Annotated in this window: 55 protein-coding genes (1 of these 55 running past the window's edge); 18 read left to right on the plus strand and 37 right to left on the minus strand. The window is 46.9% G+C overall.

The window, feature by feature from the left end:
* Window positions 1-107: 107 nt before the first annotated feature.
* From HUX64_RS04680 to dusA, 22 genes are all read right to left on the minus strand, one after another.
* Window positions 108-356 (minus strand): hypothetical protein, encoded by a 249-nt coding sequence (locus tag HUX64_RS04680; RefSeq protein ID WP_174625080.1) that lies wholly within the window; start codon window positions 354-356, stop codon window positions 108-110.
* Between the two features lie 383 nt (window positions 357-739).
* Window positions 740-2,785 carry an AsmA family protein gene (locus HUX64_RS04685; RefSeq protein WP_174625081.1) on the minus strand — a complete coding sequence of 682 codons (2,046 nt, stop codon included), beginning with the start codon at window positions 2,783-2,785 and terminating at the stop codon, window positions 740-742.
* A gap of 327 nt (window positions 2,786-3,112) precedes the next feature.
* Window positions 3,113-3,889, minus strand: a complete 777-nt coding sequence (locus HUX64_RS04690) for a TatD family hydrolase (protein WP_174625082.1) — start codon at window positions 3,887-3,889, stop codon at window positions 3,113-3,115.
* Between the two features lie 11 nt (window positions 3,890-3,900).
* Complete coding sequence (locus HUX64_RS04695; RefSeq protein WP_174625083.1) at window positions 3,901-4,254, minus strand: PilZ domain-containing protein; 354 nt, start codon at window positions 4,252-4,254, stop codon at window positions 3,901-3,903.
* 5 nt (window positions 4,255-4,259) lie between these two features.
* Window positions 4,260-5,261, minus strand: a complete 1,002-nt coding sequence (locus HUX64_RS04700; RefSeq protein ID WP_174625084.1) for a DNA polymerase III subunit delta' — start codon at window positions 5,259-5,261, stop codon at window positions 4,260-4,262.
* Window positions 5,258-5,923: a dTMP kinase gene (tmk, locus tag HUX64_RS04705; RefSeq protein ID WP_174625085.1), complete on the minus strand. Its 666-nt coding sequence runs from the start codon at window positions 5,921-5,923 to the stop codon at window positions 5,258-5,260. Before tmk ends, HUX64_RS04700 begins: the two co-directional genes overlap by 4 nt.
* Entirely contained in the window at window positions 5,920-6,957 is a 1,038-nt protein-coding gene (gene mltG, locus HUX64_RS04710; RefSeq protein WP_174625086.1) for an endolytic transglycosylase MltG, read from the minus strand. Before mltG ends, tmk begins: the two co-directional genes overlap by 4 nt.
* Window positions 6,954-7,781: an aminodeoxychorismate lyase gene (gene pabC / locus HUX64_RS04715; protein ID WP_174625087.1), complete on the minus strand. Its 828-nt coding sequence runs from the start codon at window positions 7,779-7,781 to the stop codon at window positions 6,954-6,956. The genes mltG and pabC overlap by 4 nt, the downstream gene beginning before the upstream one ends.
* Window positions 7,782-7,822: 41 nt before the next feature.
* Entirely contained in the window at window positions 7,823-9,067 is a 1,245-nt protein-coding gene (gene fabF, locus HUX64_RS04720) for a beta-ketoacyl-ACP synthase II (RefSeq protein ID WP_174625088.1), read from the minus strand.
* 95 nt (window positions 9,068-9,162) lie between these two features.
* Complete coding sequence (gene acpP / locus HUX64_RS04725) at window positions 9,163-9,393, minus strand: acyl carrier protein (RefSeq protein ID WP_174625089.1); 231 nt, start codon at window positions 9,391-9,393, stop codon at window positions 9,163-9,165.
* A gap of 146 nt (window positions 9,394-9,539) precedes the next feature.
* Window positions 9,540-10,268 (minus strand): 3-oxoacyl-ACP reductase FabG, encoded by a 729-nt coding sequence (gene fabG / locus HUX64_RS04730; protein ID WP_174625090.1) that lies wholly within the window; start codon window positions 10,266-10,268, stop codon window positions 9,540-9,542.
* Window positions 10,261-11,211, minus strand: a complete 951-nt coding sequence (gene fabD, locus HUX64_RS04735) for an ACP S-malonyltransferase (RefSeq protein WP_174625091.1) — start codon at window positions 11,209-11,211, stop codon at window positions 10,261-10,263. The genes fabG and fabD overlap by 8 nt, the downstream gene beginning before the upstream one ends.
* 16 nt (window positions 11,212-11,227) lie before the next feature.
* Window positions 11,228-12,193, minus strand: a complete 966-nt coding sequence (locus tag HUX64_RS04740; protein WP_174625092.1) for a beta-ketoacyl-ACP synthase III — start codon at window positions 12,191-12,193, stop codon at window positions 11,228-11,230.
* Window positions 12,190-13,218: a phosphate acyltransferase PlsX gene (plsX, locus tag HUX64_RS04745; protein WP_174625093.1), complete on the minus strand. Its 1,029-nt coding sequence runs from the start codon at window positions 13,216-13,218 to the stop codon at window positions 12,190-12,192. The genes HUX64_RS04740 and plsX overlap by 4 nt, the downstream gene beginning before the upstream one ends.
* Before the next feature lie 90 nt (window positions 13,219-13,308).
* Complete coding sequence (gene rpmF, locus HUX64_RS04750; protein ID WP_174625094.1) at window positions 13,309-13,494, minus strand: 50S ribosomal protein L32; 186 nt, start codon at window positions 13,492-13,494, stop codon at window positions 13,309-13,311.
* The gene (locus HUX64_RS04755; protein ID WP_246246898.1) at window positions 13,494-14,009 is read right to left on the minus strand and encodes a YceD family protein; all 516 of its coding nucleotides are present in this window, start codon (window positions 14,007-14,009) and stop codon (window positions 13,494-13,496) included. The genes rpmF and HUX64_RS04755 overlap by 1 nt, the downstream gene beginning before the upstream one ends.
* 274 nt (window positions 14,010-14,283) lie before the next feature.
* Window positions 14,284-14,853, minus strand: coding sequence for a transglycosylase SLT domain-containing protein (locus HUX64_RS04760; protein WP_174625096.1), 570 nt, complete (start codon window positions 14,851-14,853; stop codon window positions 14,284-14,286).
* A gap of 3 nt (window positions 14,854-14,856) precedes the next feature.
* On the minus strand, window positions 14,857-16,062 hold the full coding sequence (purT, locus tag HUX64_RS04765; protein ID WP_174625097.1) for a formate-dependent phosphoribosylglycinamide formyltransferase: 1,206 nt from the start codon (window positions 16,060-16,062) through the stop codon (window positions 14,857-14,859).
* A complete protein-coding gene (locus tag HUX64_RS04770) occupies window positions 16,059-17,654 on the minus strand; it encodes a MutS-related protein (protein WP_174625098.1) in 1,596 nt (531 codons plus the stop codon). Before HUX64_RS04770 ends, purT begins: the two co-directional genes overlap by 4 nt.
* 194 nt (window positions 17,655-17,848) lie before the next feature.
* Complete coding sequence (gene hemH / locus HUX64_RS04775) at window positions 17,849-18,835, minus strand: ferrochelatase (protein WP_425484243.1); 987 nt, start codon at window positions 18,833-18,835, stop codon at window positions 17,849-17,851.
* 5 nt (window positions 18,836-18,840) lie between these two features.
* On the minus strand, window positions 18,841-19,383 hold the full coding sequence (gene folE / locus HUX64_RS04780) for a GTP cyclohydrolase I FolE (RefSeq protein WP_174625099.1): 543 nt from the start codon (window positions 19,381-19,383) through the stop codon (window positions 18,841-18,843).
* A 40-nt stretch (window positions 19,384-19,423) separates the two neighbouring features.
* Entirely contained in the window at window positions 19,424-20,473 is a 1,050-nt protein-coding gene (gene dusA, locus HUX64_RS04785; protein WP_246246899.1) for a tRNA dihydrouridine(20/20a) synthase DusA, read from the minus strand.
* Window positions 20,474-21,715: 1,242 nt separating this feature from the next.
* On the opposite strand from dusA, the gene HUX64_RS04795 reads away from it, so the two are divergent.
* Complete coding sequence (locus HUX64_RS04795) at window positions 21,716-21,868, plus strand: hypothetical protein (RefSeq protein ID WP_174625101.1); 153 nt, start codon at window positions 21,716-21,718, stop codon at window positions 21,866-21,868.
* A 256-nt stretch (window positions 21,869-22,124) separates the two neighbouring features.
* Here the strand turns inward: HUX64_RS04795 and efpL are convergent, their stop codons facing one another.
* From efpL to HUX64_RS04810, 3 genes are all read right to left on the minus strand, one after another.
* Window positions 22,125-22,691, minus strand: a complete 567-nt coding sequence (gene efpL / locus HUX64_RS04800; RefSeq protein WP_174625102.1) for an elongation factor P-like protein EfpL — start codon at window positions 22,689-22,691, stop codon at window positions 22,125-22,127.
* 120 nt (window positions 22,692-22,811) lie between these two features.
* The gene (locus HUX64_RS04805) at window positions 22,812-24,809 is read right to left on the minus strand and encodes an alkaline phosphatase (RefSeq protein ID WP_174625103.1); all 1,998 of its coding nucleotides are present in this window, start codon (window positions 24,807-24,809) and stop codon (window positions 22,812-22,814) included.
* Window positions 24,810-24,912: 103 nt separating this feature from the next.
* Window positions 24,913-25,422, minus strand: a complete 510-nt coding sequence (locus HUX64_RS04810; protein ID WP_174625104.1) for a hypothetical protein — start codon at window positions 25,420-25,422, stop codon at window positions 24,913-24,915.
* Window positions 25,423-25,618: 196 nt separating this feature from the next.
* Here HUX64_RS04810 and HUX64_RS04815 point away from each other — a divergent pair, with 196 nt between their 5' ends.
* Together HUX64_RS04815 and HUX64_RS04820 are read left to right on the plus strand one after the other, a co-directional pair.
* Window positions 25,619-25,879, plus strand: a complete 261-nt coding sequence (locus tag HUX64_RS04815) for a hypothetical protein (protein WP_174625105.1) — start codon at window positions 25,619-25,621, stop codon at window positions 25,877-25,879.
* Window positions 25,880-26,805: 926 nt separating this feature from the next.
* Entirely contained in the window at window positions 26,806-26,991 is a 186-nt protein-coding gene (locus HUX64_RS04820; RefSeq protein WP_174625106.1) for a hypothetical protein, read from the plus strand.
* Here the strand turns inward: HUX64_RS04820 and HUX64_RS19135 are convergent.
* Complete coding sequence (locus HUX64_RS19135) at window positions 26,986-27,189, minus strand: hypothetical protein (protein ID WP_217426427.1); 204 nt, start codon at window positions 27,187-27,189, stop codon at window positions 26,986-26,988. The two genes, HUX64_RS04820 and HUX64_RS19135, sit on opposite strands and share 6 nt — an antisense overlap.
* Before the next feature lie 34 nt (window positions 27,190-27,223).
* The gene (locus HUX64_RS04825; RefSeq protein ID WP_174625131.1) at window positions 27,224-27,886 is read right to left on the minus strand and encodes a TetR/AcrR family transcriptional regulator; all 663 of its coding nucleotides are present in this window, start codon (window positions 27,884-27,886) and stop codon (window positions 27,224-27,226) included.
* A gap of 124 nt (window positions 27,887-28,010) precedes the next feature.
* On the opposite strand from HUX64_RS04825, the gene HUX64_RS04830 reads away from it, so the two are divergent.
* From HUX64_RS04830 to HUX64_RS04840, 3 genes are read left to right on the plus strand one after another with little or no spacing between them, the layout of a single operon-like run.
* Window positions 28,011-29,285: an efflux RND transporter periplasmic adaptor subunit gene (locus HUX64_RS04830; protein WP_246246900.1), complete on the plus strand. Its 1,275-nt coding sequence runs from the start codon at window positions 28,011-28,013 to the stop codon at window positions 29,283-29,285.
* Window positions 29,286-29,288: 3 nt separating this feature from the next.
* Window positions 29,289-32,486, plus strand: coding sequence for an efflux RND transporter permease subunit (locus HUX64_RS04835; RefSeq protein WP_174625108.1), 3,198 nt, complete (start codon window positions 29,289-29,291; stop codon window positions 32,484-32,486).
* Window positions 32,483-33,976 carry an efflux transporter outer membrane subunit gene (locus HUX64_RS04840; protein WP_246246901.1) on the plus strand — a complete coding sequence of 498 codons (1,494 nt, stop codon included), beginning with the start codon at window positions 32,483-32,485 and terminating at the stop codon, window positions 33,974-33,976. Before HUX64_RS04835 ends, HUX64_RS04840 begins: the two co-directional genes overlap by 4 nt.
* Before the next feature lie 201 nt (window positions 33,977-34,177).
* Here the strand turns inward: HUX64_RS04840 and miaA are convergent, their stop codons facing one another.
* From miaA to HUX64_RS04885, 9 genes are all read right to left on the minus strand, one after another.
* On the minus strand, window positions 34,178-35,119 hold the full coding sequence (miaA, locus tag HUX64_RS04845; protein ID WP_174625109.1) for a tRNA (adenosine(37)-N6)-dimethylallyltransferase MiaA: 942 nt from the start codon (window positions 35,117-35,119) through the stop codon (window positions 34,178-34,180).
* Window positions 35,120-35,184: 65 nt separating this feature from the next.
* The gene (gene mutL, locus HUX64_RS04850; RefSeq protein ID WP_174625110.1) at window positions 35,185-36,969 is read right to left on the minus strand and encodes a DNA mismatch repair endonuclease MutL; all 1,785 of its coding nucleotides are present in this window, start codon (window positions 36,967-36,969) and stop codon (window positions 35,185-35,187) included.
* 852 nt (window positions 36,970-37,821) lie between these two features.
* Window positions 37,822-38,799, minus strand: a complete 978-nt coding sequence (locus HUX64_RS04855) for a nodulation protein NodZ (RefSeq protein WP_174625111.1) — start codon at window positions 38,797-38,799, stop codon at window positions 37,822-37,824.
* Between the two features lie 354 nt (window positions 38,800-39,153).
* The gene (locus HUX64_RS04860; RefSeq protein WP_174625112.1) at window positions 39,154-39,411 is read right to left on the minus strand and encodes a hypothetical protein; all 258 of its coding nucleotides are present in this window, start codon (window positions 39,409-39,411) and stop codon (window positions 39,154-39,156) included.
* 1,432 nt (window positions 39,412-40,843) lie between these two features.
* On the minus strand, window positions 40,844-41,167 hold the full coding sequence (locus tag HUX64_RS04865; protein WP_174625113.1) for a hypothetical protein: 324 nt from the start codon (window positions 41,165-41,167) through the stop codon (window positions 40,844-40,846).
* A gap of 6 nt (window positions 41,168-41,173) precedes the next feature.
* A complete protein-coding gene (locus HUX64_RS04870) occupies window positions 41,174-41,311 on the minus strand; it encodes a hypothetical protein (protein WP_174625114.1) in 138 nt (45 codons plus the stop codon).
* Window positions 41,312-41,615: 304 nt separating this feature from the next.
* Window positions 41,616-42,782 carry an N-acetylmuramoyl-L-alanine amidase gene (locus HUX64_RS04875; RefSeq protein WP_246246902.1) on the minus strand — a complete coding sequence of 389 codons (1,167 nt, stop codon included), beginning with the start codon at window positions 42,780-42,782 and terminating at the stop codon, window positions 41,616-41,618.
* A 125-nt stretch (window positions 42,783-42,907) separates the two neighbouring features.
* Complete coding sequence (tsaE, locus tag HUX64_RS04880) at window positions 42,908-43,330, minus strand: tRNA (adenosine(37)-N6)-threonylcarbamoyltransferase complex ATPase subunit type 1 TsaE (protein WP_174625116.1); 423 nt, start codon at window positions 43,328-43,330, stop codon at window positions 42,908-42,910.
* Entirely contained in the window at window positions 43,327-44,793 is a 1,467-nt protein-coding gene (locus tag HUX64_RS04885) for an NAD(P)H-hydrate dehydratase (protein WP_174625117.1), read from the minus strand. Before HUX64_RS04885 ends, tsaE begins: the two co-directional genes overlap by 4 nt.
* A 493-nt stretch (window positions 44,794-45,286) precedes the next feature.
* Between HUX64_RS04885 and HUX64_RS04890 the strand changes: the two genes are divergently transcribed.
* The 10 genes from HUX64_RS04890 (at window position 45,287) to dapE (ending at window position 52,911) form a co-directional block, all read left to right on the plus strand.
* The gene (locus HUX64_RS04890; protein WP_174625118.1) at window positions 45,287-46,102 is read left to right on the plus strand and encodes a hypothetical protein; all 816 of its coding nucleotides are present in this window, start codon (window positions 45,287-45,289) and stop codon (window positions 46,100-46,102) included.
* A 443-nt stretch (window positions 46,103-46,545) separates the two neighbouring features.
* Entirely contained in the window at window positions 46,546-47,328 is a 783-nt protein-coding gene (locus tag HUX64_RS04895) for a M48 family metallopeptidase (protein ID WP_174625119.1), read from the plus strand.
* A 9-nt stretch (window positions 47,329-47,337) separates the two neighbouring features.
* Complete coding sequence (gene dapC / locus HUX64_RS04900) at window positions 47,338-48,576, plus strand: succinyldiaminopimelate transaminase (protein ID WP_174625120.1); 1,239 nt, start codon at window positions 47,338-47,340, stop codon at window positions 48,574-48,576.
* 11 nt (window positions 48,577-48,587) lie between these two features.
* Window positions 48,588-49,406, plus strand: a complete 819-nt coding sequence (gene dapD, locus HUX64_RS04905) for a 2,3,4,5-tetrahydropyridine-2,6-dicarboxylate N-succinyltransferase (protein ID WP_174625121.1) — start codon at window positions 48,588-48,590, stop codon at window positions 49,404-49,406.
* 32 nt (window positions 49,407-49,438) lie between these two features.
* Entirely contained in the window at window positions 49,439-50,062 is a 624-nt protein-coding gene (locus HUX64_RS04910) for an HNH endonuclease (protein ID WP_174625122.1), read from the plus strand.
* 106 nt (window positions 50,063-50,168) lie between these two features.
* Entirely contained in the window at window positions 50,169-50,456 is a 288-nt protein-coding gene (locus tag HUX64_RS04915) for an MT-A70 family methyltransferase (RefSeq protein ID WP_246246905.1), read from the plus strand.
* Window positions 50,457-50,587: 131 nt separating this feature from the next.
* The gene (locus HUX64_RS04920; protein WP_174625123.1) at window positions 50,588-51,070 is read left to right on the plus strand and encodes a YehS family protein; all 483 of its coding nucleotides are present in this window, start codon (window positions 50,588-50,590) and stop codon (window positions 51,068-51,070) included.
* Between the two features lie 100 nt (window positions 51,071-51,170).
* On the plus strand, window positions 51,171-51,413 hold the full coding sequence (locus HUX64_RS04925; RefSeq protein ID WP_174625124.1) for a hypothetical protein: 243 nt from the start codon (window positions 51,171-51,173) through the stop codon (window positions 51,411-51,413).
* An 8-nt stretch (window positions 51,414-51,421) separates the two neighbouring features.
* Entirely contained in the window at window positions 51,422-51,763 is a 342-nt protein-coding gene (locus HUX64_RS04930; RefSeq protein WP_174625125.1) for an ArsC family reductase, read from the plus strand.
* Window positions 51,760-52,911 carry a succinyl-diaminopimelate desuccinylase gene (gene dapE, locus HUX64_RS04935; RefSeq protein WP_174625126.1) on the plus strand — a complete coding sequence of 384 codons (1,152 nt, stop codon included), beginning with the start codon at window positions 51,760-51,762 and terminating at the stop codon, window positions 52,909-52,911. The genes HUX64_RS04930 and dapE overlap by 4 nt, the downstream gene beginning before the upstream one ends.
* Here the strand turns inward: dapE and HUX64_RS04940 are convergent.
* On the minus strand, window positions 52,905-54,011 hold the full coding sequence (locus HUX64_RS04940; protein WP_174625127.1) for an AI-2E family transporter: 1,107 nt from the start codon (window positions 54,009-54,011) through the stop codon (window positions 52,905-52,907). The two genes, dapE and HUX64_RS04940, sit on opposite strands and share 7 nt — an antisense overlap.
* A gap of 549 nt (window positions 54,012-54,560) precedes the next feature.
* Between HUX64_RS04940 and HUX64_RS04945 the strand changes: the two genes are divergently transcribed.
* Both HUX64_RS04945 and HUX64_RS04950 read left to right on the plus strand, forming a co-directional pair.
* Window positions 54,561-56,111: a SulP family inorganic anion transporter gene (locus tag HUX64_RS04945; protein WP_174625128.1), complete on the plus strand. Its 1,551-nt coding sequence runs from the start codon at window positions 54,561-54,563 to the stop codon at window positions 56,109-56,111.
* Window positions 56,112-56,148: 37 nt separating this feature from the next.
* Window positions 56,149-57,671, plus strand: partial view of a bifunctional SulP family inorganic anion transporter/carbonic anhydrase gene (locus HUX64_RS04950; RefSeq protein WP_246246903.1) — the 5' portion only. The gene runs 694 nt beyond the window's last position; the window shows 1,523 of its 2,217 coding nt (coding positions 1-1,523); it begins with the start codon at window positions 56,149-56,151; its stop codon lies off the right edge, out of view.

Raw genomic sequence — 57,671 nt, forward strand, 5'->3', positions numbered from 1 at the left:
GGTGGTCCGTCAATATCAGTGCTGCGCGTTTCGTCTTTCCCGCCATGATCACCTCCGTCATTAGGTGAATAAGTATCATGGCTATTTTAGACTAATCTGTAAATCTATTAATGGAACGATCTACTAGTAATATTCGGCAAAATATTTTCGGTCGATTCGATAACAACAACTTTTTGTTTAAATCGATATTGCATACTTTCTTTCATATTCTGCCGCAGATAAAGAGAACATGTTTCGAGCGTTCCTTCCAGACAGCCATCATAAGTATGCTCCATCCATAAGCGCGAAACCCAAACAGCGCGACCAGCGGGGAAAATATAACTACCGTCTTGAATTTTAACGTCAACATCATTCATTATTTTCTCCTATGTGTTTAATCAACTTTATAGAACCATAACCACAAGTAGACACCTAGTTTGCACTACCCCGATAAAAAAGGGATTAAAAGCCGCTTAATTGATAATCAGCTTAGTGCAAAATGACCAGTAAGCAATAAAGCTACGAATCATAATCTTGCCCATCGCATAAATCTGTCAACTGATCAGGTCGGAGAGAATTGTTAGAATACAGAAGGTTATCAGCGGATGAAAATTATCTTAAGGCCAAAAGATGAAAGTAATTTTAAATCAGATGTAGTTGGCCAGATATACCTAATTACTATAAGGAAGTAGCCGTCATTCCGGCATGGATTGCCGGAATCCTCGTAATCAGGCTGGTTTTTTCTATATTCAGACCTTAGCTAAGGTTTCCTAATACGGCTTTTAGATTGCCTGACTTTCGTCTTCCCGGACGCTGGCTGAGGCACTGAACGGCTGCGGGCTTGTTGGATTAATTCCCTGCAATCGCTGTCTTCACCAAGGCCCAGCTCGATGAACGGGATAATAGCAGCCAATGGGGTAAGAACGGCCCCCAATACTGCGGCGCTTGCACCGCGGGCTGCGAGTTCCTTAGGATCTAGTCCGATATCCGGTTTTTTCAGGCGGCCGGTAACGGTAATAGGAGTTCGGGCGCTAAGAGGACTGAAGTCTTTCGGATGAGCTTCCACTTTAACATCAATCGTTTCCTCTTTTAAATTAATGCGCGCATTCCCGGCTATATTCGAATCGGTTGTGTCAAACACAAAAATATCCGAGGTCAATAAGCCGTTATCGACCTTGAAATCCCCGATTGCACAGCGGATATCGGTAGATTTGTCTTTGCCTAAAAGCAAGGGAGTAGCTCCAGCAACGTCAAGCCCCGCTCCTTTTATCACAAGCAAGCTGATTCTTCCGCCCGTCATCAGCAAAGTAATGCGGCCCTCGCTTGTTGCCAAAACATCGGCAAGGGAACGGCCGTTGCCCTTCACTTTTAGCCGTCCGCCAAAATGCCCTGCTGATAACGATTCAAATTGCGGATTATTGAAGAACTGTTTCAGACTCAACCGCTTGATCATCAGATCGGTTTGAATTAGCGGGACATTTTTCTGGCCGTTCAGTACCAGACTACCGCTGACCGTGCCATTTGCAATGCCGAAATTAAGCGGATCGAGACGCAACACCCCTTTCTGCAGGTTAAAGCCTATATCCAGATTATCAATCGGCCACTCCTGCGCGTTAATCCTATGGGCCTTTAGTCGTACCTCCATATCGGCGGCGCGCAGCCTGGTTAAATCGATCGGGACGTCAGGCAACAGGCGCGGGTTGGATTTCTCGCGTTCGGCCCGGGCCTTTTGTTCAGCGGACAAAGTCCCTTTCGAGGGTGTAGCGCCGATGAAACCGGAAAGATCATCCATGTCAAGAAGTTGTGAAACCAGATTGGCTTTAACAAAACCGCGTTCTCTTTTAACATCATAAGTTAAATCGCCAGATAAATCGCTGTCCCCGACCTGCCCTTTGAATTTTTGAAATTCCCAGACGTCATTGTGCTTTTGCAAACGGCCACTTAATTTATAGGGCGGCGTCGGCGGCAGAGGTATCTGCGTAAGATGGAACAGATCGGCAAGATTATTGCCCCGCAGATTAAGTTGCGCATTCATTCCCGCCATTTGCACCGGATCAGCAAACGTGCCTTTTATGAACATACTGGTGCTGCCCATTTTAATAACAAGGTCAAGCGGATAAGGAGCGGTATTATTACGCAGCATGGACAGCGATCCGCCCTTGGCCTGAAGACTAAATGGCTTATCTTGCAAGGTACCCTGACCGGACAGTCTATATCTGTCCTTTTGAGACTCCGCCTTGCCCTTAGCGGTATCAATATCAAGTGTAATGGCCAATTTTTTTGGATTATCCCGGTAGGCTAATTTTCCCTCCTCTATCGAAAGCGAGCCGATAATGGGAAAATTAAAACGGTCCTCGGGCAATACCGCCTTGCTAGCCATCGAGAGTAGCGGAAAATCCCAGTTTTTTTTATTCGCCGCGAATTTTTCCAATATAATTTTTGGCTTGATGAAATTAAGGCTGGGCAAATTCAGCTCTGCCAGCAGCAGCTTCCAAATTTTAATTTGGAAGTTAATCTCGTCAATCGCCAGCAAATTAGGGTCTTTACTTTCCGGTATATTCGCAATTCGCACTTTATGGAGAGATACTTCAGGGGTCGTCCAGTCCCAATCGACATTAATATCGCCATCAATCGCAAATTCGCGTCCGAGCAAAGCGCTAACTTTACTACCAGCTGTATGGCGCAGCCAATCGCCGGGCATAAAATAGACGACGGCAAAACCGATCAGACATAAAATCAGGAGAATTATACCAATCCAGCGCAGGATGACTTTAAAGCGGGTTGAAATTGAATTAGAACTAGACATCTCAAGAACTCCGGTAATTTCGAATAGCGAGTTCCATAATCCGGTCATGAGATTCGCTATCCGAAGTTGTTTATTAACCCGCGGTTTTTCGGAACCTTGAATTCAACCTTGTAAGGGTTTCAAAGCCTTGTCATGCGATTATCTGCAAGAATTAAATAGTTTTCAAGCAATAAGAAAACCTGTCTTTGAGAATAAAGCCAATAACGCTGCCAAGTCTCACTCCGTCCCATCCGCGGTATGGAAAGCAATAAAGCTTTGCCTGCTCCCTGCGCTCGTCAGGCCGAAATCCAAAATTGGCAAGGCAAGTTGATCAATCAATGGTGTAATTTAACCGTGAAGTTTAAACAGCGATTTGAAATTTCGGCTTGATAAGTCGGCAATTTCATTGAATGTGGTGCCGCGCAGCTCCGCTATATGTTCTGCGACATAGCGCACGTAAATTGGATAATTGGGTTTCCCACGGAACGGTACCGGCGCCAGATAAGGAGAGTCGGTTTCTATCAGAAAACGATCAGCCGGCACTTTCTTCGCTACTTCCTTGATTTCTTTGGCGCTATTGAAAGTCACAATGCCCGAAAAGGAAATATAAAAATTCAAATCCAGCGCTCTTTGGGCAAATTCCCAGTCTTCGGTAAAGCAGTGAATAATACCGCCTGTTTCGCCGGCGCTCTCTTCTTCCAGAATGCGTAGCGTGTCCTGTTTGGCTTCACGGGTGTGTATGATTAACGGTTTTTTTAATAGCTTTGCAGCGTTAATATGATTTCTGAAACGTTGCCGCTGCCAGTCAAGATCGCCCTCACTGCGAAAATAATCCAGGCCTGTCTCCCCTATTCCTATTACCTTGTCCTGATTCCCTAAAGCGGCAAGTTCATCAACACTCGGGTCTTTCCCATCCTGGGTATTGGGATGCACGCCGACGGTAACGGATATTTGCGGATATCCTGCCACCAAATCCAGCATGGCCGGATACGATTCCAGATCAATAGCGATACAGAGCATGTGATCAATCTGGCTGTTTTCCGCCGCCTGCATGAAGCGGGCAAAATCATTTTGATACGGGGCCAGATCAATACGATCCAGGTGACAATGGGAGTCAATCAGCATGTGCAGCGAAATTACATGGTATGGGTTGAACGGTCGGAAGCTAAGGCTCCGGCTAAATAGGTTTCAATTTTATTGCGCGCAGCGCCACCGTCCTGATCGCTGAATTGGACGCCGATGCCGCTTGTCCTGTAGCCTTCCGAACCCGGCGGCGTTTTCCAGATTATTTTACCGGCAATGGGCAATCGTTCGGTTTCTTCCATTAAATTAAGTAACATAAACACTTCCTGGCCCATTTCATATTGCCGGTTGGTTGGAATAAACAAACCGCCATTAATAACAAAAGGCATGTAGGCTGCATATAATGCATTTTTATCTTTGATGGAAAGTGACAATATACCTTGCCGGGGCGCTGCCGATTCTGCCATGGTATTTATCTGCTCAGGTTAAGTTCAGACCATTGAATTAGAATTTCTTCAAACATTAATTGTTTGTTTATTTGCGTACCCAGCCGTTGTCGGCTGTTGAGTAATAAATCGTACAATTTATAAATCCCTTTTAATTCTAGTTGCTGCGACAACTCTTGCAAAGGGTTGTTCAAGTCCGGATTATATAAATTTTCAGTAGTAACTTGATAAAAGCACCTGATTAAATCGATAATCCACGAGGTAATCCAGAATATCAATGGCGCTTCAGGCAGTTTATACCATTCTTCAGCAATAATGACGGGATGGTTTTGCTGTTTTGCTATGGCTATCCAGGCATTAAAACATTTATTACGCACTTTTAGCGTTTCATCATGCGCATATTCCAGCATTAATAAGGGAGCACTTTGCGCCAGACCGGACAGTACAGAAATATTTTCAGACGACAGCTTTGTATTATGTAATTTAAACCAGGCAGAGAGAGTTTCTTTATCGGGAGTGTCGACAGCCAGTTTCTGGCACCGGCTCACTAACGTCGCTGGCAGTTTTGCCGGCTTATCAGTAATTAACACAATGAGAGTGCGTTCGGTCGGCTCTTCAAGATACTTTAGAAAAGCATTGGCCGCAGCATTATTCATTTGCTCGGCAGGATTTATGACAACAATACGATAAGCTTCAAACTGGGGTTTCAAGGTTAATTTAGCGACTAGGCTGCGAATCTGCCCGACAGTAATGGCTTTACCGGCTTCTTCAGGGCTTAAACAGATATAATCAGGATGTGTCTCAGCATTAAGTAATTTACACCTGTCACAGTGACCGCAGCTGAAGCCGTCAGGCCGGGGGCTTGCACAAAGCAGTGAAAAAGCAAACTGCCTGGCAAGATGCTGCTTGCCCAGACCTTTTTTACCAGTTATAAGCAACGCCTGGGGAATACGCTGCTGCAAAATATAATGGCAAAGATGTTGCCAGTTTTGTTGCTGCCAGGGCAATAGCTGATCACGCAATATCATGTTAATAACGGCTGAATGACGTTAGCAATTGCATTTTGAACTTCCGTTAACGATTGATTCGCTTTGATAAGTTTAATGCGCTCCGGATAGCGTTCCGCCTGCCTTAAATAGGCTTGCCTGACCCTTTCAAAAAAGCTGATTTTTTCTGATTCGAAACGATCAACTTTACCTTCCCTTTTTTTTGCCCGCGCCATGCCTGCTTCAACAGGCATATCCAGTAAAATAGTTAAATCTGGTCTTAACGGGCCTTGTACAAGATCTTCCAGCCACTCAATAGTGCCCATATCCATATTCCGCCCGCCGCCTTGATAAGCGTAGGTTGCATCAGTAAAACGATCGCATAGCACCCAGTTTCCCTGGGACAGCGCAGGTTCAATAACATTTCCAATATGCTGCGCCCTGGCTGCAAACATCAGCAATAATTCGGCTTGCTCCGAGATACTCTCGCTTTCAGCATCGAGTAATAGATCGCGTATTTTTTCGGCAAGCTTGGTTCCCCCGGGTTCACGCGTTACCATGACAGGAATATTATGGTAATGTAAATACTCTTGAATAAAAGGCATGTTGGTGGTTTTGCCAACCCCTTCTCCGCCTTCCAGAGTTATAAATTTGCCTCTGTCCTCTCTCCTTCGAAAACTGCCCGTCTGGGTAAAAAAAGTCATTTTTTCTTCCGTTGATACCTATTGACAGCCTGGTTGTGATCTTTTAATGTGGATGAAAATACATGAGTGCCATCACCCCGGGCCACAAAATAAAGACTTTTGCTTTTATCCGGATGCAAGGCGGCATAAATTGCATCACGTCCGGGCATGGCGATAGGGGTTGGCGGCAAACCCCTTATAACATAGGTATTATAAGGTGTAGCCGTTTTTATATCTGCGAAACCTATATCGCCCTGATAGTTTTCACCCATCCCGTAAATCACCGCAGGATCGGTTTGGAGCAGCATGTCATTTTCCAGTCTGCGAATAAAAACCCCTGCTATTAAAGGCCTCTCGGCAACTGTAGCGGTTTCTTTCTCAATAATGGAAGCCAGAGTCAAGGCTTCATAAGGAGTTTTGAAGGGCAAATTTTCAGCTCTGTTAAGCCATTCCCGTTGCAGAACCGACTGCATTCTGTCATAGGCTCTTTTTAATAGAGACATATCCGGCATGTGTTTTTCGAAAAAATAGGTATCGGGAAAAAACAAGCCTTCGGGCGATTTTGTGTCAGCCCCCAGCCTGGACATTACTTCCTGAAAATCAACAGTTTTGCTTGAGCTGTCAGGCTCCGGAACAGCTTTAAAGCTAAGGGTATGTTCAAGATGAGGATTGCTTGCCACTTCCTGCATAATTTCACTAAAGCGCCAGCCTTCCAGGAAAGTAATCGCGTACTGTTTGGTTTTACCCTGCTCAAATAGAGCTAGTATTTCCGGTATCGTTAAACCGGGCGTTAACTCATATTCCCCTGTTTTGAGTTTTTTCGCGACTTTTTTCTGAAAAGCAATTACCTTAAACCAGAACGGTTTGAAAGTAAGATTTTGCTCAACCAGTTTATCGGCAATCCGGGTTAAAGAGTCACCTTTCCCGATTTCTATATAAACTGGTTGCGTGCCGGTTAGCGCCGGAAGAGTTAAAGCATTTTGGTAGTCCATCCATGTCCACCCGCCGAGGAAACTTAATATTATCAGTATAAAGCCGATGATCTTATTGATCACATCCGCAGCGCCTCATTTTTAAAGTTATCCAGCCATCGCTGTATATGCCTGGTTATCGGTCCCACCTGATAGGATGTATTTGCGATTTGATTAACCGGCCATATGCCAATAATGGAATTACTGAGGAATACTTCGTCGGCGGACAGCAAAACATCTTTGCTAAAAGAGCATTCCATTGCCGGAAGATGATGCTCGGAAGATAAGGTCATAATAATACTGCGCATGATGCCGGCTACACCTGATTGAACGAGTGATGAGGTATAAAGACTACCCTTTTTAATATAGAAAAGATTAGTCATTGTACCTTCTATAACATGATCATTCATATCCATCATTATGCCTTCCTGAACTGCCGGATTATTCCATTCAGCCCTTGCCAATACCTGTTCAAGCCGGTTCAAGTGTTTAAGGCCTGCAAGCGCAGGATTTAAACCCAGGCGGGTAGCGCAGAAACGGGCAGTAACGCCCTGCTCTTTATAGGCAGCGGGATAATCAGGAAAAGCATGCAGGCTTAATACGCGGTTAGGCAGAATTATATCCGGCTGACGATAACCTCGTCCGCCTGAGCCGCGGGTAATGATAAGCTTGAGAACAGCAGTAGTTGAATGTTTACAAAGCTCTTTAGTTTCAGTAATAAGGAGCTCGTTATTTGGGAAAGGGATATAAAGCCGGTTGCAGCCTGCCTTTAACCGGTCTAAATGCCGATCCAGAAATATCGGCTGTCCGTTATTCACTTCTATCGTTTCAAATAGTCCATCGCCATATTGAAATCCGCGATCAACTACTTCGATATGCTCTTTGTATTCCCCATTGATCAGGATCATCAGCAAAAAGCATTAGCTATTTAGAAATACGCTTTAATAAACTAATCGAAGCGCTTAAAGATTAGCGTGCCGTTAGTGCCGCCAAAACCGAATGAATTGGACATAGCGACATCGATTTTCATATTTCTGGCGCTATTCGGCACATAATCCAGATCACATTCAGGATCCTGATTGTCCAGGTTAAGGGTGGGTGGAGCAATCTGATTCTTGATGCTTAGTACACTCAATACAGTTTCAATACCCCCTGCAGCACCGAGTAAATGCCCAATCATAGATTTTGTCGAACTTATTGCGACTTTATAGGCATGCGCACCCAATGCTGCTTTCATGGCATGGGTTTCACCGATATCGCCGGCCGGGGTTGAGGTGCCATGGGCATTAATATAATCGATATCATCCTTGTTTAAGCCGGCGTCCCTCAAGGCATTTTTCATACAGCGTGCGGCGCCTTCTCCGCCCGCCGAAGGCGTAGTGATATGAAAGGCATCGCCACTCATGCCATAGCCAACCACTTCTGCATAAATTTTTGCACCGCGCTTTTTTGCATGCGCCAATTCTTCAAGAACAACAACACCCGAGCCATCACCCAATACAAATCCATCGCGGTCTTTATCCCAGGGCCGGCTGGCAGCTTGAGGATCATCATTTCGACGGGATAAAGCTTTTGCGGCGATAAATCCTCCCATTGCAGTCGGTGAGGTCGTGCAGCGTTCTGCGCCTCCGGCAATCATCACCTCGGCATCGCCGTATTTAATTAACCGCGCGGCATCGCCAATGTTATGCGTGCCCGTGGCACAAGCGGTAACAATAGCGAAGTTAGGACCTTTTAATCCATATTTGATGGAAAGATTACCGGAAATCATATTAATAATATTACCGGGAACGAAGAAGGGTGATATGCGGCGTGGACCGCTTTTTTCATAGGTCGCATAACAGTCTTCAATTCCAGTAATGCCGCCAATCCCAGACCCGATAGCAACGCCGATACGTTCTGCATTGGCCTCGGTTACTTCAAGTCCCGAATCTTCAATAGCCTGGCAGCCCGCAGCGATACCATAATGGATAAAACCATCCATACGTTTGGCGTCCTTTTCTTCAATATATCGGGTAATATCAAAATTTCTGACGACTCCGCCAAATTTAGTGGCGAAAGCAGCAGTATCAAAAGAATCAATCAGGCTTATGCCGCTTTTGCCATTAATTATACCGTCCCAGGTTTCCGGGACTGTGTTAGCTAAGGGCGTAACTGCGCCTAATCCAGTTATTACAACCCGACGTTTGGTCACTGTAGTATACCGTACTGTAAGAAAAGTGAAGGAGGGACAAAGAGGGAGTGCTACCAAGAGGCAGGAATAGAATACTGCCCCTTAGTAGCAGTAGTTCATGCGTTTTTTTCTACGTAATCTATAGCTTGTTGAACGGTTGTTATTTTTTCAGCTTCATCGTCTGGAATTTCGCATTCGAATTCTTCTTCAAGAGCCATGACGAGTTCAACTGTATCGAGAGAATCAGCACCAAGGTCGTCTACAAATGAGGCATCAGTAGCGATATCTTCTTTAACACCCAATTGCTCTGCAACAATTTTTTTTACTCGTTCTTCAACATTACTCATAATTATCATCCTCAAACAATGTAGGTTGAGCAGGGTCTAATCTGCTACCTACAATAGTATTGTTATTAGTTTTTACTAGAAATCCCGTCTCCGGCAATTCCAGACGGCGGGGGAATTATACTTTATATTGCAATAATGTCACACTATTAAGGCATAAACAGGCCGCCGTTTACATGGATGGTTTCACCGGTAATATAAGCCGCACCTTCAGAAGCCAGAAACGAGACAGTATGGGCAATTTCCCTGACGTCCCCAAGGCGAGACAGGGGAATAGACGCCAATAGCGCATTTTTAAAATCCTCACCCAGCGCTTTGGTCATATCGGTAGCAATAAAGCCGGGCGCCACTGTATTGACGGTGATATTTCGCGAACCCACTTCTTTAGCTATGGATTTGGCAAAGCCGATCATGCCGGCTTTGGCTGCGGCATAATTTGCCTGCCCTGCATTACCGGTCGCCCCTACTACCGATGAAATATTAATGATGCGCCCTGCCCTGGCTTTAATCATGCCCCGCAGCACTGCCTTGCTCATGCGAAAAACAGACGTTAAATTAGTAGTAATAATGTCGTTCCATTCCTCATCTTTCATACGCATCAATAAATTATCGCGAGTAATACCTGCGTTATTGACCAGTACAGCCGGCGTCCCAAAATCGTCATTAACAGCTTTAACAACTTCTGCAATAGACTCAGGATCAGCTACATCAAGCTTTATACCTTTGCCATTCTCAGTCAGATAAGCGGAAATTGAATCAGCGCCATTATCGGATGTTGCTGTGCCTACAACAAAAAAACCATCTTCGGCCAGTCTTTCTGCGATCGCTTTGCCTATGCCGCGACTGGCTCCTGTAACCAAAGCTATTTGTTTAGTCATCTAGCTGCTCCAATACTTTATTTAGTGTTTCCGGGTTATATATGGCCCCATGCTCAGCGTTCTTGACAATGCGTTTGTTTAACCCGACTAATACCTTGCCGGGACCACACTCAACAAAATGCGTAACATCTTGATTATGCATAAATCTGATAGTGTCAGACCAACGAACAGGTTTATATAACTGTGCTTTGAGTGCCTTACGAATAACTTCCGGGGCAGTATGGGCAGCGACATCTACATTATGAATCAATGTCATTTTCGGCATATTGATAACTGTATTTTGCAGGTATTCATTGAGCTTTTCCGCAGCCGTGGCCATTAATGCGCAATGTGAAGGAACACTCACCGGTAATTTTACTGCGCGTTTAGCTCCAGCCTTTTTAGCCGCTATCATCGCCCTTTCCACAGCGGCAACGTTTCCGGCAATAACAACCTGGCCTGGCGCATTAAAATTGACGGCAGAAACCACTTCCTTTTCTGCCGCATCAGCACAAACCCTGACAACCTGCTGATCTTCAAGACCCAAAATTGCCGCCATTGCACCCATTCCTGCCGGCACCGCTTCCTGCATCAGGCGTCCTCTTTCTGCAACCAGCTTTATGCCATCTTCAAAAGACAGAGCGTCTGAGCAAACCAGTGCTGTGTATTCCCCGAGGCTGTGACCGGCCATCCAGCCCGGCCGTGTTTTACTGTGCTTGCACCAGACTTCCCAAATTGCAAAGCCGGCAGCCAGCATAGCCGGCTGGGTATTATGCGTTTGATTGAGTTCATCATCAGGGCCTTCGGTAACGATAGACCATAAATTCTTGCCCAGTGCATCGGAAGCCCGCTCAAACACATGTTTTACTTCAGGGTATGCGGCGCCGAATTCGGATAACATGCCTACGGATTGAGAACCCTGACCTGGAAAAACAAAAGCTAACTTATAATTTTGCCTGATCATATTTAATTATCTGGATTTAATATTTAATTAATGCAGAACCCCAGGTAAATCCCGCTCCAAATGCTTCAAGTAATATAACTTGCTCACGCTGAATGCGTCCGTCACGAACTGCCTCATTAAAGGCAAGAAGCACTGAAGCAGACGACGTATTGCCCTGATTCTCAAGCGTTACAACAACCTGATCCATAGACATTTTTAATTTTTTAGCCGTTGCTTCAATAATCCGTATGTTCGCCTGATGCGGAATCAGCCAGTCAACTTCAGATTTATCCATATTATTCGCCGCCAGGGTTTCCTCGACAATGCGCCCTAACGTATTGACGGCAATTTTAAATACTTCGTGGCCGCGCATGTATATGTAGCCTGCTTCCTGTTTGTTAGCTACGGCGGCTTGCGGATTGGGGCAGTAAAGAAGAGACTCATATTCTCCATCGGAATGAATATGCGTTGACAATATGCCCCTTTCATCAGAAGCACCGAGTAATATGGCTCCGGCTCCATCTCCAAATAAGATACAGGTGCCGCGATCGGTCCAGTCAACAACGCGCGAACAGATTTCGGAGCCGACAACCAGGATTTTATTAGCGGCGCCTGATTTAATATATTGATCGGCAATACTTAAGGCAAAGATTGAACCTGAGCAGGCTGCCTGCACATCAAATGCCACACAGCGCTTAATGCCCAGGCGCTGCTGAAGCAGGCAGCCGGTGCTGGGATAAATACGATCGGGAGTTCCTGTTGCTACGATAATCAAATCAATTTCTTCAGGATCACAAGCGCTGGCTTCCAGTGCCTGTCTTGCAGCAATTTCAGCCATACTTGAAGCCGTTTCCTCCGGCCCGGCAATCCGGCGGCTTTTAATGCCTGTCCTTTCATAAATCCAGTTATCCGAGGTATCAACCATTCGTGATATCTGTTCATTCGTGCGAACTTCCTCTGGCAGATAGCCGCCAGTGCCCATCACTCTGGAATAACGGCTCATGCTGTTTCCCTCATGGCCAAGGTTTTTTCAACCTGTTCGCTTATTTTTCTGATGACATCCTTTTTAATCTCAATTTCGGCAAGATGTACTGCCGTTCTAAAAGCCAGTATATCGGCGCCGCCATGACTTTTAATCACGAGTCCCCGCAGCCCTAAAAAACTGGCGCCGTTATATAAGCGAGGATCTATGCGCTTCCTAAAGGATTTAAGAACAGGATAAACAATCAATCCCGCCAGCTTGGTCAAGCTATTTTTGCTAAAAGCATCTTTTAATGCAGTCCCGATCATTTTTGCTGCACCTTCAATTGATTTAAGTGCAACATTGCCTACAAAACCGTCCACAACGATCAGATCGACTTTAATATTGCCTGCATTTAAAGAATCCCCTTCCACATAGCCTATATAATTTAAAGCCGAATTTTCCAGTAATTTCGCCGCCGCTTTAACCTGCTCATTCCCTTTGACATCTTCTTCGCCAATGTTTAACAGGCCCACCCTTGGATTTTCTATATTTTCAACGGCTTTAACGAGCTCCGCTCCCATGACCGCAAATTGAAAAAGATGCTCAGCGGTACAATCAACATTAGCCCCTAAATCCAGCGCGTGGGTATGACCATAAATAGTGGGCAATGTGGAAATAATGGCCGGACGATCAATACCTGGAATCATTTTCAACACGAAGCGCGCAGTAGCCATTAATGCTCCGGTATTGCCGGCGCTAACGCACGCATCCGCATAGCCATCATGAACCAGATTAATGGCAATTCGCATTGATGAATCTTTTTTATTTTTCAGTGCCTTAGCAGGGGATTCATCCATTGCTACACATTGCGATGCGTGCTTGATAGTGAGTCTCTCCCTGTATTCATCCCGGTTTTGAGCTAAATGTTGTGCAATAACTGCTTCATCACCCACTAAAATCAGTTTTAAGTCCGGATTGTTTTTTAAACGATCCAGTGATGCCGGAATGGTAACTTCAGGACCGTAATCCCCGCCCATTGCATCAATCGAAATTGTTAGACTCACGCTTGCGGATGACCCTGGAGTTATTGAAAGAAGCCGAACCAGATTTGATTCGGCACAGCATTATTAAAAAAAATGGAAGGTTTAAAAGGATTACACTTCTTCCTGGTCAGGAATTACTATTTGACGGCCTTTAAAAAAACCGTCCGGGGTAACATGATGACGTAAATGAGTTTCACCTGTCATGGCATCCTGTGATAATGCCCGACCTGTCAAAGAATCGTGTGAACGACGTTGACCACGTCTTGAGCGTGATACTTTGCTTTTTTGTACTGCCATTACAAGTCTCCGGAAGTTTTAAGTTTGGCTAAGATGGAAAAAGGGCTTTTTATGGTTGACTGGCCGCCAACCAATGATGAATCTGATTTGTTATTGTCTGAGTACGGGATAAAACAATTATGCTCATGCTTGGGAAAGGCAGGCAAAATGAGCAGCAACTCGTCTTCAATAAGAGTTTTTAAAGAAATGTTTTCTTGCTCAACTAACAAAGGCTCATAATCGTCTGGCAATCGATTTGCCTCATCTATCGAGCTAACAATACCGAGCTTTACGACACTGTCAACAGACAATTCCAGAGCTTGCAGACAATTTTGGCATTCGAGCGACAGAATTGTCTTTATCTGTCCCTCAATTTTGGCCAACCTCCCTTCGCGCCCAAAAAAAAGCTCAATATCAACACAGCCTTCATCATTTGATAATCCCTCTTTCAAACGATCCAGACTATTTAATGATATTTGACCTTTTAAACTGCCGCGCTTGTCAGCCAACTGTAAAGGATCAATATATTCAGGCAATCGATTCAACATAATCTGACATGATATAGGGAAATGCTAAATGCGTCAAATTCTCCAAATCACTGAAAGCCCTGTATGGAGGCTTTAAATAGCTGCCGAAGTTAACACCCAACCAATAGCAACAAAGATGCCGCAGGGAATTTTAAACTTACTTACAGAAGGGCTTTACGGGCGTACACTAAAATAGTGTGGCCGAAGGCAAACGATAAATGCAGCCGGACAAATGTATAGCAAACTAAAAAATAATAAACTACTTTATCCCTGTTTATAGAATTTATTGGTTATATAGAGTCAAAACCTGTTTCACATAATTACGTGTCTCAGGGAAGGGAGGAATGGAATTATTGTATCTGATCACAGCATTTTCACCGGCATTATAAGCTGCAACAGCCAGATCCAGATTTGAATTAAATAATTTCAGTAAATCTTTCAGATAACGTGTGCCGCCGTTAATATTCTGATCCGGGTCATTCCGGTCCATAACACCGTAGCGTTTTGCCGTATCGGGCATTAACTGCATTAAACCCACTGCTCCGGCAGATGAAATTGCAGTAGCATTGTAAGCCGATTCCGCCTGTATAACTGCATGCAGTAGTCTGATATCAACCTGATGCCGGGACGCTGCCTGAGCAATAAGTTCTGCAAATTTCTTTTTATTAGCGCTCAAAAAAGGCCGGCTTTGGGAATAGTGACGTATTTTGGACTGAATTATTCGCTTATATAAGCCATGCTTGGGTTCATCGGTATAATATACGCGTCCATCAGTATCGATAAATTTATAGATATCGGCAAGCGTCTCATTTGAAACGAGTAAGGTTAAAAAAACTACTGTAATTCTTATCATTTTTCATTTACCCCCATGATTTATACTGACCAGGCTGGCAGCTTTAACCGCCCGCTCTCTGGCTTCCCGGACGGTTTCAGCATTGGCTAAAGCAATTCCCATACGCCTGTTTACAAATGACTCGGGCTTGGCGAACAACCTGATTTCACTTTCAGGAACAGCCAATGCCTCAGCCAGTCCCTCATAACCCACACCCTGAGCATCAAAGCTGCCTAAAATAACTGCGCTCGCGCCGGCTTGCCGTAAGGCCGTGTTGACCGGCAGTCCTAAAATAGCCCTGGCGTGTAACTCAAATTCATTTTGTTTTTGAGTCACCATAGTAACCATACCCGTATCATGGGGCCGGGGGCTTACTTCATTAAACAGGACAGTATCTCCCTTAATAAATAATTCCACCCCAAAAAGTCCACGGCCCCCTATTTCACTGGTTACCTTAAAAGCAATTTCCTGGGCTGTTTTTAAAGCCGGAATACTCATTTTCTGCGGCTGCCAGCTTTCCCGATAATCACCATTTTCCTGCCTGTGCCCTATAGGTTGGCAAAAATAAGTCTCGACCTCATCATTTTGATTTAGCGCCCGGACGGTGAGCAAGGTTATTTCAAAATCAAAATCGATTTCAGCCTCGACAATGATTTTGCCGGTAACAGTCCGACCCCGGGATTGGGCATAATCCCAGGCTTGTTTAAGTTGCTCAGGATTTTTGACTTTTGATTGCCCTTTCCCTGACGATGACATCGTCGGTTTAATAAAACATGGATAGCCAATACTATTATCAACAACGGCTTGCAATTCTTCAAACGATTGCGCGAATGCATAGTTCGAAGTCGGAATTTTAAGTTGCTCTGCGGCAAGGGTTCTAATCCCTTCCCTATTCATGGTTAATTGAATGGCGCGGGCGTTAGGAATAACAGTACACCCTCCTTCTTTTTCAATGTCCGCAAGCGCCTGAGTTGCAATCGCTTCTATTTCCGGAATAATGAAATCAGGCTGTTCCAGGGCAATCAGTTTTTTCATCGCATCGGTATCCGTCATATTTATGACATGACTGCGATGGGCCACATGCTGTGCCGGAGCATTCTGATAACGGTCTACGGCAATGACTTCTATTCCGTAACGCTGCAGTGAAATAGTCAATTCCTTGCCCAATTCGCCGCTGCCCAGCAGCAAAGCTTTGGTCGCACCTTTAGTAAGCGCAGTCCCTATTTTCATTCTGAACCGGCCAGGTAGCTGTCAATATCTTCTTTTGAAAAACCGATCTTTTTAGCTACCCGGTCAGCGTGGCTGACGCGGGAAATGCCGTCAATCAATTTATAGGTGGGCGACTCATTGGCAAACTCAACCTGTTTTGACAAACCCAGACCCTGATTAACGAAATTATCGACTAACTGATGATTGTGAGTAATCAAAACTGTACTGTTCCCCTTTCGGTAAAAGCCATTAAGAACATTAGACGAAGACTCCATTTTTTCTTCAAACGTTGTACCTTCGGACAGTTCATCAAGCACTACCAGACTTCTGGCTGTGGTGGCCAGAAATATATCTTTTGTCCGCTTTAATTCAGTGCCAAAACGCCCTTCGCCATCATTTAAATGACTGATTTCAGGCACCTGATAGAAAATTTTGTCTGCTACTGTAAGCGTAGCGGACTTGGCAGGAACAAAACAACCTATTTGCGCCAACAATTGTATTTGAGTGACGGTTTTACAAAACGCGGTTTTGCCGCCACTGTTAGGCCCGGTTATAAAAACCAGTTTCTCATCTTCCAGAACAAAATCGTTGCCAACATACCTAGTATTTTCCTTGCCTAATACCGGGTTTTTTGCATCTATCAGCTTTATCCGGTGATGCGCCGCATCGATCAGCTGGGGTAATACCATGCTGTGAGCAAATGCCTCAGCAAATTTTAAAAATGACACCAGTTCATCCAATTGCCCCAACGCATCCAAGGCTTGTGCAACCGCCTCTGAATTTTTAAATTCATTTCTTAACGGGATAATACAGCTGTCACGATCAAAGCCCCCGACGATGGGAAAATAAATCAACAGCAAAGGCACAAAAAAAATGAAGGCGGTCGGAATAGCTTCAACTGAAATTGCGAATATGTCCGTAGGAAAAAAGTGAGCCAGCGTCCAAACCATTGCAAAAAACAGGATAATCAGTACGGGCTTGAAGATTCGGGGCCTGAAAATAATAGCCAGCGGAAATAAACCTTTTCTTTCCTGCTTGCATTTAATACCATTCTCGGTGATATAGGCAGGGCCCTCCATCAGAGAATATGGCCGTGTATCCGCAAACGCTGTTATTTTGTCAAAAATGCTCTTTAAATAGGCACTTTGAGGCGCTTCAGCAGCTTTGATCCTGGCAACCAGCTCAAGCATAAAACGAACACCTCTTTTATACTGCAGGTAGCCGTAACCCTCAATTTCATGCTCTTCCCTGGCGGTCTCAAACGACCCCAGAAATTTGCCAAACAATAACAAATAAAAGTTTTTTTCCTGTGCCGCAGCATTTTCTATAAGGTATTCGATATTTTCCTTTAGCGGCAAATTAGTGCGCAGTTCCTCAAGCGCTTCCTGTTTTGCCTTGATTTTCTCCAAAGAATTCAAAGGCTGCGTTAAAGAGCGAAACAACACAGCCTGACCTGCAAGTGTTGAAGCATAATTCAGGGTATTAAAAACTTTCTCGACTTCAATGGTATTAAACGTACTTTCGTCGATGACACCTGCACCGGTAGTTAAGGGCTTGCTGCATTTAACAGCTGGCCAGGCATCATTCCAGCTTTGCAATAGTGTTTCATTCATGCATTAGCTCTTTTTCATTTCGAAATCACCCCAAAAAACTTTAATCGATAACTATACAATCCGGCATCCTGAGATTTTATTTGAAATATCTAACGGATTAACTGTTTCTTCCAGTCCCTTGCAGCAATTTTAAATCAGCTCGGTAAGCATTAAATAATAAATGAATTTATATTCCCGTGCATAACTATAGCTTTTTAGAGTTTTTGTTCAAGCAATTTAACGATAGCCTTAACATGAGATTCAGAGTCATTCAGAGCCGGTATATAATGATAACTTATACCGCCGGATTTAATAAAAACCGATTTATTTACCAGGGCAATTTCTTCCAGCGTTTCCAGGCAGTCTACCGCAAAACCCGGGCAAACTATATCCACTCTTTTAATTCCTTGCGCCGGAAGATTCTGTAAAATGTCCAGACAATAGGGTTTAAGCCATTGCGCTTTGCCAAAACGTGATTGAAATACAATCATCCATTGCTTTTGATCAAGGCCCAGTTTTTCTGCAATCAAGGCTGCGGTTTTATGACACTGATGAAAGTAGGGATCGCCCCATTTAGTCAATCGATCGGGCAGACCGTGAAAAGACATTAATAACAGCTCATTTTTGCCATGTTCCCGCCATACTCTTTCAATTGAATCTGCAATGGCATTGATATAGCCGCTATCCTGATGATAATCACTGATGAAATGAATGTTGGGCAGATGCCGCCATTGGTTAAGTTCTTTGACCATATCATCATAGATGGATGCCGTAGTGGTCGAAGAATACTGGGGATATAAGGGCAAAACAATTAAATTATCAATACCGTCTTTTTTAAAAGCTCTTAAACGCGTTGCCATGGAAGGTTCGCCATAACGCATCACATAATCTGTGGTAATGCCTTGAGCGTTTAGCTTGTCAGCAACTCCCTGCGTTAATTGCCGGGTCAGAAAAACCAGCGGCGAACCTTTTTTGTCCCATATTTTGCGATAAGCTTTCACTGATCTGCGCGGACGGAAAGGCAACACGAAAAAATGCAGTATTACCCACCATAAGGGGCGCGGAAGATTGACGACACGAGGATCCCACAGAAACTCCTTAAGAAAATGTCTGACTGCCGAGTTTGTCGGTGCAGCAGGCGAACCCAGATTCGCCAGTATTACGCCGGTTTTTCTTGCCCCTTCAACAATCTTTGTGGACATTAAGTTTATCGGTTTAGCAAATTCAAAAATTCCGAGCGAGTGCTGATTTCCTTTCGGAAAATACCCGTCATTACTGAAGTGGTCATTATCGAATTCTGTTTTTCAACGCCCCGCATCATCATACATAAATGTTTTGCCTCAATAACTACCGCGACCCCACGGGCATTAGTCGCCATCTCAATGGCATCAGCTATTTGTTTAGTCAGCTTTTCCTGAATCTGCAGTCGCCGGGCATACATATCAATAACACGGGCGATTTTAGATAATCCCATTACTTTACCCTGCGGCAGATAGCCGACATGGCATTTACCAATAAAGGGCAGTAAATGATGCTCACATAAAGAATACAATTCAATATCCTTGACGATAACCATGTCTTCAGTATCGGCTGTAAAAATCGCGCCGTTCAGTACTTCTTCGAGCGTTTTATCATAGCCGTTGTTGAGAAATTTAAAAGCTTTCGCTGCGCGTTTTGGAGTATCTATGAGACCTTCACGGTGTATGTTTTCGCCAACTGCTTCGATAATTTTGGAAAAGTGCTCTTCCATGGTTCTGTCTCAGTTATTATAAATAAGTTGGAAGTATACATCATTGAGCTGTGAACTTTAATGCCTCCCAAATCACTTTTTCATCTGCGCCGGACATACAGGCATGCTCACCAAGATGCCTTCGCCAGCCTTTAGCGCCTGAAACAGCGTTAAAAAGGCCTAAAATATGGCGGGAAATAGTATTTAAACGTACTCCGGTTTTAAGCTGCTCCTGGATATAAGGGACTAATAAACTCACGATCTTTTCCCGAGAGAGGGGAGCGCGGCTGTCCGCGAAAAGCCGGCTATCCACATCAGCCAGTAAATATGGGTTTTGATAAGCTTCTCTTCCCACCATCACTCCATCAACCTGCTTCATTAGGTCCTCAGCCAGTTCCAGCGATTTAATACCGCCATTGACTATGATTTCCAACTCTGGAAAATCATTTTTGATCTGATAAACAATATCATAGCGCAACGGCGGAACTTCACGGTTTTGTTTAGGCGACAAGCCGCTTAACCATGCTTTTCTGGCATGAACAATAAAGGTGCTGCATCCGGCTGAGGCCACGGTTGAAATAAAATTAGCCAGCTCTTCATAAGAATCATGCTGATCAATACCGATTCTGGATTTAACCGTTACCGGAATTGAAACCGCATGACGCATGGCCGCCACACATTCAGCAACAAGACCGGGTTCGGCCATCAGACAAGCGCCAAAGCGGCCATTTTGAACGCGATCGCTGGGACAGCCGACATTTAAATTCACCTCATCATAACCATAGTCTTCAATCATCCTTGCGCAGATAGCCAAATCCTCTGGATGACTGCCCCCCAACTGAAAAGCAACCGGATGCTCGATTACATTAAATTGCAGAAACCGGTGTTTGTCGCCATGCATCAACGCCCCGCTGGTGACCATCTCGGTATACAACAAGGCATGTTGTGAAATCAGCCGATGAAAATAGCGGCAGTGCCTGTCCGTCCAGTCGAGCATCGGTGCAATGGAGAACAAGTGACTGTATTTATTAAGGGTTTTAGCGGTGTTCATGCGGTTATCTTTGGGTAATAATGGACTATTAGGCCCCATATAGGCCTTATGATTTTTCATGGGGCCTAAAAGACTAGCACAATGGCTTCAATATTTAAGCGAATAAAATCAAACGGCCAAGTTGTTTTCGATTGCTCAATCCTAATCCGAAAACACGGTGAAGTCGTTTACCGAGAAAAGAAATCCTTCAATAAATTAAAGCTTGCTAAAGACTGGGGTATGCGCCGAGAAACAGCACTCCAAGAGCAAACGGTTTATAAAAAACAGGAATAGCTTTCCCTTAAAAACGTCATAGAACAATACCTAAATGAATTCGAACCGGACGAAGTAAAAAGTTCGACCTGCCCAAGCTATTAAAACGAGACATAGCTAAAGTGAATATTCACCCCTTAACCCCCAAGGACTTAAGTAGGCGTCGGAGCGACATAAAAGGCGTGTCGCGGAATAGAGTCTTTTTTAAGGCTTGCGGCTGTAATATTGGAAAGACTTTTTATTAAATTTTTATGAACCTTCGCTAATCAATTTCAATATTTCTTCATCTTCAGTCAAGCTGTAAAATCATCTTTTTTATTAACGGCTTTTTCCAGCTAGTCCGGACATGAATTTTATCGCCTGCCTTGATATAACTCATGCGGATAAGTTAACTGGCGGCCGCTGAATTCGGATAAGTTCATTAGCTTTCATTAAAAGCATGTGCCCTTTTCATAATTACCTTTCTGAAAAAGTGTTCTCCTTCTGCCATGTACTTGGCTTAACATTCTTTCAACTCCCTCAAGCCGTAGATACTATAACTGTCATGCATAAAATTAATAGATTTATAAAGCAATATCGTCTCGCCACCATAAATTAAATCCCGTTTCAGTTCCTTAAATATTCAGAAGTTGCCATTTTCAAGCTTTACTCTCTACTTATAAGTCTATCACTTCGGCAGGCATTTCCCTATGGCCAAAGCGAAAGCAAGAATACCAACTGGAATTAACAGAAACTGCAACGTCAGGTGGTAAATTATCCTCAAAAAGGTTTTATGCAAATGCGGGATTAGGCGTCACGCTTCTTTAAGTTAAGCATTTAACGTCGCTTGAGTTTTAGTTTAAAGGTAAGCTTACAGCCGCGTAGCGGCAGCTTAAAAATATAGGCCTCTCAGTTTTATTCCAAAAAAATTTAGGAAAAATACCGGGAATGAATATTATTTCTTTTAAGGAAATTATAAATTAATAAGATAATCTATTATCAACTAATAGATACACATGTAGAGTACATTTAAATATTAAATGTTTTCTCAACAAACTTCAGGATTATACAATGAAAGATTTTCAAAAAGATCTGTTAATCGGGCTGATGTTGGTAGTAGGTATTATTGGTTTTATTTCCGGCGAATTTATTTTATCAACCGTTTTATTTGCCACTGCTGCCATTTTCAGCAATATATTTTTAAAACGAAGGCTATCAGGCTAGCTTTTTAAGCCGATCCATTCAATGAATGATTGCCTTAGCTGTTTAATGCATTCATCTAGCGGATTTCAGACCTCGGCCTAAAGCACCTGTAGCCCGGCGAAACGTCATGGCTTTCCTTGGACTCCGATAGTGCGGTGTGCAGACCTCGTTCCGATCAGGGGCTTGGTACTTAAAGGCCTGTTTCCTTATGGCTTTTATAAAAGGCTATTCGTAATGATAGTATCAGCTGATAAATTGCGCGGTTTTGATTGGGGCTCTAGGCGCGGGACATAAATTTTCCGGTCTCGGTATTGATTTTAATCAGCTCATTTGTCTCCAGATATTCCGGAACCTGAACCTCTACGCCGGTAATCAGTCTGGCCGTCTTGGTACGCCCTGTTGCGGTGGCGCCCCTGATTGCCGGTGCTGTCTCTATAATGGCCATAACTACAGAGCCGGGCAGTTCAATACCCAATATTGCATTGTCTATCAGCACTGCGACGATTCCTTCTAGACCATCTGTCAGATAGTCTGTCTTGCCTTCCAGTTCATCATTGCTCAAGCTGTACTGTGTGTAATCCTCCATGTTCATGAATATGTAATTATCACCGTCTACATACGAAAACTGCACTTTGGCGCGAACACAGTCAGCATCCTTAAAAAAATCATCCCCTTTTAATGAGGTATCGAGTTTTTGCCCGGTTTTAAGATTGGTAAAACGGATTTTATACAATGTTGACGCCCCGCGGGACGAAGGACTTTTAACATCGACCTGCTTGACCGCGTGCGGTACGCCATTTATTTCAACCACCATGCCCCTTTTTAAATCACTTGCTTTTGCCACACTACACTCCCGCTATTGAAACCGGCTACTTATACTAAATCTTGATCAGTCATCTTATAACCTCAATAGTATTATATCGTGGAAGCACGCTATAAAATAGTCCATAGGCCGGCCAAGGGATTATTTAACGCCGCCGGCAACAGCTTGTATAACTGAGAAGAAGACGTCGGTATTATCAATAGTGCCGTCAAGTAATTCCGAGCCGCGGCCATAGGCCGACAGAGGAATATCGCCGCCGGAGTGGGCTGCCGTGATTCCCGGAACCTGACCCGTGACAAAAAAACCGGTGGCCGAATCACGAACAAGACGGCCGTCATTAATTGCAGAACCCTTATCGTAAATATTCACGCGTGGATAACTCGACAGCGGAGACTCTTTATCCAGCGCTTGCTGCGAGTCATGAGCAGGCTGCGCATTGGTTTGCCAGTCCTCGTAACGATCTGCATTGGCGCCATAGCCGATAAGCAGGCGCTTATCGACATCGGTGGTAGTCGGATAACCATCGCTGGCGATAGTGTATTGCGGGAAGCCGGCAGCTTCGTAAAGCCCTACGACGGAATCGCGCATGGACTCAGGGGTATTGGTCTTGGCCTGCAGAACGGCATCGGTAACTTTAGAAGCGCCGATAATGGTTGCGCCTGCGCATTCATGATCGGCTGTGACCAGCACGAGCGTATCGCGATGGACAGCGGCATAGTCTTTTGCTACTTTCACAGCCCGGTCGAATTCTATGGTGTCCAGTATCATGCGCTCGCTGTCCATGTTGTGCGCCTGTTTATCAATGGACGCCCCCTCCACCATCAGCACGAAGCCGTCAGGACTGTTTGCATCCAGAACTTCGATGGCTTTTGCCGCCATCTCATCCAGCATCGGCTGATCGGTAAAGCCATAATCATTAACTACCGCAGGTGAGCCGCGGCGGCCGTCAATCTTGTCCAAAGCGACATTCATATTGGAATAGGAAAACAGGCCCAGCAATTTGTCAGGGATGCCTGCCGCCTCCATCGAGGTTTTGTCTGATGCATACGTCCATCCGGCGGCCTGGAAATTGCCGATCAAATCGCGGCTGCTGTCGAGTGCGCCGCCGGCCGCATGCCAGGCGGTTACAATGTCCTGGGGCAGCACATAGTCAGTTTTGTCACTGCGAGCCGAGCCCGGAGCAGCTTTTGGTAAAAACCATTTACGGCCGCCGCCCATTAATACGGTAAGTCCGGTATTGTGCGCATCATCAAAATACTGATCGACTATGCCTGTGCCTGCGCCACGGTCCTGCGTATGTATGGCCATCGCCGCCGGGGTGGCGTCAAACACATCGGCCGTAGTTACAATGCCCAGTTTCTTACCCTGCCTGCGAGCCAGATATTCGGACAGATATTCCACGCGCGGATTATCAAATTTGGCAAGCGTGTCATCGGGCCATACGCCTTCCTGATTATTGACCGACTTGTTGCCTGTCACGTAATTGCTCATGCCCGGCGAAGAATCAGTTACAATGCTGTTAAGCGATGCCGTCATAATCATGGCGGTATGGGGAAAAGTGTCCATGGCCAGCTTGGCATTGGCCTTGCCCTGAGAGTAGCCATTGAGCATAATGCGCGCTGCGGCGCGCTGGCTGGCGCCCATGCCATCGCCAAGCAGGATGATCACGTTTTTGGCTTTACGGCCGCCGCGATTAATTTTAACGATTTCAAAATTGCCGGTGGCGGTAACGGTCGAGTGATCACTTTGAGTCGCGATAGCGGTAAACGTATGTAGGCCCTGCCTCTGGGTGGAATAGCCGCGCAAGGAAGCAACTACAGCATTAGGGGCAATTGCCGCAATGGCATCAGCTGCTGCAAAACGGGTGGTGCCTGGCGCCGGACTTAGCGGCCTGCCGTCAATAAGCCAAGCGACTTGCGAAATGGCGGTGCCGGTGTCAGGCCGCACGGTCGCCTGCAAATCAAAACGCTGACCGGGGGCAAAACGTGCGATCATGGGATCGGATTGAGAGCCGTTGGTCGCAAATAATTGACTGGGCGGAGTCAAGCGGCTGATTAAGGGCGCCGCATGCACTTTGTCCGCGCCAGCCGCCAGAATGGAAGCAACTGTTAATGCCAATAAAGTGGTATTATTTTTCATCGCAAGTATTCCCCATTTAAAGTTAATTAACTACTGTAATTCGTTTGGAGCTTGCGGCCCCAAGACTTCTCACCCCGGTTTTCACTAGCAAGCTTCTGCTGATTTATCGCGTTGTGGAGCCAAGCTGGTCAAGAATTAATCGAGCGTAAGATATACGGCCGTTGGCTTCTTCGAAGTTACCCAGTCTAAGCGTGCCGATTAGCTCCCAGAGCCCGGTGCGGTAAATAATGGCCTTGTTTGCATCCGCCTCAGGCATATGCACAAACAGGGTTGCCGGCGGCAGATTGTCGGCCGGGCCATCTTCTTTTTCCGCGAGGTCCACAGGAAGAGGAGCCAGCATGAATAGACCGGCGGTCGGTTCTTCTTCTTTAACCATATAGCCTGTGACCCGAACCCGTTTATTATTCAGACTCAATAGTTTTTCCGTCGGCTCCATTTCCCGTGCGCCTACAGGAAATCTGTAGAATTCCCTTAAATTGAGCTCAGCTATCCCGGCCGGTAATGCAGCGCTTTCCTTTGCCTGGATTTTGCTGGAATGATTTGCGCATCCAGTCGCAACTAAAGACAAAATCAGCACAAAGCAGGCAAAACGGAGAGGTGATAGTACTTCCACTTTATTCTCCACGAGCTAAAATACTGCCTGAAGATACCTGTTTTATATGTCAGGCTTATGAAAATTGTATTATAAAAGTTAAACAATATTACCAGGATCGGTTGACGGGTGACTGAGGCACATCTAGATCTCATAATTTAAAATTAGGGCAGCTTTAATTCTGACCCGCTAAAAATACCGGTTTTGGAATATCGGCATGGTAGGCACAACATTGTTCACGATTGTTTATGATTATTGCTGCTATGTGCATCAGGCTTGTAGTTTGGCTTTTGTGCTGTGGAATTACAATCGAATAAAACGGTTAGTGGAGGATTTGGGAAATGAACAGCATTTGGCTTGCTGTGATGCTGATTGGATGGTGGTCGGGTTTTCCAGTGCAGCTTGCTTACAATATCTGGCTAGATATAAAAAGCCAGTGACAGCGGCGTCATGGATTGCGAATAATATTGTGTATTAAAGTTAAGGGCGTGGGTTGAGTCGCTTGCCGGAACCGGGCCGGCGGACAGGCGAAATGATGCAACCCAACCGCGGCTACGATGCCAACCGTAGCACTGCAATAATTAAACCCCCGATTGCCAGTAATGTGCCGAAACTCCAGCGCATAAGCAGTTTTATTTCATAATGCAAGCCCATAATCTCCTGATGCAGTTGTTCAAATTTTTATCCACCTGCATAAAGCGCTTATCCACCTGGGCAAAACGCTTGTCCATATTCAACTGTATTTGCTCATTTCCATCTGCTTGAAGCCTTCAAGCATCAGTTCTCGTTAATGTTTCAACTCCTCTTCCACGCGAATGATTCTTTCCCTCAAATCCAGTTCATAACGCATATTAGCGTTTAATGTCTACGGATTTCCGATAACATTTTTTCGATGAGTAAGCGAATTTGCTCAACATCTTCTTGTGCTAAAGCCATTTTTAACGACGATTATCTCTGCTTCATAGATGCTTGAAACTATAAAATACTTTTATTTTACAATGGGTTATTTACTATGTCCTCGCTGCTGGCGATAGCCAGGCAAAGCGCCGATCACACCCGGCCGTTACCATCATGGCTACAAGCCAGGCCAATAACACACCGCGGCTGGCCGATGCAAACAGCAGCGCCCACCAAGCTGTCAGGAGGACGAACAGTGAGCAGCGGATGCTGATGCTTTCAATATTGAAGATCAGCAATGGCAAGTACAGCAACGATAATGTCCATAACTGATACTGATTAAAAGCCCGAATATTGGCAAAACCAAAAAGGCGCTGACCGTTTTATTCAGAGGCGGAAGATGAAATTTCCGCCAAGGACATGCGTTCTTTTGCCTGGGTTAAGTTTCAAAGAGGTCTTATGGCCTTAAGCCGGGGCAGCAATGAAACCGCATGGGCGCATTAGGAATTGTCCGAACCGATGTACGCCTTTAGCATCATGGCCGTGGCCGCCCAGACTCTTTTTTGGCCCAGGCACAGCTGCGGCCGGGCGCGACTGCTGCTGGCTTTTGGATTGGGTCTGTTTCACGCTCTGGCTTTCGCCGGCGGCCTTCACGATGCCTTGGCGGGTATGCCGCTAGCCGGCGCACTATGAGCAATAGCGTCGTTCAGTATTGGCTTCGAAATCGGCCATCAGGGTATAGTACTGCCGGTCTTCTACGCACTTACTCTTTTGCACCGCTTCGATGCCGGCCAAAGCCGATAGGCGCGGCGTTAGGGATGGCACTGATAGCGCTGTTTGGGCTGGCCTATCTGTATGCGAGTTTACGGTAAACCGTATAATAATAGGCATAAGTTTTACAGGTTCAGAAGCAACCTATTCCTTGTCATCGTGATGGCAATTCAGCTATCGGCCTTGTTATATTTGCTGCCGAACAGCCATGCAGGAACAATTCGACGCTCTGCCGCGCCCACAGGTCAATCTCCGCTTCGTCAGGAGTTGGCTCCAGGCCAAGTTGAAGTCTTTGAAATCGCTCGCTACGCAAGGCGCTCAACAACTGGCCGGCCAGGAAATGCGGATCAACCGGGGCTATATCCCCTGTCTGCTGCTGACGTTTAAAAAATTTCGCCAGTTGATCAAGCGTGCGCTGCGGGCCTTGCTCATAGTATTGCGCCGCCAGATCCGGAAAGCGCAATGATTCGCCGATAATGACAGCGCGCATGCGCACTACGTCGGGCCGCGTGAGGCGGTATAAAAACTGCCTGGCAAAGGAGAGCAGCGCTTCTTCTGTCAAGCATTCTTCGGCCTGCTCCGCTGATAAGCAGGCAACGAACTGATCGCTGCAACGTCTTATCACCGCGCCGAATAACCCGGCTTTACCACCAAACTGGCTATAGATAGTCCGCATCGATACGCGGGCATCCCTGGCGATGGTTTCCAGACTGAGATTTCCATAACCGTAATCCAGGAAAAGTATAACGGCGGTATCCAGCAGCCGGTCGCGGCTTAACAGCTCCTCTCCTTTGCGGGGCCGCCCGCATTTAATTATGTTGGTATTCACGAAATAAGTTGACTCCCATAGGGATAGTACATTAAATTAAATGATAATATATATTACCATTTAATTTTTCTGTTAATACAGAGGTATTTCAGCGATGACAAAGAGAATGCGCATGCCTATTATTCATCGTCTGCCTGCCCTTATCCTAATTATTCCGACTTTATTCCCTGCCGCCGCGATTAAAGAAAAATACCCGGCTCTTGTCAATTATTGTCTCGTCCGCCGCAAAGTCCGGCAGGGTCTGGTAGCTGCGCTAACGGTGGCGGTTATCTATGGGTGCGGAAACAAGCCTGACTCAGCAAAGCCAGAGCTTCAGAATCAGGCTATCGCTGTTACTGTCGCACAGCCTCTCTCGCAGGAAGTCACCGATTGGGATGAATACACAGGCCGCATTGAAGCTGTAAACTCGGTTGACGTTCGCGCCCGCGTGGGCGGTTATCTGGAGAAAGTGAACTTCAAGGCCGGCGACCGGGTAAAAAAAGGCGATCTTTTATTCATTATAGATCCCAAGCCTTTTCAGGCTCAACTAAGCCGCGCCGAAGCAGAACTGAAACAGGCCAAAGCTAAGCAGGAACTGGCCAAAAATGACCTGGATCGAGCCGAACATCTCTATCGCGCCAAAGCGATTTCAGGAGAGGAATACGATGCGCGCAGCAAGGGAGTAAGAGAATCAGCGGGCGCAGTCGAGTCTGCGAAAGCTAATGTATATGCCGCCCGCATAAATCTCGATTTCACTTATATACGTTCGCCAATCGATGGAATGATAGGCCGGGAACTCATTACCGCAGGCAATCTGGTAAATGGCGGCGGGGCTGATCCCAGTCTGTTGACTTTCATAGTTTCTACCGACCCCGTGTATGTCTATGTTGAAGCGGATGAGCGCTCGGTATTGAAATACCGGCGCCTGGCTCAAGAGCATGGCCACGACATTGCCGATAAAGCGCCGCCGGTGCAATTGGCGCTGGCTGATGAATCCGGCTTTCCCCATGCAGGCAGTCTCGATTATATAGCCCCGCGTGAAGATGTGGCTACCGGCACTCTGACCTTGCGCGGCGTATTCGCCAATCCTGACGGCTTATTAAGCCCCGGCTTCTTTGCCCGCATGCGGGTCCAGGGCCGTCCTGCCTATCCCGCCCTCCTGCTCCCGGATCATGCTATCGGCAGCGATCAGGCACGGCGCTTCGTATGGGTGGTCAGCCAGGAAAACAAGGTGGACTATCGGAATGTAGTCCTGGGTTCATTAATTGGCGATATGCGCGTGATCACCGAGGGAGTTGAGCCTGGGGAATGGGTTGTTATCGAAGGTTTACAAAAGCTTAGGCCCGCGATGAAAGTCAATCCAAAACGCATTTCGCTCGCCGAAACTCACGCAAAGAAAGGCGCATAAACCATGAGCGGATTCACCCACTTTTTTATTGACCGGCCAATCTTCGCAACTGTCCTTTCTTTGCTGATTATTTTAGTCGGCGGTCTGGCGTTCCTGGCTCTGCCTGTAGCCCAATATCCGGAAATTGCACCGCCTACTGTCGTGGTAACTACGGTCTATCCCGGCGCCAACGCCAAAGTCGTAGCGGAAACCGTAGCCACGCCCATCGAACAGGAAGTCAATGGCGTCGAAGATATGTTGTATATGTCTTCGCAATCCACCAATAGCGGCAATATGGCCCTCACTATTACTTTCAAGCCCGGTACGGATCTGGACAAGGCTCAGGTGCTGGTGCAGAACCGCGTAGCGCTGGCCGAACCCAGATTGCCCCAGGAAGTAAACCGGCAAGGCATCACCGTCAAAAAGCGCAGTCCCGATTTGAGCCTGGTGGTTAATCTGATTTCTCCGAATAATCGCTATGACAGCGTTTATCTAAGCAACTATGCGCTGTTGCAGATTAAGGATATTCTGGCGCGGCTTCCCGGAGTTGGCGACATTCTGGTTTTCGGGGCGCGCGACTACAGCATGCGCCTGTGGCTGGATCCTGAAAAAATTGCCGCCAATAATATGACGGCCGGCGAAGTAGTGGCGGCCGTGCGGGAGCAAAATATTCAGGTGACGGCGGGGGTGGTGGGCCAGCACCCCATGCCGGAAGGCACGGACTTTCAATATACGGTCAGTACGCTGGGACGATTAATGAAGGCCGATCAATTTGCCGACATCGTTATAAAGACCGGGGCAGACGGCCGGATAACCAAGCTCAAGGACGTGGCCCGCATTGAATTGGGCGCCAAGGACTATAACTCCGGCCTGTATTTGAATAACCAGCCCAGCGTGGGTCTGGCCATTTTTCAACTGCCCGGCTCCAATGCCCTGGATACCAAGAAAGCGGTAGTAGACGCCATGTCCAAGCTCAAAGCAGGTTTTCCCGAAGGGCTGGATTATCTGCTTGCCTATGATACCGTTGTCTTTGTGCAGCAATCCATCGATGCGGTAATCGGAACTTTATTTGAAGCCATATTGCTGGTTGTACTTGTGGTTATCATATTCCTGCAGAACTGGCGCGCCGCTGTGGTTCCGCTGGTCGCCGTCCCGGTCTCGCTGATCGGCACGTTTGCCGTGATGGCGGCTTTGGGCTTGTCATTAAACACCTTGTCATTATTCGGCCTGGTGCTGGCCATCGGTATTGTCGTGGATGACGCCATTGTCGTAGTGGAAAATGTGGAACGTCACATTGGTCTGGGATTAAGGGCGCGGGAGGCCACCCGAAAAGCCATGGATGAAGTGGTCGGCCCTATTATCGCCACCTCGCTGGTACTGCTGGCGGTGTTCGTGCCTACCGTCTTCATTACCGGTGTTTCGGGCGCCTTTTACAAGCAGTTTGCCTTGACCATTACGGTTTCCACGCTGATATCGACTTTCAACTCGCTTACTCTGAGCCCGGCCCTGTGCGCTCTGCTGCTGGATCGCGCGCATGGCGATAAGGATTGGTTCACCCGCTTGTTCGACCGGCTGTTCGGCTGGTTCTTCAGCCGGTTTAACCGGTTTTTCAAATGGTTTGGCGACAGCTATTCCCGGCTTGTGGCGCGCATTATCCGCATGACTGCAGTAGTGCTGGTGCTTTATGCCGTGCTCAACGGACTCAACTTTCTGGCCTTTGAAAAAGTACCGACGGGCTTTATTCCGCAGCAGGATCAGGGCTATCTGATCCTGTATGCGCAATTGCCCGATGCGGCCTCGTTGAGCCGCACCGAAGCAGTGGTGCATGAAGCCTCGCGCATTATTCTCGAAACCCAAGGGCTCAAGACCGTGAATGGTTACGCGGGTTTTTCAGTATTGACAGGAGCCAATCAGTCCAATGTAGCGACATTGTTTGCGCGGCTGGATAACTTCGAAAATCGGGCTGGTCAGGCAGGGCTAACCGCCAATGCCATTATTAAACAACTTACGCAGAATCTGGCCCAGATCAAAGATGCTCAGATCGCTGTTTTTGCGCCGCCTCCCATCCGCGGCATGAGCACAGTGGGCGGATTCAAACTGCAAATCGAGGATCGTTCCAACCGCGGCATTGATGAATTGCAGCGCATTACCGGCGAGCTTATCGGCAAGGGCAATCAGCAATCCGGACTGGTGGGGCTGTTCACTACCTTCCGCACCGGCGTGCCGCAACTCTACCTGGACCTGGATCGCACCCGGGCCAAGGCTATGGATGTGCCTTTAAATGAAATATTCGATACTCTGCAGATTTATCTGGGCTCACTCTATGTCAACGATTTTAATCTTTTTGGCAGGACTTATCAGGTAGTGGCGCAGGCCGACTCGAAGTTTCGCAAGCAGCCAACCGACATTGCCGAACTGAAGACGCGGAACCGGCAGGGAGGCATGGTGCCTCTGGGCTCGCTTTTAGCTGTCCAGGATACTACCGGGCCGGATAAGATCACGCGCTACAACATGTATCCGGCGGCAGAAATTAATGGCAGCACGCTGCCTGGCGTCAGCTCCGGTCAGGCCATTGACATCATGGATAAGCTGATTGGCGCAGAGCTTCCGCCCGGCTTCGGCTTCGAGTGGACCGAGCTCAGCCTGCAGCAGATATTGGCGGGAAATGTCGCCCTGCTGGTTTTCCCTTTGAGTGTGGTCTTTGTGTTTTTGGCGCTGGCGGCACAGTATGAAAGCTGGTCATTGCCATTGGCAGTGATCCTGATCGTACCCATGTGCATCCTGTCCTCCCTGACCGGCGTATGGCTGCGCGATATGGACAACAATATTTTCACGCAAATCGGCTTTATTGTGCTGGTCGGGCTGGCAAGTAAAAACGCCATCCTCATTGTGGAATTCGCGAAACGGCGTCAGGAAGGCGGACTCAACCGATTTGATGCCGCCGTTGAAGCCGTACGCATCCGGCTGCGCCCCATCCTGATGACGTCCTTTTCGTTTATTATGGGCGTTCTGCCTTTGGTGGTGGCTCAGGGCGCAGGCTCGGAATCGCGCCAGATTCTGGGCACGGCGGTATTTAGCGGCATGCTCGGCGTAACCGTGTTCGGACTGCTGCTGACGCCGGTCTTTTATGTGCTGGTGCAGGGCTGGTCGGAACGCTGGCAGGCTGCCCGCCGAAAGCCGGGCGCATTAAAGCCTGAGCCTCCTGCCGGCGCCGATTTATGAACCGGGGATTCGCCATGCATGCGGCAGAATTTTTACCTATCCTACTGACGTTAAAAAAGATTTTATTTGTTGCGCCCGGCTCTGGTAAATTTCCCGCGCGGGTGCTTCCGGCGGTCATTTTATTAAGCGCCTGCGCGGTAGGCCCCGACTATAAGAGGCCGGTCATGCCTGCTGATCCCGCTTTTGCCAATGCCGCGCATGCTGAATTTTCCGATCACAGCATTGAAGTAGACTGGTGGAAGCTGTTCAATGACTGGGAACTGATGGATCTGGTCGATCAGACAGTGCAGCACAACCGCGACCTTAAGGCGGCTGACGCCAACCTTCGGGAGGCGCGGGCTCTCTATATGGAAGCCGGCCTGAACCTGTTGCCTGCCGTAACATCACACGCCACTTATACGGATCAGCGGCGAAGCGCCGCCGCATTTAACAATCGCGCCGTTTTCCCGCGCGGACTTAAACTCTATAACATCGGCTTCGATGCCTTTTGGGAACTTGACTTCTTCGGCCGCGTGCGACGCGACGTAGAGGCCAGCGGCGATGAAGTGGAAGCCCAGGAAGCAAGGCTCAGGGATCTGAAAGTCAGTTTAATTGCGGAAGTAGCCCGTAATTATTTTGAACTGCGCGGTTTGCAGAATCAGCTGGGGGTGGCGAAAAAGAATGCTGAAAACCAGACTCAAACTCTCGAACTGACCCGCGTCCGGCTCGAAGTCGGACGCGGCACGGAACTTGACACTTCGCGGGCCATCGCTCAACTGGATTCCACCCTCGCCAGCATTCCGCCGCTGGAATATTCAATTCATCAGGCGATCCATCGACTGTCGGTGCTGACCGGGCAATTTCCGGCAGCGCTTACGCAAAGACTGTTGCAATCTGCGCCATTGCCGACGCTTCCCGCCACGATTCATATCGGCCAGCCTGCTGACCTGCTGCGCCGGCGCCCCGACATCCGTATTGCCGAGCGGACGCTGGCTGCATCGACTGCCCGCATCGGTGTAGCTACCGCCGACTTGTTTCCCCGCGTAACCTTCGTCGGCACTATCGCGCTTGAGGCCAGCACGTTCTCCGGCCTGGGCGCGGCCGGTTCAGATTCCCGTTCGGTAGGGCCCAGAATCAGCTGGGCCGCTTTTGATCTGGGCCGCGTTTATGCCCAGATAAAGGCGGCCGATGCCAATGCTGAAGCCAATCTTGCCCAATACGAGCAAACCGTGCTAAATGCCCTGGAGGAAACGGAAAATGCGCTGGTGAATTACAATCGGGAACGCGCCCGCCGGGAATTGCTCGCCTCGGCCGCCCAAGCCAGCAAAAAAGCCCAGGAACTGGCTCGTCTGCGCTTTAAGGAGGGCGTGTCCGATTTTCTGACCGTGCTGGATACCGAACTGCGCCTGCTGCAGGATCAGGATCGCCTGGCCCAGAGCGAGACCGCCACCGCCACTGCGCTCGCAACGCTCTATAAAGCGTTAGGCGGCGGCTGGGAATCGAAGTTATAAACAGAGCAATAAGAAAACATTCCCTTGTCGATAAAGCCAATGATGGGATGAGGTCTGCGCCCAGCCCCATCGGCACCAGGGAAAGCCATAAAGCTACGCTTTTTGCAGGCACCCTGGAATCTTCAGACCGAAGTCTGAAAGCGGCCGGGCGATTTGATTAAAAATTTGGGATAGTCACGCGCCGCTGTCAATACCGAACAATCAAACTGCGCTAGCGACCTCAAGCATCGCCACTACCTTTTGCAACAGATCAGGCTGGCCCGTTTGAAAATTTGCCGCATCCCTTTCCCTTCGCAACCAGGTAAATTGACGCTTGGCCAGCTGCCTGGTAGCGATAATGCCTTTTTCGGTCATGGTTTTAAAATCATAGTTGCCTTGCAGATATGACCATACCTGCCGATAGCCGACTGCCCGGATTGATGGCAGATTTTCGCTCAGATCGCCGCGTTTAAAAAGCGCCTCTACCTCATCGACCAAGCCCTGCTCCAGCATTTGCCGGAAGCGCTTGCCGATAAGGTCATGCAGCATCGAGCGGTCTGGGGGAGCAATGATAAGTTTTAGTATTTTATAAGGCAGCTGCTGCGTCCGGGCATTTTGAAAAAATGATGTCAACGGTTTACCGCTGATTTCATAGACTTCAAGAGCGCGTTGAACCCGTTGCGGATCATTGGGATGAATGCGCGCCGCCGCTTCAGGATCGATTGTAGCCAGCCGCTGATGCAAGGCTTCCTTGCCGAACTGGGCCAAATCCTGATCCAGCCGGTTTCTGATCTCAGGATCTGCTTCAGGCAGCACGGCAAGTCCGCTGTTCAAGGCATTAAAATAAAGCATGGTGCCGCCCACCAGTATCGGGATTTTTTTACGCCTCGTTATGTCCTCCATCAAGGTCAGCGACTGGGTCTTGAACTGGCCGGCTGAAAATGATTGCGCCGGATCCAGTATATCAATCAGATGGTGCGGGATACCGCCTCTTTGTTCAAGCGCGGGTTTGGCAGTGCCGATATCCATGCCTTTAAAGACCAGCGCCGAGTCGACGCTGATGATTTCGCCGTTAAGCGCTTGCGCAAGCTGAACGGAAAGGGCGGTTTTTCCGGAAGCCGTCGGACCCATCAGAAAAATGGCGGGCGGATAATTTTTTTGCATGATTTTATATCTTTTGGCCGGACAGACTGAGCGCGGAGTATGAAGTGCAGGCAATTTTACCTTCGCTATTGGCCGCGCAGAAAGAATTTATCGAGGTCACGGGTGGATAATTCTATCCAGGTAGGCCTGCCGTGATTGCACTGCCCTGCTCTTTCGGTTTTCTCCATATCCCGGAGCAATGCATTCATCTCGTCTATGCTCAAGCGACGATGAGCGCGCACAGCGCCATGACAGGCGATGGTGGATAAAATATGATTGGACTGTTCCTGTAGTCGCGGGCTTAAGCCATGTTCGGAAATATCGGCCAGGACATCGCGAATCAATGTGTCCATATCGGTACTGCCCAATAGGGCCGGCGTTGAATGCAAAACCAGGGTTTCAGGTCCGGACCGATTGAGTTCAAAGCCTAACGAACTGAAAAACTCATGCTCTTGTTCCGCCAGATCCGCTTCAGTTGAACTGACTTTAATTTTAACCGGCAATAATAAGGGTTGGCTTGGCACTGAGCCGGTTTGAAATTGCTGTTTCAAGCGCTCATAGATGACCCGTTCATGGGCTGCATGCGCGTCCACCAGGATAATGCCTGTTGCGGTTTCAGATAAAATATAGATATTGTGCAGGTGCGCAATGGCATAACCCAACGGGGGCGTTTCCCGGGATTGCGGCTGCTTTTGTTCAGGCTGCGGATACAGCAACGCATAAGTCTTTACTGCCTCTTCTACATGTAAAGGCAATGACGCCTGGCGCTGAGCCGGGTTGTTATAAGGGTTGCTGTAAACGGATTTGGAATCAGGGCCGGGGCGTACTGGCATCGATTCAGGTTCCGGTTGCCGGCTTATGCTGTGTTCAGGTCTTACATCAGCCAGGGACCGATGCAGGGCCGAAAACAGGAAATCATGCACCAGACGGCCTTCCCTGAACCTGACTTCCAGTTTTGCCGGGTGCGCATTGACATCAACGAGTACATGATCAAGCGTCAGATACAGAACAAAGACCGGCTGCCGTCCGTGAAAGAGGACATCCTGATACGCTTGCCTTACGGCATGTGAGACCAGTTTGTCTCTTATCAGCCTATTATTAACATAAAAAAACTGCATATCCTGCTGACTGCGCGAAAATGTAGGCAATCCCACCCAACCCGTTAATTTTAATCCCGACGCTTCAAAGTCGATTTTCACCGAATTTTCAATAAACGCTGAACCGCAAATACCGGCGATCCGTTGCTCCTGTTCGATATCGGTTGCTGCCGGTCTCAGGTTCAGAATTTCCCGCTGGTTGTGCGAGAGTGTAAAACCGGTGGCAAACCGGCTTAGCGCCATTCTTTTTATTAAGGTTTCAATATGCGCAAACTCGGTTTTTTCGGCTTTCAGAAACTTGCGTCTGGCTGGCGTATTGTAAAATAAATCGCGCACGTCAACGGTCGTGCCCGCAGGATGCGGGGCGGGCTGAATATCGAAATCCGGCTCTGCGCCGTCGGCATTTATTTTCCAGGCGCAGTCAGAATCTTGGGTGCGGGAAATCAAAGTCAGTCTGGCCACGGAACTGATGCTGGGCAGCGCTTCACCGCGGAAACCCATGCTGGCAACCTGCTCCAAATCTTTTAAGGTGGCGATTTTGCTGGTAGCATGCCGGGACAGCGCCAGCGGCAAATCTTCCTTTATTATGCCGCAGCCGTCATCGCGGATTTTTATCAATCGCGCGCCGCCCTGCTCTATATCGATAGTGATTTGCCCGGCGCCCGCATCAAAACTGTTTTCAACCAGCTCCTTCACCACGGAGGAGGGCCTTTCGACTACCTCGCCTGCCGCGATCTGATTAATGAGTTGAGTAGGGAGCGAATGAATGCGCATCAGACAATTTACAGTAAAAAGCCTATTTTAACCGAGCAGGAAAATGTGAGGAACTTTTGATAAATGAAAGCCAATAATAATTCAAGCTGAAGGCTATCTTTTCATTTCTCGGCGCTAATGAAAATTTACAGATCACAGAACGTTTTTCTCAACTATTTTAAAATTTTTCAATTCAGGACAGAAATAAACGGATTTAAAGTGCGATGATACGAAAACGTATCTTGACATCTATGTTAGAGCACGTTTTTGTCGAATGTCACAATTGTCAATGGCAACGAACAGGCATCCCTTGTCTTTAGCCAAGTTGATTGGGACCGAGATGAAGAAAGCCCGGTGCGTAGTTTTGACCGTCATGAGGGTCCTTTTCTCGTCCGGCCAGAGGGCTGACACTGTGGCATTGCAGGCAACAGTGCAGGTCGGAGCGGTTCAGCTCCGGTATCTATGATAGCAGCAGAGCCTACAGGTCTCCAAGGGCAACCAAGATCTCACCCCGGTTTTCGACGATGACGGCTTAGTCCTTCGGCGGCAGCACGCTGCCCAGGCGGCGCTTGCTGCCGCACTTGAAGTCTTCGGCCGACTCCGCTGCCGCCACTGCTGGACGGTATTGGAGTTAGTGCCGTAGCGCTGAGCGAAATTAACGAGACTCACTTTAGAGTCTGGTATTTTTCCCGGACAGTCTGGGTGGTCATGGCTGTTCCGTGGAGTATTTGTCCTATCGCTTTTCTCTCTCAGGTAGGCATACCTTAAACTATTTATATAGGAGGGACTAAACAACTAAGCTATTGCAATAGTTTTTAGGAAACTAGGAGAAGCTAAAAAGGTCGAAATTTAACTCCTTAATGGTAGGCTTTGTCAGATTTGACTGGGCAAATACTCGCTCCTGGACTTTTTGAGGATCAGGGCGTCGGGGAACCATAACTTGTTCAGATACGGCCTATTTAGCATGGTAACAGGCAGAGAAGGATTAAAAATACTTGCCCATCCCGATAACAAAGATGCAGTCCTGATTAACGCATTGCACCTCGACAAAAGTAGGCAATTGATAAGAGCTTCTTTACCTTTGGTATAATTGTTTCCTAGGTCCGGCTGAGTATGAAGAGCATTACCTTCGCTGCCTCTTTCTTTATCGTCGTGATAGATTACTTCGAGAGATTTAAACTCTTTTTCAATCCAATCAATAAAATTGCCTTCATCGCTGGAAATAAATAAAGCTTCAACCTGCGGATTTGTGTCCAGATAATTATGTATTGCCTTTGCACAAAATTCCCAAGATACTGGTTTTGCTTCTAATTGTTTATCCCTTCCCCGGTAATGAATGCCTAGCACTGTCTTTTGCCCGAAGTGTGTATTGACAAAAGAATCAACGTACTCCTGAATCTCGTCCTTGATACGTATGTTTTTCTCTAGGAGTTCGTGCGCATACTCCAGGCTCATTTGCCGGCCATTTGTGGAAGGTAAACCTATATGGCTAATATGAGAGATGCTACTGACTTTAACCAGGCCATTCATTACATTCTTTTTATCTATTTCTGTAAGCTTGAGGTTATCAAAATAATAGTCGAACCAATTATCTCCCTGAGATAGTGTATAGAAAGGGCTCGATAAGACGATATAAGGTAATAGGTTATAACGCTCGCAATGGTCAAAAATATAAAGACACCAATTTAATTGCGCGGAAAAACCCACTGCAACGTTTATATTTATTGCATAAACGCCCTGATTATTTCTTTGCCGAAGTGAATGGTAAAGGGTTTTTATTTTTTTATTAGCATGGTTCTTTACCCCCTTACAATAAAACAAGGGATGGCGATAAAGCTCTCGTACATTCATATTGAACTCCAGGAGATACAACTTAAATATACGATACCACTTGTTTAATAATAATTAAAATTAATGTAACGGGTTATCCGCTTCGCGTTGACGGATAAAAAAAATCTGTTTTTATCCTATTTTTATTTATGAGCAAACGGTAGCTATTCGTCAATGCGGCTATTAGGCCCAACCGGGAGTTTTTCTAGGCTATCTTTTAACCATTCAGATGGGTTATAAGTTCATCGGACTGGCCGTTACCAAGCAGGCTTTGAGGGAGGCGGCACGTTTGCGCGCCCGTTCGTAACCAGCAAAGAGTCAATTCTTCCTGCCCCGGGCGATAAGCCGGATAGCGAATCAATGCCGGCCAGCGCTTTAGAGCGTATTGGATGGCATTAGCCGAAACGCCGCCAGATACTGTACTGGCCAAAGTGTCCTGTAGCCAAGTGGATAAGTTATTAAGTATAAGCTGACTTCTTCCTGACGCAGTTGCTTGTTGACATCGTTGCTTAAGGTGTTGCAGTCGGCTTCGACAGCATCAAGCAAGGCAATACGTTCCACAGCCTCTTTGGGCATCGGGCTTTGGTTGGCTTGAGGGAGATCGAAGAATTTGTGCCTAATAGGCCAGCTCATGGGTCAACACTTCGATAATAAATTGTAAAAACCTCGCCTAATTGTTATCACATTCATTTTCTGATCATGCCATTATCCTAACTTAGTTGGGCATGCGTTATTGTGCCGGCCTCGTTAGGATATTGGTCAAACCGAAAGCCGGACATAACTATTCAATGACAGGGGCGTCGATAGTGCAGGCAAGATAATGTAGACTTTAAATTGTTACTGAGCGGCATGATTATCTCCTAAGACGCTTAGATCTTAAGCATGGAAAACTTAAAATAAGTCCCTCGGCTTGATCAGACGAACGGTTATAACTGATAGATTCTGATTAAAGTGCATCTGGCGAAAGACTAAATCAGAGTTTCTTCGGAATAGTGCTTTCTCATGTAGATGATTTCCATAATTTTCATTCCCTTGCCGCCGTGGTGAGCGCCATAAATATCAAACGTCTGTATGTTGCTGTCTATAATTTCCAGATAGCGCGATGCCTCTCATCTGTCCGCCTCCCGGTTCAGCATGCTTGCCCGTCCAGCAATATCTTCATCTCCGCAGAGCCTGTCGTTTCTGGGGGAGTCTTGGGTGGTTTCATCCACTCTTAGGTTTTAGTTAGGGCTTCCAGTGAGCCCGGCCAACAGTTTATGAGGCTCGCCGGGCCCAGCCAGTATGGTATATAGCTCCATCATTGCTTGCGGATCCCCTGGGTTGCTCTGCTTTTTTTCTTTGGCGATCGCAACGGATGATAATATTAAAATCCGGCTGACGAGTAGGGTTACAATTATAAGATAAGGAAAGCAGTAAGCGTGTGTTTTATGAAACGCATAGTTTTCTCCTTTAACTGGGTGGAGTGTAAATGCTCCCGTGTGCCTTTATTGAAAAATAACCTGGTGACCAGCAGCAGATACCGGCGAGTGCTTTAAAAGCGCCGCTGCCAGACAATTGGAATCGCAAGGCCAGAGATCAGGAACTTTCATAAGGTTTTGTTTTTTAAATTATTGTGCCCAAGCGGCTAGAATAATCCATTAAAGCTGATTGTTCCGCAATTGACAGCGCTTCCTGTTTGCTTAAACGATATGGACCCTTTTTAATCAAGAGCACCTCCTGCGCCTTTGATATATTTAGGCATACTGCCTTTTCCAGCTGAACCGACAAATCCGGCTATTTTTATCGCGCTTTTTTTACAATAGACAGGGTATAAACGTCTACTTATTTTTCTGTCTTTTTCTCGTACAATTTATAATTTTTATAACAGGACTATAAGCTTTATGAAGTCTTATTCAAAAATTAAAGTCTCCGCGTCCCGTGCGGGGCGGTTATTACTCCCCTCTGACTCTAAAACTGCTTAACTTTTAGAGCGAGCTAGATTATCTAGTAGCTTGCGCATGGGTTGATCGTTCATGGGCGAAGCTCGCCGGTTAAGTTCTTATGCGCTCAGTCTTCGCCTGTAAGGTTAAAGTACAAGGTCATTGAGATAAACTGTTTCGCCGTACCACGTGAATAAGATATTCAGCAGCATTGAGCTGTGGCGAGTAGCTCGGCGGAGGCCAAAGCTGAAGGTAAAATCTGGCAGAGTTACCTGCTGTGCGATTTCGGCACGCTCTTTAGGCACATTGGCTTTCATCTTTTTGCCATGAATTTTGGCATTGTCGAGCAAAAAGGTTAAATGATTGAAGCCTTTTTGCAGATAAATCAGCACAGTTAGTACGATGACTCCTACCCCTATTTCAGTTGTGCTTTGGCTTTTAAAGTCAACACACGCTTGTGCGTTGCCCATCCACGGTCAAAAAACCGTTAAGTTTTGCCGGTGGCGTTCATCGCTCGGCATCTTCGGCTTGGTGTTTTTCTCAACCCAGGCGTAATGACTGTAAGGCGTGCTCTGCAAAGCAAATTCATCCGAGGCAATTAGCGGTGTCTTCACTGAGCTGTGCTGTTTTTTTAAGTCGGCGCTGATTGAGCCTGTTCTTTTGCATTGGCAGGGCCATAGTCACGGTGGGCAAGCCTCATTGGCCGAACCCTTAATACAGGCGGGCGCTAGTCACCTGGATGTGCCACTTTTGCTCAATGACTGCACTAACATGCGCTGCCGGTGAGCAGACAAAAGCTGCGCTCTGTGCACAGGTGTTCGCACGAGCAGATCGTCGTTTAATTAAAAGGCAAGTGATGAAAGATGTTAATGGATGTTTTCACATCCTTGACTTCAATCTCCGCTTTAAACCGGATAGCTAAAGCGCGGCTATTCTGCTGTTAAAAGGCGTATATTCTTTGAAATAATTGCGCACGCCCCGGAATATAGCCAGCGCTATTTTCGACTGATAAAGCGTGCTCAACAATTTGCGCTCTTCCGAGGGATTCGAGATAAAAGCGGTTTCGACTAAAATAGACGGAATATCCGGGGATTTCAAGACCAGGAAACCGGCTTTTTGCACCGAACCAAAATGCAATTCACCAATATTTTCAAAGCCCTTTAATACTTCGCCGGCTACATTAAAGCTGGCCTCTTGCGTTGCTGTCTGGGATAAATCCAGCAGCACCGAAGCTAAAACTTCATCCTTGTCATCAAGACTCACCCCGCCGACCAAAGCCGATGCATTTTCACTCTTTGCCAGCCAGCGCGCCGCTTCGCTTGAGGCGCCTCTGGTGGATAAAGTGTAAACAGAAGCGCCTTTGACAGTGGCATTTTCAAACGCATCGGCATGTATCGATATAAATAAATCAGCTTTGGCTGCCCGGGCAATCTGCATTCTTTTTCTAAGATCCACGTAATAGTCGCCTTTGCGAACCATTACCGCTCTCATCCCACGTTGCGCATTGATTAATTGCTCAAGTTTTTTAGCAATTGCAAAGACCACCTTTTTTTCTTCGGTACCGCGCGGACCGAGGGCTCCGGGATCATCTCCGCCATGCCCTGCATCAATGGCCACAATCATATTTTTATAGCTTTGGGCAAGCTTGATCGATTTAGCTGGTCTGCTGGCTACTGTTTTACTTGCAGCCGATGAGTTTATTGCCTTATTTTCCCGTCCAGCATAACTAGTCTGGCCTTTGCCAAATACATCAATAACCAGGCGATGTCCATACATTTTATTCGGATTCAAGGCGTAGCTTTTGGTGCTGACCGATTTTTTTAAATCAGCAGTGATTTTTACCTGGTTTTTATTTTGAATCGCCCTTATCCGGGAAAACACCGGATCCGATGGCGGTGGCTGGGCCAATGCTCGTCCTATGCGGGCATCAGGTATAGAGACCACCAAGCGTAGGGGGTGTTCAAGCAACGAAACCCGATATACAGGCATTGAGCTAACATCGATCATCAGCCGCGATTGCTTGTGTGTAGTCCAGTAATGCACTGAATTAATATGGATTTGCTGGGCATATATAATTACAGGCAATAACTGTAATCCAACAATACACAGTAACTTGTAATAGTTTCTCATAGCCCTAACCCACAAAACGATAATCCGGTTTAAATTATAGCAATAGGCCTTTGTTTTTTATACAACCGCTAGATTAATTTTTATTGTTTAGGGATGCTTTCCAAAGTTAAGCAGCGCCCATCCCCTTCCGTAGTCAAGGTAATAACCCAGTCCGGCTCCGGCAAACTGCCCTTCCCCTTGTCAGGCCATTCAATAAAACACAGGCAATCCTGGTCAAAATAATCCCTGATGCCCAGCCATTCGAGTTCTTCAGGATCGGCAAGCCGGTATAGATCAAAATGAAAGATTTTAAGGCCGTTTAGCATATATTCTTCCACTAATGTATAAGTAGGGCTTTTAACCGCCCCGATGTGACCAGCAGCATGCAGATAGCCTCTGACCAGCGTGGTTTTTCCGGCGCCTAAATCGCCCTGTAAAAAAATCAGGCCTTTCGACGGCAGTTGCTGCCAAAGCTGTGCGCCAAACTGCTCTGTTTCTTCTGCACTTTTCAGAAACCTTTTCATTTATTCATCAATTGTCTGAGAAACGGCATTAAATCGCTGGCCAATAAACCTCTTTCTCCGTTCTTTTCTGCCGCTAAATCGGCCGCTTCCCCATGAATATAAACACCTTGTTCTGCCGCATCTTTCAGAGAAAACCCCTGAGCCAGTAAACCCGCAATTACTCCTGAAAGGACATCGCCCATACCGCCTGAAGCCATGCCGGGATTGCCTGTGGCAGACACCGCCGTTTCATCATCAGAGGCAATCAATGTTCCCGCCCCTTTAAGCACGGCAATACCGCCGTATTTGGCCTGTAGGGCCGAAACTGCGGAAAATCTGTCCTGCTGTATTTTGGCAGTGGAACATTTTAATAGCCGGGCTGCTTCGCCGGGATGCGGGGTTAAAATCCAGTCAGTTTTTTTTACGGAAGAATTAGCCAGCAGGTTCAAGCCATCCGCATCGATTACGAGCGGTTTTCGGGATTTTATCGCGGCGCTAAACAATTCTTTTGCCCAATCGCTTTGTCCGAGTCCTGGACCTGCCGCAATGACAGTGGCTTTTTCCAATAACCCTGTCAACTGACCTGCTGTTTCTATTCCATGACACATTAACTCGGCCCGGCTTGAGTTTAATATTCCTGAATGTTCGGATCGGGTTGCCAAACTGGCCAAGCCGGCGCCTGTTCGCAAAGCGGCCTCTCCTGCTAGTCTAACCGCACCCGAATAACCACGCTCTCCGCCTATAATTAATACATGGCCATAGTTGCCTTTATGTGCGCAGCGGCTACGGCGCGGCAGAGGTTTTTTGACTATGCGACGGGCCGCGGATGGCACTTTTTCAAAAACATCATCCGGCACCTCCAATGAGGAATAAGAAATTTTACCGCAATAATCGGCCGCAAAACCGGTAAATAAACCCTGTTTCAGACCAATAAAAGTAACCGTGCAATCGGTTTCTACCGCGCATCCCATTACAGTGCCGGTATCGGGATTCAAGCCTGTGGGAATATCAACCGCAACAACAGAAGCCTTGTGTTTATTGATGATGTCAATCGCTTGCGCATAAAGCCCCGTGACCGGCCTATCCAGACCCGATCCCAACAAGGCGTCAATAATCACATCTGCATCGATGGCTTGGTCAGCCTGAAACGGAATAACTGTTCCATTAACTTCCCTATATTGGTGATAAGCCGTCAAGGCATCGCCGCCAAGTTTTTCAGGCGCCGACAAGGTATAAACGGCTACTTTCAAGCCCGCTTCAACGGCAAGTCGGGCAGCAATATAGCCATCGCCGGCGTTATTGCCAGAGCCGCAAAATACCGCGACTGAGCGGGCCTCCGGCCAGCCATATCTCGCGCACTGAAAGACTTCATGCCCGGCCCTGCTCATTAAAACATAACCGGGAATGCCACAGTCCTGTATGGCGATCCGGTCCAGTTCTTTTACTTGCTCAGCGCGGTATAGCTTTACGGGTAAAGGGTGCATGGCGTTTTGGCTGGATTAGACATATTAAAATATTAATTTTAGTCCTGTTAATATTAAAAATAGCCAGGCTAAAATGAATAGCCTGCCTACGCTTATCCGCTTGATAACGGATTTCATGGTACCTTAAGTTCCGCCGGTATTCCATAATGGAAATTTAACAGACCCTTTAACAAACGGCAGAAAACAGCTAATTTTTAAACAGCTCCGGTAAAAAAAGCCTGAGTGAGTTAAAGGCTTCTGGAAATATGCCCTGGCGATATTCTGCTCGACAGTAAAAAATGATCCATAAAGAAAATAGTTATTATTTTTAACTGAAACCGAAATAATTTATTAGATCAGCAGACGTGTTTCTGGTAAATTCAAAAACATAAAAATCAACCGGAGTCGAAGAGGAGAATTCATCTTGATATTTCATCCGCATAAAGTTGCCATGTGTTGATTAAAGGGGAAGGTTTACCTCTAATGAATTCTCTATAATAAAAAAGGGGGAATTATGATCGCGCTCGAAATCGTAATTACACTTGTTGCAACTTTTGTGATTGCCCTGATCACTCTTTTACTGATCCAGAGAAGTGCATCGCTGCGGGCCACACTCACACACAGCCTTGAAGTTCTGGAACTGGCCAAGCGGCTGAATTGTAATGAAGCAGATTTTAAAAACCTGATAAAAAAAAGACTTGAGCCATTTTATCTGGAAACAGATCGCCCGTTTATTACCAGTGCCAAATTGCTGGGCCAGCTTCTCTTTGGAATGGCGGTATTTATCGGCTTTACCTGGTGGAGTCTTTACCTCATCAAGCAGGGCTATGCGCAATGGGCGGTATTGTCGGGCATCTTTGCCTTGATTGGCATGGTGATACCTTTTATAGCCTGGATTGGCTATAAACAAAGAAGCGAAGCAATGCAACAACTCATGGTTGATTTAAATCGCTATGAAAAATCATTAGCTGAAAAAAAACTATCACAGTCCAATAAGGAACCAGATACGCAAGCCGGAGTGCTGATTGCGAAGATTGTGCCTGAAGTTATTCCTGCTATTGAAGCTGCTGCTGAAATTGTGCCGGAAATCATTGCTGCGGCCGAGGCTATGATAAGTAAGGTCAAATACGGGAACAAAAATCATCAACTACCTGAAAAAACACAGAAAATTCCACAAGATTCCATACTTAAACGCCATTATCTTGGCCGGCTAAGAACCGAGATTGAGTCCGGCCTGCCGCCCTGCCCGAGCGATTCAGTATTGCGGCGGCACTATGACCAGTTGATTGCTGCAGAAATGGAAAAACGTATGGAAAAAATTAACGCATGACATATAAGCGCGTTTTTAAGGAAATTTTTACGCAATCAGAGTAATCAGTCCCTTTTATTGCAACGAGTACTCTTTAACATGCCGTTCGTCTTGAGCCCTTCGGTTATACTCAGGAGAGCCTTGTCGAAGAACTTGTGTTCATAGAGCGGCAAGCTCACCACGAATGGCTCTTTTAAATTAACACCCGTCATAAATAAATTGACTGAGTAAGAGGAATAAAAATTCTTCATGCTGAAATTATCAGCTGGAAATTTTAAAAAGCTTAGGACGAGACACTTTTACGCTGACCCTGCCTTTTTAAAATCTTGCCGTCATGCGGTCAGCCTTCCAGACGGGAGCAATTTCGCTAACCTATTTCCCTGCTCTTCCTTATTATTTTTAAACCCAAGATAATAAAGTTACGTTAAAATGACCGATATTCCCGAAACTGCCGGTCATCAGCCATGTTCAATAAAATTCTTCCTGCTCTAGTTATTAGCTTCCTTGCAAGCGCTTGCGTTACCAGTCCCACTGGCCGAAAACAGTTTGTTTTTCTGCCTGATACGCAGGTTAACCAGATGGGCCTGCAGGCTTTTGATGCGTTAAAAAAAGAAAAGCCCGTCAGCAATAATGCCCAATACAATCAAATTGCCCAGTGCATCGCTAAAGCAATCACTCAGGAAACCGGCGGCAGTTGGGAAGTAGTGGTCTTTGAAGACGCCTCGCCTAATGCGTTTGCTCTGCCCGGCAATAAAATCGGCGTCCATACCGGCATGCTAAAGCTGGTCGATAATCAGGATCAATTAGCTGCGGTCATTGGTCATGAAGTTGGACATGTTCTAGCCAAGCACAGTAACGAGCGGGCTTCGCAAGAACTGGCGGTAAACGAGGGCATGAATATAATTCAGGCTATTGGCGCACCGCAAACAGCGTTGGGACAAACAGCTATGGGCCTGCTCGGTATTGGCGCACAATTCGGCATACTCATGCCTTACAGCCGCGTGCATGAAAGCGAGGCGGACATCATTGGCGTCGATTTAATGGCTAAAGCGGGCTTTGACCCCAGGCAAAGCATTTCCCTATGGCAAAAAATGGAACGTGCATCTCAAGGCCAGCAGCCCGTTGAATTCCTGTCGACTCACCCTTCAAATGAGACCCGTATCCGCGATTTAGAGCAGCACATGCCGCAGACGCTCGCGCTTTTCCAGCAAGCGCAGGCTGCGGGCAAGCAACCCCACTGCATTTAGCCGTAATCAATGAATCCAAACCTAAAATATTTGCATGCCTATCCGTTTGAGAAGCTCGCGCAGCTCAAATCGGGAATCGTTCCCCCCATCGATAAACCCCCGATTGTCTTGTCGATAGGGGAGCCCGGCCATGATATTCCCCCTTTTATTCATGAAGCCCTGGCCGCTCATTTAGAGGAATTGGCAAAATATCCCGGCACGAAAGGCTTGCCGGAGCTCAGGCTGGCAATTGCTATTTGGCTGGCCAGAAGGTTTCATATCCCGGCCGATTTTATTGATCCTGAAACGCAGATATTACCGGTCAGCGGCACCCGCGAAGCTTTATTCTCCTTTGCCCAGTGTGTTATTGATACGACAAAAAAACCTGTTGTTATCATGCCTAACCCCTTCTATCAGATTTATGAAGGCGCGGCGCTATTGGCGGGCGCAGAGCCTTATTACCTGAATACGCTGGAAGAATCCGGTTATTTAGCGGATTTTGATTCGGTGCCTGAAGAAATATGGCAAAGATGCCAGTTGATTTATATTTGCTCGCCCGGCAATCCGTCCGGGTCAGTGATTTCTCAGGCCAGTCATGAAAAACTGATTAATCTGGCAGAAAAACATGATTTTGTGATTGCTTCGGATGAATGTTATAGCGAACTGTATGATGACGAAAGCAATCCGCCCGCCGGCTTGCTGCAAACAGCTTTCGCCATGGGCAACAGCGCTTTTAGACGCTGCGTTGTGTTCCACAGCTTATCCAAACGTTCCAATGCGCCGGGCTTAAGATCAGGCTTTGTCGCCGGCGATGCTGAAATTTTGAAACCCTACTTTCAGTACCGCACCTATCACGGCTGCGCCATGCCCTTACCCACGCAGCATGCCAGCATTATGGCCTGGCACGATGAAACGCATGTTCAGGAAAACCGGCAGCACTACCGTGACAAATTTACGGCTTTCCTCACCATTCTTGCCGATGTTTGCACAATCAACAAACCTGCGGCCGGTTTCTATGTCTGGCTCAAAATCCCCCGGCCTTCGGCTTCCTCCCTTGACAAAGGGGAACTGGCAGGGATTTCCGATACCGAATTTGCCCAAAGGCTTTTTGCCCAGGAGAATGTCACGGTGTTGCCAGGCAGTTATCTATCGCGTGAATCTGCCGGCATAAATCCCGGTATGAACCATGTCAGAATCGCTCTGGTCGCGCCGCTCGATGAATGTATAAAAGCCGCCCATCGAATTAAAAATTTTCTCAACACCTTATAAACAGACAACTCATGACTGACACGAAAAATATTATAGAAACTGCTTTTGAACAACGCGCAGGCCTTACTCCCGCCACTGTTTCTGCAGAAATTCGCAATGCCGTTGAAGAAGCTATTAACATGCTGGATAGCGGCACTGCCAGAGTTGCAGAAAAAATCAACGGGGAATGGGTTACTAACCCGTGGTTAAAAAAAGCCGTGCTGCTGTGGTTCCGGATTAACGAAAACCGCCTGATGGATGGCGGCAATACGCGCTATTACGATAAAGTTGAAAGCAAATTTTCAACTTACACTGAAGAAGACTTCGCCAAAGCCGGGGTGCGCGTTGTGCCCAATGCGGTTGCCCGCCGCGGTTCATACATTGCTCCCAGCGCTATATTAATGCCCTCTTACGTTAACATCGGCGCTTACGTAGACAGCGGCACAATGGTTGATACCTGGGTAACCGTCGGCTCCTGCGCGCAAATCGGCAAAAACGTACATCTATCCGGCGGCGTCGGCATCGGCGGCGTTTTAGAACCTTTACAAGCAGGCCCCACCATTATCGGCGACAACTGTTTTATCGGCGCGCGCTCGGAAATCGTTGAAGGTGTCGTCGTTGAAGACGGCTGCGTTATTTCAATGGGCGTTTTTATTGGCCAAAGCACCAAAATATTCAACCGCATGACACGCGAAGTCAGCTTTGGCCGCATTCCGTCAGGTTCGGTAGTCGTATCCGGCAACCTGCCCTCGGCAGACGGCAGCTACAGTTTATATTGTGCGGTGATTATCAAGCAGGTTGATGAAAGGACGCGCAGCAAAACGGGGATTAATGAATTGTTGAGGGATTAGTTTTACAAATACGGATGATGTAAGGGAAACTTATGATTATCGAGTTACGCCCGGAATTGATTCGGATGACATGGAAAGATTTTGTTTATCATCAAGTTATTGAACACTGTAACTACACAGGCTCAAGAACATTTTCTTTGCAAGAAATTTTAAAAGAAAAATTAAAAATATTTCAATCTTATCGTCCTAACAATAAACACACTGAAGCCAAAATAAGGCAACAACTCCAAGTTTTAAGAGATGATAACTTAATAAGTTTTTTGGATAATACTGGACATTATACGTTGAGAGGAATCGATTTACTTGACGCCGAAAAGGAAGAAGTTTCATCAATTAACTTGACTAAAGAAACACCTGAAAAAAGAGAGTATCTTGTTGAAACTTATGTAAGAAAAGTTAAATGGGCAAAACAAGCAATTGATTTATTAGGTCATTATTGCTTGTTTCACGATTGTAAAAATACTTTCCTATGTGAAGATGGCAAACCTTATATAGAAGTCCATCATATTATTCCTCTTTGTCATGGCGGTGAAGATAGAATATGGAATTTATCAGTATTGTGCGCGCATCATCATCGTATGGCACATTTTTCTGATTTAGAAACACGAAAGTCGGTTAAAAAATTTTTACTTGAAGAAATAGTGGTTCGGATTTAAATCCAATAAAATATAAAACCAATTTAATCTGGTATAAAATTCGTAAAGATGGAGGCCTGATAGAAGAGGAGTTGGCTTCTATTTCAGGAATGTAACAGAAATAATTCTGTTTGGTGTTCGTGGAAAAAAGGCACGTACTTTGCAGCCCGGAAGGAGCCGGGAAAACATTATTTCATCAAGAAAGCGGGAGCACAGCAGAAAGCCGGACGAACAATATGATCTTATAGAAGCGTGTAGTTCCGGGCCTCGTATCGAACTATTCGGGCGAGGGCCGAGAAAAGATTGGTTCGTTTGGGGTAATCAAGCAGAGGACTATGCTCCTGACTGGGAAACATATTCAAATCATTCTCAATCAACGGTTATTCCATTTCAAAAAACCGCTAAAGTTCTATAGAAATCAATTGCGAACAGGGCCTAGGCCGGGTTAATAATCCCGGCATTTGCTGAGGATTAATCAACTAGCGTTAATTGCCGGGTTTATCAATTCTAAGGTCCGTAAAACCTAACGCTATCAATGCCAAACCCATGATTAACAATGAAGTTCTACGCCGGCTACGCTACGCTTTGGATCTTAACGACCAGACCATGATTGAGATCTTTGCATTAAGCGGTGTAAAGATTAGCCGGGATGATTTACTCAAGCTGCTTAAGAAGGATAATCAAGCCGGTTTCGTCGAGCTTAAAAACAAGCTCCTGGATCAGTTTCTAGACGGTCTGATTATTTACAAACGAGGCAAACAGGAAAGCCTGCCCGGACAGGAGAAAAAACCTGCAGCACCGCTAACCAATAACAGCATGCTCAAAAAGCTGAGAATAGCCCTCGCATTTAAAGAGGCCGACATGCTTAACGCCTTAAAGCTGGCTGATTTTAAATTATCTAAAGGTGAGCTCAGCGCTTTTTTCAGACAAAAAGGGCTCAAACATTACCGCGAATGCGGCGATCAAATTCTAAGAAATTTTTTACAAGGTCTTACGATTCATTTTAGAAACCCTGGCGCATCCAACTAGAGGCGCATAACGCGCAATCCCGGACATAAACTATGGGGTTGCAACGCTAACTCAACCTGCAATTAATCTTATATTTTATTTACTATCGGGCAATCCTACCATGAGCGAAAAAATATCAAATAATGCGATGATTTACGCTACTTTGGCTCTCAACAGCGAAGTAGACCTGCAGCGGGAGTATCTGGATTCGGATGATGTTCCTGAGGATGAGCGCGACAATGAAGAAGAGATTCTGGCTGACCTTGAACAGGCTTTTATGGAATTCGTTGATCTTTATAAAAACCGCTGTAAAACTGACAAGCAGCTTCCGGATATTGACGAGCTGCTTAATAGTCAATTATAAGCCAGGCCATGCACATACTTTACGGGATAAAAAACTGCGATGCCGTCAAAAAAGCGCGGCAATGGCTGAATCAAAACGGCATAGCCTACCGGTTCCATGACTATCGCACTGATGGGCTGACGCTGGAACAACTGAGCCGCCTTGAAGCCGGTTTGGGCTGGAACGCCATGCTTAACCGCAACAGCGCCAGCTGGCGTCAACTGGATTGCGAACAGCAAACCGGGCTCACTCAGGAAAAAGCCCTCCGCTTAATGCTGAACACCCCTACCCTGATCAAGCGTCCCCTTCTGGATACCGGCAGCAAGCTGATCCTGGGATTTAAAGCCGATACCTATAAAGCCGAGCTATGAGCAAAACCCTGGAACTCCTTAAAGATCTCATTCGTCGTGAATCGGTAACGCCGCACGATGGCGGATGCCAGAATATGCTGGCGGAAAGCCTGGTCAGGCTGGGCTTCACCGAAGAACGGCTGGATTTTGCCGATACTCAAAATATCTGGCTTAGACGCGGCAATGCCTTACCGCTGTTTACTTTCCTCGGCCATACCGATGTGGTGCCTGCAGGTCCGCTGGAAGCCTGGATTTCACCGCCTTTTGAGCCGACTGTTCGCTACGGCAAACTTTATGGCCGCGGCGCAGCGGATATGAAAGGAGGTATCGCCGCATTTGTTACTGCCGTTGAACGCTTTATTGCCACCCACCCTGACCATCAAGGCTCTATCGCTATCATGCTGACCAGCGATGAAGAAGGCATAGCTGCGAATGGGGTGGTTAAAGTCATTGAAGTTCTGGAGCGGCGCAATGAAAAAATAGACTGGTGCCTGGTCGGCGAACCCTCGAGTGATAAAAAGATCGGCGATGTGATTCGCATCGGCAGGCGGGGCTCGTTGTGCGCCAGATTAACTGTAGCGGGCATTCAGGGGCATGTCGCCTATCCTGAACTGGCTGAAAACCCGATTCATACGTTTGCACCGGCTTTAAAGGAACTGACCGAAGAAATCTGGGATCAGGGCAACAGGTTTTTTCCGGCGACCAGCCTGCAGATTTCCAACATTAATGCCGGAACCGGAGCCGAAAATATTATCCCCAGCAGCCTGGAAATCCACTTTAACCTGCGCTTTTGCACCGAGCTCGACGAAGAAACCATTAAACAGCGCACTTGCGCCATTCTGGATAAATACGGTTTTAACTACGAGTTGCAATGGCGTTTGTCCGGCAATCCGTTTTTAACTGAAAAGGGCGCATTAATTGATGCCGCCCACGCCGCCATAAAAACCGTTACCGGAATTGACCCGGTTGACGATACCGGCGGCGGCACGTCCGACGGCCGTTTTATTGCACCGACCGGCGCCCAGATTATTGAGCTCGGCCCGCTGAATGAAAGCATTCATAAAATCAATGAAAATATCGGCGTGGAAGACCTGGACACATTATCAATGATTTATGAGAACATATTGATTAATTTGTTAAGCTCAAGGACCGATAGGATCGATTATTGACCCTTATTTCCGCCTTCTTCCCCAGGGTTTTCGACCGCAGTTTCATCTTGCCGCTGCTGCTTCAACCAGGCCTGCCATACGGCCAGCAATACGGACAGAATCACCGGACCTAAAAAAAGTCCGACCATGCCGAAGGCCGTCAGTCCGCCCAACACACCGAACAGGACAACTAGAAATGGCACTCTGCTGGCGCCGCTGATCACTATCGGACGAATAACATTGTCCACCGTGCTAACAACCAAAACCCCCCACAGCAACAGTCCAATTCCCGGCCAAAACTGATCTGTGAGTATCAGTGTAATGCCAATAGGCATCCACACCAAGGTGGCACCCATAGGAAGCATCGCCAATAGCGCGGTAATGGCGCCAAACAGTACCGGCGCCTTGACGCCGGCTACGGCATAGCCCAATCCGGCCATTATGCCCTGCGCCAATGCCGCCAGCACCAGCCCGTATACTACGGCGCGGGTCGTATCGCCGGCCGCTTGCAGATAAACATGCTGATATTTTCCGAGAAAACGGACCAGTCCCTGGTGTAATTGCCGCAGCACTTCGTCGCCGTCGCGAAAGCAAAAAAACACCGTAGTTAAAATAACTCCCAGCCTCAGCAGGTAGCCGCCGATACCGCCGAGGAAGCGGGCAAATTGTCCCAGCCACTGCCGCGCCCAATTGGCCAGTTGCCCGGCGACTTCCATTCGGTCATTGTTCAACCGGTCCAGCCATTCCTGTAAATACTTGCCTAAGCCGGGAATGTGACTGATAAAGTCCGGCAGCCGCAATGGGCCTTGAACAAAGTTATAGGCCAGTGTTTGATAGGCGATTTTTATTTCAACTTGCAGCATGGCGCCAAGCCAGTAAACAGTCATAAAAATAACCACTGCAATAATTCCCGTCATCACTGCGGCGCTGAGAGTCGCTCTGCCTTTAAGCCGGCTTCTCAATAAACGGTAGGGAGGCCACATGACATAAGCTAGGATCAATGCCCAGGTCAAGGTGAACAAAAACTCGCGCAACACCATAAAGCCCAGCCATAAAAGACCCGCCAATAGAATGCCGGGGATAAGATAGCGAATGGGTTTTTCACTTAATAATTCACTCATTAGTCGATAACTTTAATTTTCAAAAAACCTGGGGCTTAAATATATTACTTTACGACCGACTATTCCCAATAACCTGCGCAATTCCTCAAGCAGCCGTACAGACGCAGCGACAGCCGTCGATGGCCCCATTTTGCCGGCGTCAGGCAGCGGGGTGAAATATGACTTCAGCAAACGGTCAGGGAATGCCTCCTATCTGAAGCAAAATCACTCAGGCAATGGCCAGCCAGAATACCTGACTGGAAAAAATGCAGCTTAAAAGCGCTGCTTTTTTCAGCTCAGGCATTGAAAACATTGAATACCTGAAACAGCACAAAAGTTGTGAAAGCCAAGGTTCCGGCATGTTCAGGCTCGCGGTTTGCCAAACCCTATAGAACACCCAGCGTACCGACAGCCATCGTCGCTATCGATGATGCCCATCGCTAGCCTAAATCTGCGCTTTTTAAAGCCGGCGCATCGTTGACGCCGTCGCCGATTATTGGCTTCATCCCCAAGGAATGTTACCTTATTGCTAAAAGATTAAAATACAGCATTTAACAGATCAATAAATCTATGAATTACTATTTAAGCCATTTAAAACACGATATTCCAGCCAGCATTGTAGTATTTTTGGTGGCTTTACCGCTTTGTCTGGGCATTGCCCTGGCTTCAGGCGCACCGTTATTTTCCGGGCTGATCGCCGGCTTTGTCGGCGGTATTTTCATTTCCTGGGCCAGCGGTTCCCAGCTTAGCGTTTCGGGCCCTGCAGCCGGCCTGACCGTTATCGTACTCAATGCCATTGAGCAGCTGGGCAGTTTTTCCGGTTTTTTGACCAGTCTAGTGCTGGCGGGCATTCTTCAGTTCGCGTTAGGCTATTTTAAAGCCGGCATAATTGGGGCTTTTTTCCCTGCTTCCGTCATTAGAGGCATGCTGGCGGCGATTGGTTTGATTCTGATTATCAAACAGTTTCCTCATGCCGTAGGTTACGAAATCAGTTTTGAAGGAGATGAAAGCTATATGCAGGAAACGGCGACATCCAGTTTTCAAGAGCTGATCAGTTCATTCGGCTCTGTTTCACCCGGCGCAACAGTCGTGACCGGTGTTGCTATACTGATTCTTATCTTATGGGAAACCTCACTGTTCAAGCGGTTTTCACTGTTACGACTGATTCCCGGCCCCTTGATCGTAGTGAGTTGGGGTATTTTATACAATGCTGTAGCCCAGAAGTTTGCACCCGCCTGGGCTATTACCGGAAAACATCTGGTGTCTTTGCCGGTCCCAGAAAACACACACGAATTTTTCAATAATTTCTCATTTCCGGATTTCAGTTTTTTAAATAATCCTCAAGTTTATATCGCCGCTGTAACCATTGCCATTATTGCCAGCCTTGAAACGCTGCTCAGCCTGGAAGCTGTTGACAAACTGGATCCGTTAAAACGCATCGCGCCAACGAATCGCGAACTGAAAGCCCAGGGCGTTGGCAATCTGATCAGCGGACTGATCGGCGGCCTTCCGATTACCGCTGTTATCGTGCGCAGCTCGGCTAATATCAATGCGGGCGGGCAGACCAAGGTTTCCTCTTTTTTGCACGGCATACTGCTGCTGTTGAGCGTGATGTTTTTTGCTCAATTCCTTAATAAAATTCCTCTGGCCTGTCTGGCCGCCATTCTTCTGCAAACCGGATACAAGCTGGCCAAACCGAAATTATTCATGGAGTTTTACCGGAAAGGCTGGAATCAATTTATCCCGTTCGCTGCAACCATTATCGCGATTTTAATAAGCGACTTATTACAAGGCATCCTCATCGGCATCGGCGTCGGTTTGTATTTTGTGATTCGGGCGAACTATCACGCTGCTATTACGATGACTCGGAAAAAAAACCATTATCTGCTGTCTCTAAATAAAGATGTTTCCTTTTTAAATAAAGCATTGCTCAGAAAATTTCTCAGTCAGATTAATGCGAACAGCACGGTATTGATCGATACTTCCAATACCCAGTTTATTGATCATGACATCCTTGAAACCATCGAGGATTTTCTACAAGGCGCGCATGAGGATAATATCACAGTAGAAATCCGCGGTGATTTGCACGGAAAACAGGAAATTCAATCACAAGCGGCCTAAGCAATACCAGTGAATTTCGCAGACAGGACCGGTAAAAATGACGGGTAATCAACTGTCAAAATTATCTGCGCGGACAAGAGGGATGGTTGTCAGCTTAAAATTCGACATTCCCGCCGGTATCGCCGTATTTCTGGTGGCTTTGCCATTGTCGCTGGGCATCGCATTGGCATCCGGGGCGCCGCTGTTCTCGGGATTGATTGCCGGCATTGTCGGCGGGTTAATCGTTGCGCCTTTAAGCGGCTCTTCTTTGGGCATCAGCGGGCCGTCTGCAGCTCTGTCCGTCATTGTCCTAACGGCCATACAGGAATTCGGCTTCAGTGCTTTTCTGCTGATCCTGGTGTTAGTAGGCGTTTTTCAAATAATCATGGGTTTTGCCAAAGCCGGGGTTATTGCCTATTACTTTCCCTCATCTGTTATTGATGGTTTGCTGGCAGGGATAGGCATTATTATTTTTCTCAAGCAGATTCCGCATATTATTGGCTATGACCGCGATTACGAAGGCGATCTCTCCTTTTTTCAGGCCGATAGCTACTCTTCTTTTTCGGAGTTACTGCACATGCTGGCGTTTATTTCTCCGGCTGCACTTCTGATTTCTTCGCTATCGCTGATGATACTTGTGTTATGGGAAAAGCGCCGGCTAAAACAGCAGCGCTTTTTTCAACTGTTCCCGGGAGTTTTGCTGGTAATTATCAGCGGCGTGTTAATGAATCAAATGCTGCAAAACCTTTATCCTGACTTGGCGCTTAAAGACGCTCATCTGGTCATGATTCCGGTTGTCAGGAATGGCGCCGATTTACTGAATCAGCTTCATTTTCCTGATTTTTCCCAACTTGCCGATCCGAAAATTTATCTGACCGCGTTAACTCTGGCGATTGTAGCGAGTCTGGAAACACTGCTGTCTGTAGAAGCTATTGATAAACTTGATCCTTCCAGAAGAGCAACACCCGCAAACCGGGAACTTATTATTCAGGGTATCGGCAATATCAGTTCGGGATTGATTGGCGGCTTGCCGCTCGCGCAGGTGATTCCACGCAGTTCCATGAATGTTCAAGCCGGCGCAAAAACCAAGGCAGCCGGCATTATTCAAGGCTTCCTGCTATTGGTTAGCGTAGTCTTTATTCCCGCCCTGCTTAGCAAAATTCCTTTGGCCAGTCTGGCCGCTATTTTACTGGTGCTGGGTTATAAGCTGGCCAGACCCGATACTTTTAAAATCATGTACAAGACCGGCATGTATCATTTCATCCCGTTCTGCGCCACCATTCTTGGGCTGGTTTTTACCGACATGCTGACAGGCTTGGCGATTGGTCTGACGACGGCTTTATTTTCAATATTGCTGGAAAACTATAAAAGCGCTTTTTACTTTCATGAACAGCACTTTGACAATAAAACCGTACTTCGATTATCTGAGCATGTCTCATTTCTTAATAAAGCCAATATCAAACAGACTCTGGAGCAGCTTCGGCCCTTTTCAGAGGTCATTATTGATGCAAGCCGTTCAAAATATATTGATTATGATGTCTTTGAAATTATTCAAAACTTCAAAATCGAGGCTGAACTGAA

Origin of the sequence: Candidatus Methylobacter favarea (assembly GCF_902806695.1) — a bacterium.
Classification (GTDB): domain Bacteria; phylum Pseudomonadota; class Gammaproteobacteria; order Methylococcales; family Methylomonadaceae; genus Methylobacter_B; species Methylobacter_B favarea.

What these genes read in the sequence shown, in the direction of transcription:
- HUX64_RS04830 (WP_246246900.1), top strand. Translation starts at nt 28,011, where the DNA reads ATGCCTATTATTCATCGTCTGCCTGCCCTTATCCTAATTATTCCGACT.
- HUX64_RS04840 (WP_246246901.1), top strand. Translation starts at nt 32,483, where the DNA reads ATGAACCGGGGATTCGCCATGCATGCGGCAGAATTTTTACCTATCCTA.
- dapC (WP_174625120.1), top strand. Translation starts at nt 47,338, where the DNA reads ATGAATCCAAACCTAAAATATTTGCATGCCTATCCGTTTGAGAAGCTC.
- HUX64_RS04885 (WP_174625117.1), bottom strand. Translation starts at nt 44,793, where the DNA reads ATGCACCCTTTACCCGTAAAGCTATACCGCGCTGAGCAAGTAAAAGAA.
- purT (WP_174625097.1), bottom strand. Translation starts at nt 16,062, where the DNA reads ATGAAAATAGGGACTGCGCTTACTAAAGGTGCGACCAAAGCTTTGCTG.
- HUX64_RS04945 (WP_174625128.1), top strand. Translation starts at nt 54,561, where the DNA reads ATGAATTACTATTTAAGCCATTTAAAACACGATATTCCAGCCAGCATT.
- HUX64_RS04700 (WP_174625084.1), bottom strand. Translation starts at nt 5,261, where the DNA reads ATGATATTGCGTGATCAGCTATTGCCCTGGCAGCAACAAAACTGGCAA.
- HUX64_RS04685 (WP_174625081.1), bottom strand. Translation starts at nt 2,785, where the DNA reads ATGTCTAGTTCTAATTCAATTTCAACCCGCTTTAAAGTCATCCTGCGC.
- HUX64_RS04680 (WP_174625080.1), bottom strand. Translation starts at nt 356, where the DNA reads ATGAATGATGTTGACGTTAAAATTCAAGACGGTAGTTATATTTTCCCC.
- HUX64_RS04815 (WP_174625105.1), top strand. Translation starts at nt 25,619, where the DNA reads ATGGTAGGCACAACATTGTTCACGATTGTTTATGATTATTGCTGCTAT.
- tmk (WP_174625085.1), bottom strand. Translation starts at nt 5,923, where the DNA reads ATGACTTTTTTTACCCAGACGGGCAGTTTTCGAAGGAGAGAGGACAGA.
- HUX64_RS04860 (WP_174625112.1), bottom strand. Translation starts at nt 39,411, where the DNA reads ATGAGCTGGCCTATTAGGCACAAATTCTTCGATCTCCCTCAAGCCAAC.
- HUX64_RS04835 (WP_174625108.1), top strand. Translation starts at nt 29,289, where the DNA reads ATGAGCGGATTCACCCACTTTTTTATTGACCGGCCAATCTTCGCAACT.
- HUX64_RS04865 (WP_174625113.1), bottom strand. Translation starts at nt 41,167, where the DNA reads ATGGGCAACGCACAAGCGTGTGTTGACTTTAAAAGCCAAAGCACAACT.
- HUX64_RS04920 (WP_174625123.1), top strand. Translation starts at nt 50,588, where the DNA reads ATGATTAACAATGAAGTTCTACGCCGGCTACGCTACGCTTTGGATCTT.
- HUX64_RS19135 (WP_217426427.1), bottom strand. Translation starts at nt 27,189, where the DNA reads ATGCCTATTATTATACGGTTTACCGTAAACTCGCATACAGATAGGCCA.
- folE (WP_174625099.1), bottom strand. Translation starts at nt 19,383, where the DNA reads ATGGAAGAGCACTTTTCCAAAATTATCGAAGCAGTTGGCGAAAACATA.
- HUX64_RS04760 (WP_174625096.1), bottom strand. Translation starts at nt 14,853, where the DNA reads ATGATAAGAATTACAGTAGTTTTTTTAACCTTACTCGTTTCAAATGAG.
- miaA (WP_174625109.1), bottom strand. Translation starts at nt 35,119, where the DNA reads ATGCAAAAAAATTATCCGCCCGCCATTTTTCTGATGGGTCCGACGGCT.
- fabD (WP_174625091.1), bottom strand. Translation starts at nt 11,211, where the DNA reads ATGATCAGGCAAAATTATAAGTTAGCTTTTGTTTTTCCAGGTCAGGGT.
- rpmF (WP_174625094.1), bottom strand. Translation starts at nt 13,494, where the DNA reads ATGGCAGTACAAAAAAGCAAAGTATCACGCTCAAGACGTGGTCAACGT.
- HUX64_RS04895 (WP_174625119.1), top strand. Translation starts at nt 46,546, where the DNA reads ATGTTCAATAAAATTCTTCCTGCTCTAGTTATTAGCTTCCTTGCAAGC.
- dapD (WP_174625121.1), top strand. Translation starts at nt 48,588, where the DNA reads ATGACTGACACGAAAAATATTATAGAAACTGCTTTTGAACAACGCGCA.
- hemH (WP_425484243.1), bottom strand. Translation starts at nt 18,835, where the DNA reads ATGTCCACAAAGATTGTTGAAGGGGCAAGAAAAACCGGCGTAATACTG.
- HUX64_RS04855 (WP_174625111.1), bottom strand. Translation starts at nt 38,799, where the DNA reads ATGAATGTACGAGAGCTTTATCGCCATCCCTTGTTTTATTGTAAGGGG.
- HUX64_RS04690 (WP_174625082.1), bottom strand. Translation starts at nt 3,889, where the DNA reads ATGCTGATTGACTCCCATTGTCACCTGGATCGTATTGATCTGGCCCCG.
- pabC (WP_174625087.1), bottom strand. Translation starts at nt 7,781, where the DNA reads ATGATCCTGATCAATGGGGAATACAAAGAGCATATCGAAGTAGTTGAT.
- tsaE (WP_174625116.1), bottom strand. Translation starts at nt 43,330, where the DNA reads ATGAAAAGGTTTCTGAAAAGTGCAGAAGAAACAGAGCAGTTTGGCGCA.
- dusA (WP_246246899.1), bottom strand. Translation starts at nt 20,473, where the DNA reads ATGAAAAATCATAAGGCCTATATGGGGCCTAATAGTCCATTATTACCC.
- HUX64_RS04740 (WP_174625092.1), bottom strand. Translation starts at nt 12,193, where the DNA reads ATGAGCCGTTATTCCAGAGTGATGGGCACTGGCGGCTATCTGCCAGAG.
- mutL (WP_174625110.1), bottom strand. Translation starts at nt 36,969, where the DNA reads ATGCGCATTCATTCGCTCCCTACTCAACTCATTAATCAGATCGCGGCA.
- HUX64_RS04910 (WP_174625122.1), top strand. Translation starts at nt 49,439, where the DNA reads ATGATTATCGAGTTACGCCCGGAATTGATTCGGATGACATGGAAAGAT.
- HUX64_RS04695 (WP_174625083.1), bottom strand. Translation starts at nt 4,254, where the DNA reads ATGGCAGAATCGGCAGCGCCCCGGCAAGGTATATTGTCACTTTCCATC.
- HUX64_RS04805 (WP_174625103.1), bottom strand. Translation starts at nt 24,809, where the DNA reads ATGAAAAATAATACCACTTTATTGGCATTAACAGTTGCTTCCATTCTG.
- fabG (WP_174625090.1), bottom strand. Translation starts at nt 10,268, where the DNA reads ATGACTAAACAAATAGCTTTGGTTACAGGAGCCAGTCGCGGCATAGGC.
- HUX64_RS04940 (WP_174625127.1), bottom strand. Translation starts at nt 54,011, where the DNA reads ATGAGTGAATTATTAAGTGAAAAACCCATTCGCTATCTTATCCCCGGC.
- HUX64_RS04795 (WP_174625101.1), top strand. Translation starts at nt 21,716, where the DNA reads ATGAAAGATTTTCAAAAAGATCTGTTAATCGGGCTGATGTTGGTAGTA.
- HUX64_RS04925 (WP_174625124.1), top strand. Translation starts at nt 51,171, where the DNA reads ATGAGCGAAAAAATATCAAATAATGCGATGATTTACGCTACTTTGGCT.
- HUX64_RS04890 (WP_174625118.1), top strand. Translation starts at nt 45,287, where the DNA reads ATGATCGCGCTCGAAATCGTAATTACACTTGTTGCAACTTTTGTGATT.
- HUX64_RS04770 (WP_174625098.1), bottom strand. Translation starts at nt 17,654, where the DNA reads ATGAATGAAACACTATTGCAAAGCTGGAATGATGCCTGGCCAGCTGTT.
- acpP (WP_174625089.1), bottom strand. Translation starts at nt 9,393, where the DNA reads ATGAGTAATGTTGAAGAACGAGTAAAAAAAATTGTTGCAGAGCAATTG.
- dapE (WP_174625126.1), top strand. Translation starts at nt 51,760, where the DNA reads ATGAGCAAAACCCTGGAACTCCTTAAAGATCTCATTCGTCGTGAATCG.
- HUX64_RS04930 (WP_174625125.1), top strand. Translation starts at nt 51,422, where the DNA reads ATGCACATACTTTACGGGATAAAAAACTGCGATGCCGTCAAAAAAGCG.